At 68.6% G+C, this 57,671-nt stretch carries 45 protein-coding genes (2 of these 45 cut by a window edge); 21 read left to right on the top strand and 24 right to left on the bottom strand.

Annotated elements, in window-relative coordinates:
* Nucleotides 1-1,487 carry the 5' portion of an ABC transporter substrate-binding protein gene (locus BLU77_RS00695; protein WP_175476888.1) on the bottom strand. 550 nt of this gene lie to the left of the window's left edge, so only the first 1,487 of its 2,037 coding nucleotides appear in the window; its start codon is at nucleotides 1,485-1,487; the stop codon falls past the left edge of the window.
* A gap of 96 nt (nucleotides 1,488-1,583) precedes the next feature.
* On the bottom strand, nucleotides 1,584-2,624 hold the full coding sequence (locus BLU77_RS00690; RefSeq protein ID WP_175476887.1) for a LacI family DNA-binding transcriptional regulator: 1,041 nt from the start codon (nucleotides 2,622-2,624) through the stop codon (nucleotides 1,584-1,586).
* A 618-nt stretch (nucleotides 2,625-3,242) separates the two neighbouring features.
* On the opposite strand from BLU77_RS00690, the gene BLU77_RS00685 reads away from it, so the two are divergent.
* Both BLU77_RS00685 and BLU77_RS00680 read left to right on the top strand, forming a co-directional pair.
* Entirely contained in the window at nucleotides 3,243-6,620 is a 3,378-nt protein-coding gene (locus BLU77_RS00685; RefSeq protein WP_175476886.1) for an alginate lyase family protein, read from the top strand.
* Nucleotides 6,621-6,734: 114 nt separating this feature from the next.
* Nucleotides 6,735-7,769 carry a LacI family DNA-binding transcriptional regulator gene (locus BLU77_RS00680; protein ID WP_089771240.1) on the top strand — a complete coding sequence of 345 codons (1,035 nt, stop codon included), beginning with the start codon at nucleotides 6,735-6,737 and terminating at the stop codon, nucleotides 7,767-7,769.
* A 54-nt stretch (nucleotides 7,770-7,823) separates the two neighbouring features.
* On the opposite strand, the gene BLU77_RS00675 is transcribed toward BLU77_RS00680, so the two are convergent.
* The 3 genes from BLU77_RS00675 to BLU77_RS00665 form a co-directional block, all read right to left on the bottom strand.
* Nucleotides 7,824-8,654, bottom strand: a complete 831-nt coding sequence (locus BLU77_RS00675) for a S1 family peptidase (RefSeq protein WP_089771239.1) — start codon at nucleotides 8,652-8,654, stop codon at nucleotides 7,824-7,826.
* 87 nt (nucleotides 8,655-8,741) lie between these two features.
* On the bottom strand, nucleotides 8,742-8,969 hold the full coding sequence (locus BLU77_RS00670) for a hypothetical protein (protein ID WP_089771238.1): 228 nt from the start codon (nucleotides 8,967-8,969) through the stop codon (nucleotides 8,742-8,744).
* A 240-nt stretch (nucleotides 8,970-9,209) separates the two neighbouring features.
* On the bottom strand, nucleotides 9,210-10,034 hold the full coding sequence (locus tag BLU77_RS00665; RefSeq protein ID WP_089771237.1) for a hypothetical protein: 825 nt from the start codon (nucleotides 10,032-10,034) through the stop codon (nucleotides 9,210-9,212).
* Between the two features lie 266 nt (nucleotides 10,035-10,300).
* Between BLU77_RS00665 and BLU77_RS00660 the strand changes: the two genes are divergently transcribed.
* The 8 genes from BLU77_RS00660 (at nucleotide 10,301) to BLU77_RS00625 (ending at nucleotide 20,156) form a co-directional block, all read left to right on the top strand.
* On the top strand, nucleotides 10,301-11,464 hold the full coding sequence (locus BLU77_RS00660) for a Gfo/Idh/MocA family protein (RefSeq protein WP_089771236.1): 1,164 nt from the start codon (nucleotides 10,301-10,303) through the stop codon (nucleotides 11,462-11,464).
* A gap of 29 nt (nucleotides 11,465-11,493) precedes the next feature.
* Nucleotides 11,494-12,366, top strand: coding sequence for a sugar phosphate isomerase/epimerase family protein (locus BLU77_RS00655; RefSeq protein WP_089772881.1), 873 nt, complete (start codon nucleotides 11,494-11,496; stop codon nucleotides 12,364-12,366).
* Between the two features lie 88 nt (nucleotides 12,367-12,454).
* Nucleotides 12,455-13,726 carry an outer membrane protein assembly factor BamB family protein gene (locus BLU77_RS00650; RefSeq protein ID WP_089771235.1) on the top strand — a complete coding sequence of 424 codons (1,272 nt, stop codon included), beginning with the start codon at nucleotides 12,455-12,457 and terminating at the stop codon, nucleotides 13,724-13,726.
* On the top strand, nucleotides 13,727-15,031 hold the full coding sequence (locus tag BLU77_RS00645; RefSeq protein ID WP_089771234.1) for a hypothetical protein: 1,305 nt from the start codon (nucleotides 13,727-13,729) through the stop codon (nucleotides 15,029-15,031). It begins immediately after the preceding gene.
* A 26-nt stretch (nucleotides 15,032-15,057) separates the two neighbouring features.
* Nucleotides 15,058-16,305, top strand: a complete 1,248-nt coding sequence (locus BLU77_RS00640; RefSeq protein WP_089771233.1) for a PQQ-binding-like beta-propeller repeat protein — start codon at nucleotides 15,058-15,060, stop codon at nucleotides 16,303-16,305.
* A complete protein-coding gene (locus BLU77_RS00635) occupies nucleotides 16,305-17,495 on the top strand; it encodes an outer membrane protein assembly factor BamB family protein (protein WP_089771232.1) in 1,191 nt (396 codons plus the stop codon). Before BLU77_RS00640 ends, BLU77_RS00635 begins: the two co-directional genes overlap by 1 nt.
* 110 nt (nucleotides 17,496-17,605) lie before the next feature.
* Nucleotides 17,606-18,787, top strand: coding sequence for an outer membrane protein assembly factor BamB family protein (locus tag BLU77_RS00630; protein ID WP_089771231.1), 1,182 nt, complete (start codon nucleotides 17,606-17,608; stop codon nucleotides 18,785-18,787).
* Between the two features lie 91 nt (nucleotides 18,788-18,878).
* Nucleotides 18,879-20,156: a PQQ-binding-like beta-propeller repeat protein gene (locus tag BLU77_RS00625; protein WP_089771230.1), complete on the top strand. Its 1,278-nt coding sequence runs from the start codon at nucleotides 18,879-18,881 to the stop codon at nucleotides 20,154-20,156.
* A gap of 8 nt (nucleotides 20,157-20,164) precedes the next feature.
* Here the strand turns inward: BLU77_RS00625 and BLU77_RS00620 are convergent, their stop codons facing one another.
* The gene (locus BLU77_RS00620) at nucleotides 20,165-21,142 is read right to left on the bottom strand and encodes a hydroxyacid dehydrogenase (RefSeq protein ID WP_089771229.1); all 978 of its coding nucleotides are present in this window, start codon (nucleotides 21,140-21,142) and stop codon (nucleotides 20,165-20,167) included.
* A 128-nt stretch (nucleotides 21,143-21,270) separates the two neighbouring features.
* On the opposite strand from BLU77_RS00620, the gene BLU77_RS00615 reads away from it, so the two are divergent.
* From BLU77_RS00615 to BLU77_RS00595, 5 genes are all read left to right on the top strand, one after another.
* Nucleotides 21,271-22,377: a LacI family DNA-binding transcriptional regulator gene (locus tag BLU77_RS00615; protein ID WP_245708604.1), complete on the top strand. Its 1,107-nt coding sequence runs from the start codon at nucleotides 21,271-21,273 to the stop codon at nucleotides 22,375-22,377.
* Nucleotides 22,378-22,622: 245 nt separating this feature from the next.
* A complete protein-coding gene (locus BLU77_RS00610; protein ID WP_175476885.1) occupies nucleotides 22,623-24,626 on the top strand; it encodes an ABC transporter substrate-binding protein in 2,004 nt (667 codons plus the stop codon).
* 54 nt (nucleotides 24,627-24,680) lie between these two features.
* A complete protein-coding gene (locus tag BLU77_RS00605; RefSeq protein WP_089771227.1) occupies nucleotides 24,681-25,673 on the top strand; it encodes an ABC transporter permease in 993 nt (330 codons plus the stop codon).
* 16 nt (nucleotides 25,674-25,689) lie between these two features.
* Nucleotides 25,690-26,874 (top strand): ABC transporter permease, encoded by a 1,185-nt coding sequence (locus BLU77_RS00600; RefSeq protein ID WP_089771226.1) that lies wholly within the window; start codon nucleotides 25,690-25,692, stop codon nucleotides 26,872-26,874.
* Nucleotides 26,875-26,934: 60 nt separating this feature from the next.
* Nucleotides 26,935-29,094, top strand: coding sequence for an ABC transporter ATP-binding protein (locus tag BLU77_RS00595; RefSeq protein ID WP_089771225.1), 2,160 nt, complete (start codon nucleotides 26,935-26,937; stop codon nucleotides 29,092-29,094).
* A gap of 25 nt (nucleotides 29,095-29,119) precedes the next feature.
* Here the strand turns inward: BLU77_RS00595 and BLU77_RS21920 are convergent, their stop codons facing one another.
* The 4 genes from BLU77_RS21920 to BLU77_RS00580 all read right to left on the bottom strand — a co-directional run bounded on the left by BLU77_RS21920 (nucleotide 29,120) and on the right by BLU77_RS00580 (nucleotide 33,464).
* On the bottom strand, nucleotides 29,120-29,275 hold the full coding sequence (locus BLU77_RS21920; protein WP_175476884.1) for a hypothetical protein: 156 nt from the start codon (nucleotides 29,273-29,275) through the stop codon (nucleotides 29,120-29,122).
* A gap of 37 nt (nucleotides 29,276-29,312) precedes the next feature.
* Nucleotides 29,313-31,469: an FAD-dependent oxidoreductase gene (locus tag BLU77_RS00590; protein ID WP_089771224.1), complete on the bottom strand. Its 2,157-nt coding sequence runs from the start codon at nucleotides 31,467-31,469 to the stop codon at nucleotides 29,313-29,315.
* A 102-nt stretch (nucleotides 31,470-31,571) separates the two neighbouring features.
* Entirely contained in the window at nucleotides 31,572-32,354 is a 783-nt protein-coding gene (locus BLU77_RS00585; RefSeq protein WP_089771223.1) for a 3-ketoacyl-ACP reductase, read from the bottom strand.
* A gap of 120 nt (nucleotides 32,355-32,474) precedes the next feature.
* The gene (locus BLU77_RS00580; protein ID WP_175476883.1) at nucleotides 32,475-33,464 is read right to left on the bottom strand and encodes an Rpn family recombination-promoting nuclease/putative transposase; all 990 of its coding nucleotides are present in this window, start codon (nucleotides 33,462-33,464) and stop codon (nucleotides 32,475-32,477) included.
* Between the two features lie 104 nt (nucleotides 33,465-33,568).
* On the opposite strand from BLU77_RS00580, the gene BLU77_RS00575 reads away from it, so the two are divergent.
* On the top strand, nucleotides 33,569-33,913 hold the full coding sequence (locus BLU77_RS00575) for a hypothetical protein (RefSeq protein WP_089771221.1): 345 nt from the start codon (nucleotides 33,569-33,571) through the stop codon (nucleotides 33,911-33,913).
* A 13-nt stretch (nucleotides 33,914-33,926) separates the two neighbouring features.
* Here BLU77_RS00575 and BLU77_RS00570 read toward each other — a convergent pair whose 3' ends face one another.
* The 10 genes from BLU77_RS00570 to rhaI form a co-directional block, all read right to left on the bottom strand.
* On the bottom strand, nucleotides 33,927-34,715 hold the full coding sequence (locus BLU77_RS00570) for an alpha/beta hydrolase (RefSeq protein ID WP_139177488.1): 789 nt from the start codon (nucleotides 34,713-34,715) through the stop codon (nucleotides 33,927-33,929).
* 63 nt (nucleotides 34,716-34,778) lie between these two features.
* A complete protein-coding gene (locus BLU77_RS00565) occupies nucleotides 34,779-35,129 on the bottom strand; it encodes an L-rhamnose mutarotase (RefSeq protein WP_089771219.1) in 351 nt (116 codons plus the stop codon).
* A gap of 13 nt (nucleotides 35,130-35,142) precedes the next feature.
* Nucleotides 35,143-36,471, bottom strand: a complete 1,329-nt coding sequence (locus BLU77_RS00560; RefSeq protein WP_089771218.1) for a Gfo/Idh/MocA family protein — start codon at nucleotides 36,469-36,471, stop codon at nucleotides 35,143-35,145.
* 321 nt (nucleotides 36,472-36,792) lie between these two features.
* Nucleotides 36,793-37,458, bottom strand: coding sequence for a fasciclin domain-containing protein (locus BLU77_RS00555; protein ID WP_089771217.1), 666 nt, complete (start codon nucleotides 37,456-37,458; stop codon nucleotides 36,793-36,795).
* A 114-nt stretch (nucleotides 37,459-37,572) separates the two neighbouring features.
* Complete coding sequence (locus tag BLU77_RS00550; RefSeq protein WP_089771216.1) at nucleotides 37,573-39,195, bottom strand: molybdopterin-dependent oxidoreductase; 1,623 nt, start codon at nucleotides 39,193-39,195, stop codon at nucleotides 37,573-37,575.
* A 59-nt stretch (nucleotides 39,196-39,254) separates the two neighbouring features.
* Entirely contained in the window at nucleotides 39,255-39,656 is a 402-nt protein-coding gene (gene hepT / locus BLU77_RS00545; protein WP_089771215.1) for a type VII toxin-antitoxin system HepT family RNase toxin, read from the bottom strand.
* Nucleotides 39,656-40,084 (bottom strand): nucleotidyltransferase domain-containing protein, encoded by a 429-nt coding sequence (locus tag BLU77_RS00540; RefSeq protein ID WP_089771214.1) that lies wholly within the window; start codon nucleotides 40,082-40,084, stop codon nucleotides 39,656-39,658. The genes hepT and BLU77_RS00540 overlap by 1 nt, the downstream gene beginning before the upstream one ends.
* A 37-nt stretch (nucleotides 40,085-40,121) precedes the next feature.
* Nucleotides 40,122-41,588, bottom strand: a complete 1,467-nt coding sequence (locus BLU77_RS00535) for a rhamnulokinase (RefSeq protein ID WP_089771213.1) — start codon at nucleotides 41,586-41,588, stop codon at nucleotides 40,122-40,124.
* Nucleotides 41,588-43,624 (bottom strand): bifunctional aldolase/short-chain dehydrogenase, encoded by a 2,037-nt coding sequence (locus tag BLU77_RS00530; RefSeq protein ID WP_089771212.1) that lies wholly within the window; start codon nucleotides 43,622-43,624, stop codon nucleotides 41,588-41,590. Before BLU77_RS00530 ends, BLU77_RS00535 begins: the two co-directional genes overlap by 1 nt.
* A 50-nt stretch (nucleotides 43,625-43,674) precedes the next feature.
* Nucleotides 43,675-44,853: an L-rhamnose isomerase gene (gene rhaI / locus BLU77_RS00525; protein ID WP_089771211.1), complete on the bottom strand. Its 1,179-nt coding sequence runs from the start codon at nucleotides 44,851-44,853 to the stop codon at nucleotides 43,675-43,677.
* Between the two features lie 297 nt (nucleotides 44,854-45,150).
* On the opposite strand from rhaI, the gene BLU77_RS00520 reads away from it, so the two are divergent.
* Together BLU77_RS00520 and BLU77_RS00515 are read left to right on the top strand one after the other, a co-directional pair.
* On the top strand, nucleotides 45,151-49,131 hold the full coding sequence (locus tag BLU77_RS00520; RefSeq protein WP_089771210.1) for a Pls/PosA family non-ribosomal peptide synthetase: 3,981 nt from the start codon (nucleotides 45,151-45,153) through the stop codon (nucleotides 49,129-49,131).
* The gene (locus tag BLU77_RS00515) at nucleotides 49,128-50,456 is read left to right on the top strand and encodes a M1 family metallopeptidase (protein WP_245708602.1); all 1,329 of its coding nucleotides are present in this window, start codon (nucleotides 49,128-49,130) and stop codon (nucleotides 50,454-50,456) included. The genes BLU77_RS00520 and BLU77_RS00515 overlap by 4 nt, the downstream gene beginning before the upstream one ends.
* Nucleotides 50,457-50,481: 25 nt before the next feature.
* On the opposite strand, the gene BLU77_RS00510 is transcribed toward BLU77_RS00515, so the two are convergent.
* A complete protein-coding gene (locus BLU77_RS00510) occupies nucleotides 50,482-50,997 on the bottom strand; it encodes a 4'-phosphopantetheinyl transferase superfamily protein (RefSeq protein WP_175476882.1) in 516 nt (171 codons plus the stop codon).
* 90 nt (nucleotides 50,998-51,087) lie between these two features.
* On the opposite strand from BLU77_RS00510, the gene BLU77_RS00505 reads away from it, so the two are divergent.
* On the top strand, nucleotides 51,088-52,137 hold the full coding sequence (locus tag BLU77_RS00505) for a LacI family DNA-binding transcriptional regulator (protein WP_089771208.1): 1,050 nt from the start codon (nucleotides 51,088-51,090) through the stop codon (nucleotides 52,135-52,137).
* 3 nt (nucleotides 52,138-52,140) lie between these two features.
* On the opposite strand, the gene BLU77_RS00500 is transcribed toward BLU77_RS00505, so the two are convergent.
* The gene (locus tag BLU77_RS00500) at nucleotides 52,141-52,704 is read right to left on the bottom strand and encodes a TIGR03086 family metal-binding protein (protein ID WP_089771207.1); all 564 of its coding nucleotides are present in this window, start codon (nucleotides 52,702-52,704) and stop codon (nucleotides 52,141-52,143) included.
* Nucleotides 52,705-52,749: 45 nt separating this feature from the next.
* Nucleotides 52,750-53,715, bottom strand: a complete 966-nt coding sequence (locus BLU77_RS00495) for a nucleoside hydrolase (protein ID WP_089771206.1) — start codon at nucleotides 53,713-53,715, stop codon at nucleotides 52,750-52,752.
* Between the two features lie 132 nt (nucleotides 53,716-53,847).
* Between BLU77_RS00495 and BLU77_RS00490 the strand changes: the two genes are divergently transcribed.
* Together BLU77_RS00490 and BLU77_RS00485 are read left to right on the top strand one after the other, a co-directional pair.
* Complete coding sequence (locus BLU77_RS00490) at nucleotides 53,848-54,882, top strand: LacI family DNA-binding transcriptional regulator (RefSeq protein ID WP_089771205.1); 1,035 nt, start codon at nucleotides 53,848-53,850, stop codon at nucleotides 54,880-54,882.
* A gap of 23 nt (nucleotides 54,883-54,905) precedes the next feature.
* Nucleotides 54,906-56,555: a fucose isomerase gene (locus BLU77_RS00485; protein WP_089771204.1), complete on the top strand. Its 1,650-nt coding sequence runs from the start codon at nucleotides 54,906-54,908 to the stop codon at nucleotides 56,553-56,555.
* A gap of 89 nt (nucleotides 56,556-56,644) precedes the next feature.
* Here the strand turns inward: BLU77_RS00485 and BLU77_RS00480 are convergent, their stop codons facing one another.
* Nucleotides 56,645-57,671, bottom strand: the 3' portion of a protein-coding gene (locus BLU77_RS00480; RefSeq protein ID WP_089771203.1) for an alpha-hydroxy acid oxidase. 230 nt of this gene lie beyond the right edge of the window; the window shows 1,027 of its 1,257 coding nt (coding positions 231-1,257); its start codon lies off the right edge, out of view; it ends in the stop codon at nucleotides 56,645-56,647.

Raw genomic sequence — 57,671 nt, 5'->3', positions numbered from 1 at the left:
ACCTCGTTCCAGTACCCGGCGACGAGCTCCATCGCATCGACCATGTAGGGCGTGGGTCCCGGAGAGGCGATCAGGACGGTGATGCGGATCCGCTCACCGTCGGGGCCGAGACGGAAGCCTTCGGAGTCGCGCTCGGAGTACCCGGCGTCGTCGAGGGTCTGGTTCGCCAGATCGGTGTCGAACTCGGTGTACTGCTTCGCCATCTCCTCGTCGTAGTAGATGGAGTCGGCGTTGGGTGCTGCCTGCCAGGCCTCGCCCTGGTCCTGGAACACTGCCGTGTTCAGCTCGTCGCGGTTGATCGCGTGCGACAGGCCGATGCGGAAGTCCTTGTTCTGGAAGATCTCGCGCTTGATCGGATCCTGGTGGTTGAGGTTGAGCGAGATCACCATCTCGTTCATGAAGCTCGTCTGCAGATCGATGAACTCGTAGCCGCCTTCCTCGCGCCCGTCGGCGAGGACCGGCTTGTTGCCGAGACTGTTGATGTGGCGTGTGACCAGATCGAGATCACCCTCGGTCGCCTTGACGAGCATGACTTCCTCGTCGCCGACCAGTTCATGCCGGATGGTATTCAGGTACGGCAACTGGCTTCCGTCGGGGTCGACCTTCCAGTAGTACGGGTTGCGCTCGGCCACGACCTCGTTGTCATCGGCCAGGGTATGGGTCACCACCCATCCGTTCACCGTGGGGACGTCGGGGTTGTCCCACCACTCGAACCGAGCGATGTAGTGGTCGACCCAGTGCTCGAAGCCGGCAGAGGACGCCTCGGCCTCCGCGTCGTCGTTGTACGCCAGGTGGAACTGCGACAGATAGTGCTTCGGATGTCCAGTGAGTGCCTCCGCATTGGCGAGAGTGGACATCTCTTGAAGGAACATCGGGTTCGGGGAGGGGAAGGTGAAGCGCACGGTCAGCTCATCCACCGCCTCAACGGTCGCATTGCCGTCGGCGTTGGACAGGAACTCCGACGACACCGCGCCCGCGAAGTCCTCGTTGAGCACCACGTCGTTGGCGGCGAAGGCCACATCCTCAGCGGTGAAGGGCTCGCCGTCCGACCATCGCATTCCCTCGCGCAGGTGGAACGTGAAGGTTGAGGCGTCGTCGGAGGTCTCGACGGACTCGGCGACGTTCGGGATCGTCTCCGACCAGTCCGGCGTCCACCGCATCAGGCCCTCGTAGCCCATCGTCATCTTGACGTAGGGCATGTCTGTCTGGCCGAGGACGACGGTGTTCAGGCGACCGCCGTAGACGCCGGTGCTCTCGACGGTCTCGACGACGAGTGGGGTGGCCGGAAGCCGCTCCTCGACGGGAGGCAGCTCACCCGACTCGACGAGTTCTGCCAGGTCAGGCGATTCTGGTCCTTTGTCCGCCTGGGGCATGCCGTCGTTCTCGCCGTCGGCACTGCATCCCACGACGGCAGCGAGGCCGGTGGCACCGATGCCGGCGATGAAGGTTCGCCGGTCCGGCAGGAAGAGGGGGCGGTTCTGAGTCATGGCGGACATCTCCTCGTTGACGTGTCGTTGCGTCAACGTAGACGACAAAACTCGGGAGGGTCAAGACAGAAGACGCGACGTTGTGTCACAAGTTGATCACGACACCACTGAGGACGTGCGAGGCGACGACGACGTTCCGCTGCCAGGCGGCGCGGTGCTGTTGCGCGCGATGACCTCGGGGGGCGGGTCCGCGAGCACCCCTAGCTCGGTGGGAGCTCCGGAGAGCAGGGCCGAGACCTGCTCGACCGCCCGGACACCGAGCGCACGCATCGGTAGCCGGATCGTGGTCAACGACGGCCGGACCACATCGGCGATGTCGGCATCGTGAATCCCGACGACGGAGAGCCGGCCGGGCACGTCGATACCGGCATCTGCGGCAGCCGCGAGGAGACCGACGGCGGACATCACGTTCGCCACCACGACAGCTGTCGGCAACTCCCCCTGGGAGCGGAGCGCGTCCAGCCCGCGCGCACCAGACTCGGGGCCGAAGCCGGTCACGACGGGCGCCGACGGCACCAGACCCGCGTCCCTCATCGCAGTGGCGTAGCCCTCACCACGCACGGCTGAGGGCTGCCCCTCGCCACCCACGAAGGCGATCTCGGTGTGACCGAGCTCGATGAGGTGCTCGGTCGCCACTCGCCCCGCCGCCAGATCGTCCACTGAGATCCATGAGTCGTGCGGATCAGCCTGCCGCTCCACCAGGACGACCGGCGTGGGCCGGGCGCGCAGGTGCGCCAGCACTTCCTCGTCGATGAGCCGATCCTGCCGGAGCACAATGGCGTCGATCGAACCTCGGCCCAGCAACCGGGCGAGGAAGTGGCTGCCGGAACGCATCCAGACGATGTCGCCCAGCACCACGGCCCAACCTCGGGCCTCAGCCGCTTCATAGATTCCGTGGAACAACTCCTTGTAGGCCGGATTCTCCAACTTCTCGACCACCACGGCGATCGTGCCGGCCTGCTGACGCCGCAGGGCTCGGGCCGCGTCGTTAGGGACGTACCCCACCTCGGCGATCGCTTCTTCGATGCGCTCCCGTGTCGCATCGCTCATCCGAGTGTGCGTCGTGCCGTTGAGCACTGCCGAGACGGCCGACACCGAGACGCCGGCAAGACGCGCGATTTCCTTCTGGGTAGCCATTCGATTGATGGTAGCTGGCAGATCACCGTTCCTCCGGGAACGCGTGTCACACGCAACCTCCCGAGTGACCATCCAGCAGGGCTTCCGGGTGAGCGGCCAGATTGCACCGACTGTCGCCGCTGCTTACCGCACCCCTTGACCACGACGGGCGACATTCCTTACGATGACGCAACGACACGTCATCTGCCCTGAACGCGACAGAGCAGTACCGGAGCGCTCCACCCCTCATGGTTCATGGTGCTGCCGACCATGCGTCCAAGGACCCTGGGATGCGCTGAGCGGAGTGTAGGAGTTCATGTGCCCACGAACGGCTGACCGGAGAGAGCAACCACCGTGGGCACGCACAGGAAGGTCGACGAGGCCCGCAACTGGCAGTTCAGATTCACGCAGTCACCGGATTCCGCGCCAGGTCGACTCGAAATCAGGCGCGTTGTGAGCAGAGTCCCCGTGGGACTCGACAGCTGATCCCACGAAGGAGAACTGATATGCGATCGAGACCATCCAGTCCAAGACGTCGAGGGCGTTCCGCGTCATGGTCAGCGCGGCGAATTGACAATGGTGGAGACGATCCTTCCCGCTGCGTCGGCGACCGCAGAGCAAAGATCGGAGATTGAGGAGATGTTTGACTTCACGCGTCCGGAGCTCGCTGCAGTTGCGGACAGGGTTGCGGCGGGCGATGACGAGGGCGTTGTCGAGGAGATTAGGGATTTCTACGTGGCGCGCTCCACCATTGAGCTGCCCTCGATCGGCGGATCTGTCGGGGAATCCACGGCTGACGATATTCTGAACGGGATCTTTCGATACCGTGGCGAAGTTCGTGACTTCTGCAACGAGGACGAGCAGCGCGTCGACATCGACTGGTATGACACCTGGGGTGGCACAGAGGAAGTCCCGGGTGGCGGACAGGTGCTGATGACCGACTTCAGCTTTATGCCGATGTTGCGTCACGCCTATCAGCGTGAGAGCGATCCGCAGAATCGTGCTGCCTATGCCGAGGCGTGGATGGAGATCTCACTGGACTTCTTCGAGGAAGTTCAACAGTGGCCGACGAACCGCAACCTGTCGGCGGCGAAGCGCATGGCCCAGCTGGTCGCGGGATTCGACGCGTTCCACACCGACCCGTCCATTGAGGCGAGCGATCTGTTCGCCTACATTCAGGGCGTGCATGCGACCACCGAACGCCTGGTGGAGGCGCTGCCGGTACACGCGGGGAACAATTGGTATCTGTCGATTGCCCGCGCCATCTATATGTCTGCTGTCTACTTTCCTGAGTTCGCCAGGTCACATGTATGGGAACCGTTGGCGGTGCGCTCTCTGGAATGGTTCCTCGGGTACATGAAGAGCGATGGTGTCTACCATGAGCCGACGTTTGTCTATCAGGCCTATGTGGCAGATCTGTACAACGTGGTGATCGACCTGGCAGCGCTCAATGGGCGAGCCTTGCCTCCTTCCCTGGTACAGGCTTCAGACTGGATCGCGGATTCATTGTTCGCCACGCGCATGCCGAATCATGAGCAGGCGATGGTCGGTGATGGAGGAAACCCGGACGCCGGGATACGCGCCATCCGGACGTCCGGGGAGCGCAACTCGTGGTCCGATCTGACGTGGCTCGCCTCAGATCGGAGTGAGGGGAGCGTTCCGGCGTTGGGTTCGACGATCTACCCGGTCAGTTTCGCCGTGCAGCGTTCCGGCTGGGATGCCGATGCCCGGTACATGCTCATCAACAACCAGGAGAGCTCCTACATCTACTCGCACCGGCACCCGGATGACCTCAGCCTGGTGATGGCTGCCTACGGTCGCCCACTGATCGTCGACCCCGCGTCCAGGGACTACAGGTCGAACCCGGTCAACGACTGGCTGCGCCGCACCACGGAGGCGCACAACACCATCGAGGTCGACGGCGAGCCGCAGGAGGCCGGCATCACGCGCGCTTCGCAGCTGTGGCGTTCGAACGAGGGCCTCGATGTATACCGGGGTGAGGCGCACGGCTACCGGCCGGTCATCCATGATCGCGTCGTCTACTTCGTCAAGCCGGGCTTCTGGGTCGTCTCCGACGCCCTGACTGGCGACACCGAGACGCATGACTACCGGCAGCTGTGGCACTTCCCGGGCGATCCGGTCTCGGCGGACCCGGAGACGAATATCGCCACGGTCGGTTTCGACACTGTGCCCGGGACCGAGCCCGTCGCTGGGGTTCGGTTGGTGCCGGTGTCGCCTGCCGATGTCGAGGTCGCTCCCATCGTCCACCAGGACGGCGTCGTCCGCGTGGGCACGGAGGTGCTGACCGATCTCGACTTCCTCTCCTACGACTGGACGATCGGCGGGTCGACCGGGCTGGACACCGTGGTCGTGCCCGGGGAGGCTGGACCGGCGCCCTCGGTGAGGGCGAACCGGATCGAGATGCCGGGAGTGGAGCATGCTGTTGCCACGGCTCTGGAGATCGACCTCGAGAAAGCCACGGGTCGCTTCTACCTCTCCCGCGAGGAGACGCCGTCGGTGCGGTCGTTCGGCGAAGCCGCCACCAACGGCGAGACCGCCTACCTGGAGCGTGACAATGACGGCGCGCTCACCCGCTATGCGCTGACCGCGGGGTCCACACTGAGCGACGACGGCGAAACTGTCGTCGACGCCTCCGGCATGGTCTCCGACCTCAGCGTGCGACTCGAGGGCGACACCGCCGCGGTCTCCCTCTCCGACCCCTTCACCGGAACGCTGCAGATCGCTGTCGGCGCTGCGGAACAGGTACTGATCAACGGCGAGCCGGCGGAGTTCACCAGGACGGGTGACCTGGTGACGGTGGCCGTCGAGGAAGACTTCGAACCGCAGGTGGTGCTGGAGGAATCGTTCAACAGCGCGGACCTCGACAGCGTCGCCTACGGCGTCGATGATGGCGTGACGTTCGACAGCTGGATGCCGGTCCAGGGCACCTGGGAGTTCGGTGGCGAGAGCGGGACGTCGCTGGCCCAGACCTCGAGCGCAGACCTCGAGGCGTTCGCCGTCGAGCAGGACGTTCCCGATGCCGCGATCATCACCGCGGACGTGAAACCTGGCGATCGTGAGGGGACCACCGCCCGCACCGGGCTCGCGGCTCGCTATCACGACTCACGGAACCACTACCGCGCTCACGTCCTCAGCACATCGGATGGCGCCACACTGCAGATCGTGAAGGTCGACGACGGTGAGAGTGAGGTGCTGGCCGAAGCCGAGCTGGACATCAACGCCGACGACCCGCACACCCTGACACTGTCCGCTGTCGGTAGCCACCTGGCCGCCACGCTCGGTGAGACCACGATCTCTGCCACCGACCAACGCCTGCCGACCGGAGGGGCAGCCGCGTACACCGACGGCCGCGCCGCCACCTTCGAGACCATCACCATCACCGAGGCTCTCGATCAGGACCACTGGCAGGTGATCGCAGGAGAAGCGATCGTCGGTGACGAGCAGTTGCGCCTCAGGGATACCGACACCAATCGTGCGCACGTCCTGGCGGCGTCGACACTACCGGCGCGTTTCTCCGACCAGTGCAACTACGTCGTGGAGGCGACGGTCACGCTCCACGATGTCGGTGAGGTAGGCATCTCGCTGCGGGACTCCTCTGACGCGTATGGTTACCGCTTTCATGTCGGCAGGACCTCCGGTGACACCCAGTACGCCTCGATCCGCCGTGAGGCACACCAGGCAGGACCGGTCACGCTCGCAGAGGGAGATCCCGGCGTCCCGCTGATCGACGAGCCGGTTGACCTCCGGGCGACGATCCATGGGGACCGGCTGACCCTGTCCGTCAACGGTGAACAGATTGCCGAGGCACGCGACACCTTAGTGCGCGCCGGCGGCGTCGGGCTCTACACCACCTCGGACAGCACGTTCAAGAACGTGAGCGTCTCGAGTGGTGAACCAGGAACGAGTCATCTGGAGATCCACACGGGCCCTGGGAGCCAATCGACGGCTACCCCGACCGACACTCCCACGCCCAGGCACACCGCCGGTGCGGGCTGATACCCGGGGGCGTCTGTCACGAGCCACATGGGTCGCCCGCTCCGACGACTTCGGGGCGGGTGCCCCACACATACTCGCCTCCGCGAGCATCCTGAGAGCGCTTACCATGAGCGCATGCCCTCCGTGACCCTCAGTGACGTGGCCCGCGAAGCGGGCGTCTCCTTGGCGACGGCGTCCCGTGCGATCAATGGCAGCGCCAACCGCACCGTCCGCCCCGAGCTGCACGAGCGGGTACTCGCTGCGGCCGCTCGCCTGGGCTACTCCCCCGATGCCAACGCCCAGGCGATGGCACGCGGACGCACGTCCACGCTCGGGCTGATCGTGCACGACATCGCCGATCCCTACTTCTCCTCGATCGCCGCCGGCGTGACGGCCGCGGCGGAGGCTGAAGGGTTGATGGTGACCTTGGCCAGCACCGGCCACCAGCCGGCGAAGGAGCTCGCTTTCGTGGACGTGCTGCAGAGCCAGCGCGCGCGAGCGATCGTGATCGCCGGTGGACGCCAGGACGACGAGGCCGTGAACTCCCGGCTGCGCGAGGCACTCTCGGTGTACCGGGGCCGTGGCGGCACCGTGGCACAGATCGGGCAGCCGATCCTGGATGTCCCCACCGTGGTGATCGACAACTCCGGTGGTGCCGCCGAGCTCGCCACGGCCCTGCACGGCATCGGCTACCGCGACTTCGCCGTCCTCTCCGGCCCCCGCGCGCACCTGACCGCACGGGAACGCAGCGACGGGTTCCTGACGGCGCTCACCGAGTTGGGCGTCACCGTGCCCACCGAACGCGTGGTGGAGTCGACCTTCACCCGCGACGGCGGGTATCAGGCGATGTCCGAACTGCTCGACCGAACCAGACCGGAAGGTGCGGCGAGCCGCGTGGCAGTGTTCGCCGTCAACGACGTGATGGCCATGGGTGCGATGGCAGCGACCCGGGACGCCGGGCTCCGCGTGGGCGTGGATGTCGGCATCGCTGGGTTCGACGACATCGTCACCCTGCGGGACGTGACACCAGGATTGTCCACCGTGGCAGTCCCACTCCTCGAGGCCGGGCGCAGCGCCACCGCGATGGCGCTCTCCGCCGCTCCTGGTGAACCGGTACTGGAACGGCTGGGCACAGAGGTCGTGCTGCGCGACTCCACGCCGCCAGTCTGACGCTGCGCCCGGCGGGCGCCACCGTCATGGCACCGCCCGCCGAGCGCACGCGGATCAATCGATGAACTGGCTCAGCCACTCCAGGTCGTCCGGCTGGTCGATCCGGTAGGCGCCGCCGATCCCGGTGCAGGTGGCGTTCACCCCGTAGGAGGTCACACCCACGACGACGTCGGTGTCGGCGATGAACGTCGGCCCGCCGGAGTCGCCGGAGCAGGTGCCACCGGTATTGGCGTTATTGGTGAGGGTCACGGAGTTGCCCGCGCCCTGCTGACCGAACATCCGGTCGTCCCGGATGAGGTCGACGGTGGCCCGCAGTTTGATCCACTCGGCCTCGGTGAGTTCGGTCGCACCGCCCTGATCCGGGAGGCTGCGCTGGAGGCCGTAGCCGACCACGTCGAAGGAGTCCCGGTGCTGCTTCTGCATCGCGAGCTGGTCGTCCCAGTAGCCCTGCTCGGGAAGTTGGCCGTAGGAATCGAAGGCGACGGGCTCATCGAGCTCGACCACGCCCACATCGTGCAGGAAGAACTGCGCGTCGTCGTACTCCGGATGGGAGTGCGGGGTCCCGGTGGCGTCCGCAGCATCCAGGTCGACGATGTCCGGGCGTTCCTCGCCCTGGAGGTCGTCATCGAACCAGATCGCGACGGCGTCCGCACCGAAGGTGCAGTGCCCGGCGGTGAGATAGGTGTCGGCGTCCATCATCGTTCCGGAGCAGCGCCACAGTGGCTGCAGCACGCCGGCATCATCTTCGGTGTAGGCGATCATCAGCCCGACGTTCGGGTGGTCACCCGCGTCGGCGTCGCCGTATCTGATAGCTGAAGCGGGTGCTGCGGTGGCAGCGATCACGGCCAGCCCGATCACTCCGGCGGCCAAAGGTCGAGTACGCATCGTTGCGAGTTCCTCTCTCCTGTTCTCGGTGCAGGAACTCTAGGCGCGTCGGGCCCCGTTCGCCATCAGAGCAAGGCTCTGGTGCCCTCAGGCGTCGTCCTGCCGGCCCGCTGACGGAGCATCGCCGGTGTCTGTCGAGTTGCCGTCGAAGGCGTCGCCGGCCTTCTCCTTCACATCCTCGACGAGGTCGCTGGCCTTGTCCTTGGCCCCCTCGAACGCATCACCCGCCTGCTCAGCAAGGCCCGACGCACGCTCACGCGCCTCGCCCAAGGTTTCAGTTGCCTTGTTCTTCAGGTTGTCCAGGAAGTCGGCCATCGACGTACTCCGTTCATGGGGGATGTGATGCGCTCAGCATGCACCGTGAGAGGCCCCGGTGTCTGCACATTCAACGCAACCACCGCACCAATGAGGGGTGCGTTCGGCGTCGTCGGATCCCTGATTCACGACGCTTGTGCACCCCTCATCCAGCGAGAGCCCGGCCGAGAGTCCCCAGGAAGGTGCCGTCATCGAGGTCGCGATGGGTGAATCGCAGAACGACGCAGCCGCCAGTGAGCATCAGCGCATTCTGCCGCCGTCGGTCGCCGTGGGCGCGGAGTGGACCCCGCGGCCGCCGATCTCGGCCAGGACCCACGTGCCGTCCTTCCTGCGCCAACCGAGATCCCCACGGGCAATGAACTGGCCGCACGCATCGCGGATCACCACCTGGAGATCCGTAGCGGGGAGCCCTTCATCGGCGGCAAGCATGCGTGCCCGCGACTCGAGCGCCGACTCGGCACGGGCATCCGCCAGATCCAGCCACCGCAGGCACCGACGCCCTCCACGACGTTCCCGCAACTGATCCGCCACAATCTCCAGCCCGGGAGGAGTCAGCCGGCGAAGGTGGAGCGCGGAGTCAATGAGACTGACCCCGCGCACACGGTCCCCGGCGGGAAGCGCCTGGGCCAGTGCGTATGGCATGTCCGCCACGGCCCTCCCCTCGATCCGGATCGTGCCGAACGCGCGCCGATACCTCCGGATCCGAATGTTCGATCCCCGATTGTTCCGGCCGCCGGGCAGGACCACCTCGGGGACCAGTTCAACGGGCAGTCCTTCGATGCCGTGCAGAGCAAGAGCACACAGACCCACGCTCACGGCGGTCGGCCCACCACTGAGCAGGCCGAGCCATGCGGTGCGCTCCCGACCCGCGTCGAGCGGACGGATCGGCCGCACCACGCCCGTGTCGACCACGCCGCGTGCCGCCCGACTCCAGACCCGGTGCTTGACCAGCGATCGCACCCGTCCCTCGGTGAAACCCTCCTCGTAGCACTGGTCCACGCCCAACAGTCCGCCTTGGCGCCGTGCCTGCACCAGGATCGACCGTTCGCCGGGAGTGAGTTGCATGCGATCAGTAGATCGGGGCGGACCGGGATCGCACCGGGCCACGGGAGCACTCTGTGGACAACGTGGCCATCCACAGCACCAGGCTCCTTGTGTGGGGTGCATTGCCGTCGCCGTCACCGCAGTCACGACGCCAATGCACCCCACACAGGGAGCGAAACGGGTTGACCGCTCCGCCAGCCACCCGTATGCTTCGGAAAGCGCATTCCGCTTGGGTTTCGACCCATGCCAAGACCGCAGCCCCGCACCCCGATCCTTCAGGAGCACCCATGAGCACCCGCACCCTGCGCATCGCGATGAACGGCATCACCGGCCGGATGGGCTATCGCCAGCACCTGCTCCGGTCGATCCTGCCGATCCGCGACCAGGGCGGGATCACGCTCGCCGACGGCACCAAGGTCCAGGTCGAGCCGATCCTGGTCGGCCGCCGTGAGAACGCCCTCGCCGAGATCGCCGCCGAGCACAACATCGCCGAGTACACCACCGACCTGGACGCCATCGTCACCGACGAGCGCACCGACATCGTCTTCGACGCCTCGATGACCAGCCTGCGTCCGGCCACCCTGACCAAGGCGATGAAGGCCGGCAAGCACATCTTCACCGAGAAGCCGACCGCCGAGACCCTGGACGAGGCCATCGAGCTGGCACGCCTGCGCGCCGAGACCGGCGTCACCGCCGGAGTCGTCCACGACAAGCTGTACCTGCCAGGCCTGGTCAAGCTCCGCCGTCTGGTGGACGAGGGCTTCTTCGGCCGCATCCTCTCCCTGCGCGGGGAGTTCGGCTACTGGGTGTTCGAGGGCGAGCACCAGGCCGCGCAGCGCCCGAGCTGGAACTACCGCTCCGAGGACGGCGGCGGCATGACCACCGACATGTTCTGCCACTGGAACTACGTGCTCGAGGGCATCCTCGGCTCGGTCAAGTCGGTCACCGCGAAGACCATCACCCACATCCCCACCCGCTGGGACGAGAAGGGCGCCGAGTACGCCGCCACCGCCGACGACGCCGCCTACGGCATCTTCGAGATCGCCGGCCCGGGTGGGGAGGATATCGTCGCCCAGATCAACTCCTCCTGGGCGGTACGCGTCTACCGCGACGAGCTCGTCGAGTTCCAGGTGGACGGCACCCACGGTTCCGCCGTCGCGGGCCTGAACAAGTGCGTCGCCCAGCAGCGCGCCCACACGCCCAAGCCCGTCTGGAACCCGGACCTACCGGTCACCGAGTCCTTCCGCGACCAGTGGATGGAAGTGCCCGCTAACGGCGACCTGGACAACGGGTTCAAGGCCCAGTGGGAGGAGTTCCTGCGCGACGTGCTCGCCGGGCGTGAGCACCGCTACGACCTGCTTTCCGCCGCGCGCGGCGTGCAGCTGGCCGAGGCCGGGCTTGCCTCGTCCGCGGAGGGCAAGCGCGTCGAGCTCGAGCAGATCTCCCTGTGAACGCCGCAACCCCCGACGGCGCAGCAACCGTGACCGACCTGTCTCGCCTCTCCCTGAACACGGCCACGACGAAGGCCCTGACCCTCGCCGAGGCGGTCGACGTGGCCGCCGAGGCCGGGCTGGGCGCCGTCGGGCTGTGGCGGGACCGGGTGGCCGAGGCGGGCCTGGAGAACGCGGCGACAATCGTGGCAGACGCGGGCCTGCGAGTCTCCTCGCTGTGCCGCGGCGGGTTCCTCACCGCTGCCGACGAGTCCGGTCAGTCCGAGGCGCTCGGGGACAACCGGGTGGCGATCGTCGAGGCCGCCACGCTCGGTACGTCCGAGCTGGTCATGGTGGTCGGCGGGCTGCCCGCAGCCACCACTCCCGGTGGCCCGGCGCTGCCCGATGGCGACAAGGACATCGTGGCCGCCCGCACCCGGGTGGCGAATCGGATCGCCGAGCTCGCCCCGTTCGCGGCCGAGCACGGGGTGCGGCTGGTGCTGGAACCGCTGCACCCGATCTTCGCCGCCGACCGCGCGGTGCTCTCCACCCTGGGCCAGTGCCTGGACCTGGCGGCGGAGTTCCCGCCGGAGCAGGTGGGCGTGGTGGTGGACACCTATCACGTGTGGTGGGATCCGACACTGCGCGAGCAGATCGCCCGCGCCGGCCGCGAGGGCCGGATCGCCTCCTACCAGGTATGCGACTGGATTCTGCCGCTGGCGGCCGACCCGCTGCTCTCCCGCGGCTTCATGGGCGACGGCTACATCGACTTCCCCACGATCACCCGCTGGGTGCACGAGGCCGGCTATGCCGGCGATGTAGAGGTCGAGATCTTCAACCAGGAGATCTGGGACGCCCCCGGCGCTGAGACGGTGGCCACCATGGCCGAGCGCTACTCCCGTCTCGTCCAGCCCTACCTCTGACAAACCCTGCTCGGCGATCCCTCGCCAGTTCCGGTCCCGGTGGACCGAACCGGCGGGGGATCACCCGCTTCGGGGTGATGATGGAGTGATGGGGACAGGGCAGGTCGTGGAGTTCGCGCTGGAGGGTGGCAGCGGAGTGGACCGGCCCGTTGTGGGCGCCCGACGGCGGGGCATGCGCAGGTGGCTCCGCTCCCCTGGGCCGTGGGTCACGGTGGCCGTGATGCTGGTGATGGCCGGAGTGGTGTCCTCACCACGGGGCGAGACGGCTCCCGCAACTGCGTGGACGATCGACCTGGAGACGGGATCGACACCCGGGGTGTGGGCCGTGGACGGTGTGGTCATGGCGACCACGGCCGATGCGCTGGTCGCCCTCGACCCTGCGGACGGGACCGAGGAGTGGGCCCTGCCGATGCGTGATCCCACCTGCACCGAGGACCGGCTGGCTCTCATCTGCGTGCACGGCCAGGGTCCAGAGGCAACCGTGACGACCGTCGAGGCAGACGGTTCCGCTCAGTCGATGACGATCCCGGGTGCGCAGGTGGCTGCGGCGACCGACACCGGTCTGGTGCTGGGCGGGCAGAGCGACGACGGCCGATGGCTCCGCCGGGTCGAGGCCGAGGGCGACCCGCTCTGGGAACACACCAGCGAGGGCTTCGGCACCAACAGGTGGCAGGCCGTGGCCGCGCGGGACGGGATCGTGGTGGCGGATGCGTCGGCGTCCCGGAGCGCATCCGCGCGCTCCTGGTCGCTGACCAGCGTGAACCTGGAGACCGGAGATCCGGCGACGATGGCCTTCCCTTCCCCGGGCGGGATGCTCCTGGTGATGGACGTGGACGATCTCGACGTCGCGAATGCGGCCGGGCCACAGACCCCTGTCTGGCTCTCCCTGGAGCGGTTCGGCCTGCCCGAGTACCCGGGCGCCGTCGTCACCCTCGGCGCCGTGCTGGACGGTGTCGGTGGCAGCACGATCATGCAGTTCGAGGGGCGTCCCGTCGCCGCCGTCGGGTCCACCGTCTACACCGCCGACGACAGTTCCTCGAACGAGAACGAGCTCCGTGCCTACGATGCGATCAGCGGCGCGGTTCAGTGGTCGCAGTCGCTGCCGAGCGCTCGTGCCGCTGTCTGCCCGTGCGCGGCTTCTGACAGTTCCCTCCTGCTGGTCACCGGGGAACCGCAGGGCGGCATGACGGCAGACCTGAGCACCGAGGCCCTGGCGCTTGCCTGGTACGACCGGGAGTCCGGGCAGTCGCATGGGCATGTCGATGTCTCCCCGGAGCTGCGGGCGATGACGGCGGACGAGTCGACGTTCTTCGTGCTGGTCGGATCGACCGTGACCGCCTACCCGGATCCGGTGAGCTAGGTGCGCGGGCCGATCGAGGAGTTCTCGCTCGACGGCGGGGACGCCGAGCCTGCAGGCCACGACCGTCCGGATGCGGAGCGATCACGACGGCGCAGCCCCGGTGAGTGGCGCCGCTCGCCCTGGCCATGGGTCACCGCGGCAGCCGTGCTGGTGGTGGCCGGTGCGCTGGTCTCCCCACGTGGTGATCGTCCGGAACCGGACCCACCGCCGATGGTGTGGAACGCGGACGTGCAGCCGGGTCGGGCACCCGACGTGTGGGCGATGGGCGGGCAGGTCGTGATCAGCGAGGTCGACGGGGTGACTGCGTTCGATGCCGCGGGTGCGCGTTCGTGGACCGTGCCGTTGGACGACCCGGCCTGCACCGAGTCGGGCGGTGAGCTGACCTGTGTGTATGGCGAGGGGGCGGAAGCCGCGATCGCCACCCTCACCACCGAGGGTGAGATCAGCGCCGATCGACCGTTCCCCGGTGCCGATGTCGCCCATGCCATCGACGACGATCTGATCGTCGGTGGCACAGCCTCACCCGACGGGCTGCTGTGGTTGGGGCGCTACCCTGCCGACGACAGGGATGGGCCGCTCTGGCAGGTTGATCTCGAATATCCCGTGGACACGGGCCGATGGCAGGGCATGACGCTGAGCCAGGGGGTGGCCACGGCGTTCAGCGGGACGGATCCGCACGGATGGGTCTCCACCGCGATCGCTGCCGACGCGGAGACAGGGGTGCAGCGGCACGCGGTCGTCCGTACGGCAGGCGGGACCTCGGGATTCGGCGGTGGGGACGAGGTCGACGAGCGGTTCCAGCCCATGATCCTGCCGATGACGGGACCGGAACTGACGGTCCCCGGGTACCCGGACGCCGTCATTGCGGGCAGCGAGATCTACACCGCGGCTGGTGGCGAGCCGCTCCTAGAGATGCACGGCCAGCCGCTGGCGACGCTCGGCGAGGACCTCATCGCGACCATTGTCGATCCGAACCGATGGACACCAGAGCGACCCATCACCCGTGTCGAGCGGATCGAGGTCCGCACCGGGGACCCTCAATGGGCACTCCCGCGGGAGTCCCACGTCGGGTGCCCGTGCATCGTGCATGAAGGCTTGTTTGTCGCGATCGATACGCGCCTCGACCGCGATGCTGACCCGCCCTCGTCACCCCTCGTTCCCCAAGCCCTCCTCGGCATCGACCTCGACACCGGCGCGCACCGGTGGACCCTTCCGATCGCTGCTGTCCCGGACGGTCTCGCTGCCGGCTCGGACCAGGTGTACGTCCTCTCCGACGGCACGCTCACCGCCTATACGGACACCTGATCCGCGATGGAGAGCATGATGGCCTGATGGGGAGGGCAGAAGACGAGTTCATCATCGGCGGCGACGTTCCGCCGTCGGGCACTGCTGCCGAACCGCCCACACGGCCACCGCGACGACGCACCGGTTCCCACCTGACCGGCCCGTGGCCCTGGGCGGGATTAGCCGTCCTCCTCGTGCTGGCCGGCGCGGTCACCGCACCGCGGCCGGGCCCCGTGGTGGACCCGTGGGGTCGGGTCCCGGACCTGAGCACGCCGCCGGTCCTCGCGTGGGAGTTGGAGCACACCGAGATCCAGCAGATGTGGGCGTTCCGGGGTGTACTCGCCGTCGCCGCCGGTCAGGAGGTGATCGGCCTGGACAGCAGGACCGGCGTCCAGCGGTGGTCGGTCTCGGCCACGCTCCCCCGTTGCACGTCGTCCGGTACCGAACTGACCTGCGTGATCGACGACAGCACCGTCCTCGCGATCGATCCGCGCAGCGGCACGGCGCGCGAGCAGACAGTGGACGGGATCATCGGGGCCACTCAGTTCGGTGGGGACCTCATCGCACTGACGGAGTCGGGGATACGCAGGATCGCCCCGGACGGGACGATCCTCTGGGCAGCGGAGGAAGACGCGCAAGCGCCGCAGGCGTGGCTCGCCGGACCTGACATTGCCGGCGGGATGGTCGTGATGCTCCGGGCTGACACCGGCGGGTTCGGCAGCGGATTCTCCGGGCTCGCCGCCCTGGACCCCGAGACGGGCGCACCGGTCGAGTCCCCGGGTGGCTATCCGGTACCGGTCCGGGACGGGGTATGGGCCTTCACCTCCGGGCCGACGACAGAGTTTCTGCTCCGCGGCAAAGACGAGCCGATGGTCTCCGAGTGGCCGTTCACGTTCACGACGATGACCGATCCGTCTGTCCTGAGCGAGCCGCCACAGGGTGGTGACGACGACGTCCATGTCACCGCCGTGGTGGGTGATGTGCATCTGGGGGTCGCTCTCGGCGAGTCGCCGCAGATGGTGGGCCTGGACTCCAGCGGTGCTGTGCTGTGGCGCAGCGATCAGACCGGTGGCCTCGGCTTCGGGCCCGACATGCTCGTCGGCGACGGTGCGGTGGCGTACCAGCTGATCTCGTTCGACGGACAATCCCGGGAGTTGGGCTACATCGGAGTCCACGCCGAGACCGGTGACGAGCTCTGGCGCATTCCGGGCGATCATCGGGAAGTCACCAGCGACGGCACCCGGCTCTATCTGCTGAGCAATGCGGGGATCCAGGCCTGGACGGTGGGCGGCTGATGGTGCCTCTTGAGGAGTTCGCCGTCGCCCGTGACGACGCGGGCGTCTCCGCACGAGCGCCCGCCCGACGACGCGACGTCGCCTGGTCGGGTCCCTGGCCGTGGGCCGTGCTCGCCGTCATCCTCGTCGTCGCTGGCACGCTGGCGGCTCCTCAGCAGGGACCGGTGGTCGACCCGTGGGGCTACGTCCCCGCCCTGCACGACGAACCCTCCCTGGCCTGGGAGGCGCCGGTCTCCGCCGACGCGTTCTGGGTGTTCTCGGGGGTGGTGGTCACTCGCGCCCCTGATGGTGTCACCGGCATCGACTCGGCCAGTGGCGACGAAATCTGGCGCCTCGATGCCGAGGAACCCACCTGCACGTCCGACGGTGTGGATCTCACCTGCACGAACGGTCCCGACACCGTCCAGATCATCGACCCGCAGTCCGGGTGGGCGCGACCGTACGAGATTCCGGGAGTTGCCGCCGCCGCGAGCGTCGACAACGACATCGTTGCGGTCACGGCTCAGGATGTCCGCCGTGTGACGGTGAGCGGAGAGCTCGTGTGGTCGAGAGACGTCGCCTTCCGCCTGACGCTCGGCGCCGGGCCCGAGGTGCTCGACGGCATGGTCCTGATGACACTCATCGGCCAGTCAGCGCCAGGTCCTGTCCTCGACGCCGATACCGGGCGCACGCTGTCCGTGCCCGACGCCGGGATCTCACCGGCGCAGCTCCGCGACGGACTGTGGCGCTCGAGCGACCAGGATGCGATCTGGCTGCACCGACGAGATCACCCGGCGCTGACGCTCGACGGCTGGGTCTCCTGGTCGGTCACGGCGCAGGACCCAGGTCTGATCCGGGCCATCGACGAGAAGGAATTGAATCGCTGGCGACCGGTCGCCTTCCTCCCGGACGCAACCCTCGGATTCCTCACCCAGCGGGAGCACGGCCCCAGTGTGCTCATCGCCGAGGATCCCGCGACGGGCGACGAACTGTGGCGCACTGGCCCAGAAATCCTCACGTTCGACCCACCCCTGCTCGGGCCGGAGACGTTCCTCTACTCCGACTCCTCCGAGTTGATCGCACTCGACATCCCCACCGGCGGCACCCGCTGGACGCTCACACCAGGGGACGTCATCCTCGACGTCACCAGCGACGGCGAGCGCCTGTACGTTCTGGGCGAGACAGGCGTCATCGGGTGGGACCTGTCGTGACCGGGGCCGCGGATGAGTTCACGCTCGGCGCAGGAGATGCCGCGAGCGCACCTGCTGCTCGCCCTTCCCGACGGCGACCCCGGACCTGGTCACGTCCATGGCCATGGGCGATGGTCGCCGTCGTGCTCCTCGTGGCCGGGGTGGTGTCCTCTCCCGGTGGTATGCGCCCGATCGCGACGGCGGAGGTCACCTGGGCGGTGGACGTCGCCTCCGGGTCCAGCCCGAGCGTCTGGGTCATGGACGGACTCGTGACGATCGTCGAGGCCGAGCGTGTCGTGGCGCGCACCCCGGAGGACGGGGCGGAGCGTTGGACGGTGCCGCTGGACGATCCGCTGTGTTCCTCGGACGGGCTGCGCCTGGCGTGCGTGACCACCGATGGCACAGACGCCGTGATCACCGAGATCGATGCCGACGGGAGCACCCACGATCAGCAGATCCCGGGCGTCCAGGTGGCCACGCCGCTCGGTGCGGATCTCGTGGTCGCCGGGGGTGAGATGGCGGCACCGTGGGTGGAGCGGCTGGATCCGCACGGCGAGGCGGTGTGGCACACAGATCTCGAGGGCCACCTCGAGGCTCCGGAGACGTTGGCTTTCGGTCACCTGCACGCGACCGACGAACGCGTCCTCTGGCGCTTCACAGACGGTGACTTCATCTGGCCGATCTTCCAGGCCATTGATCCCGATGACGGAGAGCCGTTCCATGTTTTCCCTCCCGCCAGAGCATCGTCGTCCGATCCGGACGCCCACGTACGGGAGCGGCATGTGCTGGAAAGTGACGAGCGGGATCCCACGAGCTCGATCGTTCTTCTGCAGGGTGGGGTGGCGCCCGGAGTGGACGAACCTTGGCTCTGGCGCTGGGACGAGCGGGAAGCACCCCTCGCCATCGACGGCGATACCGTCGTTACGACGCTGCTGAGCGAGAGCTTGCACGGCGCTGGCGACGAACCGCCCGATCAGGACGGTCCGCTGCATCCGGCCGCCGTCCGCTTCCGCGATCTCCGCTCAGGCCAGACTCTGGCAGAGTCGGACTCCCCGTACCTGGACGTCACCTGCCCCTGCACAGCCACCCCTGATGGCCTGGTGGCACGGGGAATACGTGTGGCTGACCGGGCTGCGCTCGACGAAGGCCAGGGCACCGTCGACTTGGTGCTGTTCAATCGCGAAACGGCTTCGCCCACGTGGCGTCACCCGCTCGTCACCGAATGGGGCAACGACACGACTCGCCTGGCGAGCCACGGCGAGGCCGTCTTCGTTCTCACCGGCGGGGAGGTCGTGGCGCTGACGGCTCAGTAACCTGATCCATCCCGGCGCCGTCATGACGCGCCGACGCGTCCGTTGAGCGCACCAAAGAGACCGGTCCGTGCCACCAGGGCATGATGAACAGATGGCGCACGACGAGTTCGCGCTCGGAGAAAGCGACGTAGCCCCGGAGCGTGAACCCCCACGACGGCGACCCCAGGCCTGGTCAGGCCCATGGCCCTGGGCGATGGTCGCCGTCGTGCTGCTGGTGGCCGGGGTGATCACCTCCCCGGGCGGTGACGCACCGGGGCGCGAAGCACGGCAGGAGTGGTCGGCCCGTATCGACGCGGGCAACCACGCGGGCCTCTGGCTCGTCGGCGGAGCCGTGGTCACCGCTGAACGCAACGCAGTCGTGGCCCGCTCCCCGCACGTCGGCGCTGTCCTGTGGCAGGTGCCGCTGGCCGAGCCGCATTGCTCCTCCGACGGCGTCCGACTTGTCTGTGTACCTTCTGGACGCGGTGCCGACGACGGCACGATCACCCTCATCGACTCCACCGGCTCCTCGACCAGCACCCGGGTGCCCGGCGCCCAGCTGGCCGGGCCCTTGGGCGGGGACCTGATCGTCGCAGGAGGGACAGGGCGGGGCGAGCGGTGGCTCGCACGCCTCGCCCCGGACGGACACCAGCGATGGCGGTCCACTCTCGCCGAGCCGTCTTCCGCCGGCACCTCACCCACGTTCCACGAGCTGGCGGTCAGCGAACGAGCGATCATCTGGTGGTTCGGTGAGAACGGATCCGCTTACCCGGAACCGGGAATGGTGGAACCTGCCTCGGGGGAGCGGATGCCGACGCTCAGCGCGGCGCCCTACACACCGAGCCTTCCCCTCGCGTTCGAACGGACACTGATGTATCTCGATGCCGACGCACGGGCGTCGGAGGACGCCCCCACGATCATGCTCGGCGGTGTCGCCGACAGTATCGACGAGCCGTGGCTGTGGCGCTGGGAGGTGGACGAGACTCCGATCGGCGTCACCGACGACGCCGTCATCAGCACCATCAGCGCGGACCGGCCGTCAGACGTCAAGAACGGCGACCCATGGGGCTACGCAACCATCCGCACACGTGCCGCGGAGGGGAGCCAGGCGCAGGAGTCTCGCACCACGTACCGGTCGATCAGTTGTCCATGCACGTGGGCCGGCAGTGCCCTGGTCGCCCACGGGCTCCGAGCGTCCGACCTCGATGCACTCCAGGACGGTGATGTCGCTTTCGACGTGGTGCTGCTGGACCCGGAGCACGCCTCCGTGGCGGGCAGACACCCACTGGCGGGCGCCACATGGCCGCAGCCTGCCATGGCACTGGCCGCTGACGACGAGCGCGCGTTCCTCCTCACCGGGGGCGAGGTCGTCGCGCTCTCAATGCCGTGAGGGCACCGTCACGCCGACGTCGGCAGGTCGCTCCACCGGATCTGGTTCAGCAGCTCCGAGCCTGCCACCAGGCGCTCCACCTCACAGACGGCGTACTCACCGAGGCGCCGCAGCTCGTTGCCCACGGACCCCGCGATGTGTGGGGTGAGGAGCACCTGAGGATGGGAGCGTAGCGGGTGATCGCTGGGGAGGGGTTCGGGGGCGGTGACGTCCAGTACGGCGTACAACGGCCGTCGGTCCAGCTCGGCCACCAGGGCTTCGTGGTCTACCAGTGATCCCCGCGCCGTGTTGATCAGGACGGCGCCGTCCTGCATCAGGGACAGCACCTGCGCGTTCACCATGTGGCGAGTCGACGGGAGCGCCGGCGCGTGCACGGAGAGTACATCCACCTGCTCGGCGAGCGCTTCCAAGGACGAGGTGCGCGTCCCCCACGCGGCCACGTCCTCGTCGGACAGGTACGGGTCGTACACGACGATGTTCACGTCGAACCCCGTCAGCAGGTCCATCACCAGCCGGCCAGTGCGGGAGGCGCCGACGATGCCCACCGTCCGTCCGAAATTCCCCGCGTCCTGCAACGGATGCCAGCCCGCGGCCAGCGCCGCGCCGATCGATGGCGCCTCGGGCCACAGCACCCGCTTGCCGGCGAGGAGAATCATGGCGAGGGTGTACTCGGCCACGGGCTGCGCGTTCGCCGTGGCAGCACTCGAGACGACGATCCCCTGTTCCCAGAGCTCCGGCCCTGCCCAGTGCTTCACCGTGCCTGCACTGTGAATGACCGCCCGCAGTCGCGGCATCTGCTTGAGGAAAGCGGCATCGATCCGAGGGGCTCCCCAGCTGGTGATGAGAATCTCGGCCTCAGCCAGCGCCGCACGCGAGCGGGCATCGCCATCGTCATCAACCACGCGGCGATCAAGGTCGACGATCTGTTCGAGGCGTGCGATGGTGTCCGGGGCGAACAGGGCGTCCCGTAGCTCCTCCGATTGCATGGCAAACACCGCTCGAGGTTGACCCACTGATCCACTCCGTCCTTGGCTCCAGATCCTGGGCACCTATCCTGGATCTGTCGTCCGGCGAATGTCGATCAAATGGACAAAAGCGAACGCGGTGCGTCACGATGCGTCAATACCGTGCCTTCACCCCGGAGTTGACGATGCTGCCGCACGCACGCCAGGAGTTCCTCCTTCGCCAGTTGGCGCTGCATGGCAGCGTCCGCGCCGCTGAGGTCGCCGAATCGATGGGAGTCTCCGCAGTCACGGTGCGCCGCGACATCGCTGAGCTCGCCGACCAAGGACAGCTGGAGCGGGTGCACGGGGGAGCGCTCTCGACCGGGAACACAGCCGGGCGCCCTGGCGCCGCCAGAACTCTGATCGGTGCGGTCGTTCCGTCCCGAACGTTCTACTATCCCGAGGTTCTCCAGGGGATGGAGTCCGTCGCGGCGCCCATGCACGCCAGGATCGTCCTGGGGGTGGCCGGATACAGCACCGAAGCAGTGCACAGCCGCGTCGATCGGCTCCTCTCCCTGGGTGTCAAGGGCCTGGTTCTCACGACGAGCCATCTGCAGTCGCCGGAGGAAACCGCGCCGTGGCTCGCGTCCCTGCCCGTACCTGTCGTTCTGCTCGAACGGCACAACGACGCCACCCGGGAGGCGCGCGAGATCGACAGCATCAGAACCGATCACTCCTACGGGGCGATGCTCGCCGTCGACCACTTCGCCGAGCTCGGGCACTCCAAGGTCGCTCTCGCCGTCGATATGTGGACGCCGACGGCGCCATGGATCCGAGCCGGCTATCTGAAGGCCATCGAACAACTGGGCCTCGACACAGTTCCCATCACCGACCTGCCCTCCGACGTGAACAATATGCAGGAGGTCTCCGAGGCGGCCGAGGTGCTCCTGGACGCATGCCTCGCTGCGGACGTCCACGCGGTTCTCGCCCATTCGGACCACCACGCAATCCAGATCGCCGAGATCGCGCAGCTTCGCGGACTACGGATCCCTGAGGATCTCGCCGTGATCTCCTACGACGACGTCCTGGTCGCCCATGCTGCGGTACCGCTGACCGCGGTCACCCCGCCACGCCTGGAGCTGGGACGAGAGGCACTCCGGATGCTGATGGGGCGCCTGGACGGGGCCGACGAGCCCAACCCCCCGCGTCATGTGCAACTCCTTCCCCGACTGACGATTCGCGAGTCGTGCGGCGGTTCGGTCCACCACGGGCAGTAGCAAACGCCCCAAACAGGCCCCAAACGGACCCGCTGATCGCTTTTGTCCATTTTCTCGATCGAGCGTGGCTCGCTGGCTAGCCTGACGACCGCGAGAGGGACCCGCGGATAGCGAGATCTGAGCCATCGCCGATGACGGGCTCAGATCTCCAAGAAGCGCGGTGCAGGCGTGCCGTCACAGACGTGCCATACCTCCCTCCCGCTGCAGCAGCTGTCACACCGTCAGTTCGGTCGAGGAGGACCACGATGCAACACACCAGCCCCGGACGCGCGCCGCGAATCTCTCGCCGCCACCTCTTGCAGGCAGGCGGAGGCATGGCTGCCCTGGCGACCCTGTCGCTCACCGCCTGCGAGGCCGACGACGGTGGCGGCACGACCGACGACCAGGCCGCCCCGGATCCGAACCGCCCCCTCGAGGCACCCGAGCTCACCGAGCTCGTCGACGCCGGCGACCTCCCCCCGCTGGAGGAACGACTCCCGGCCGAGGCAGATCGCCTCGTCATCGAGTCAGCGGCGCTCGGCGTCTACGGCGGCGTCTACCACGGTGCCGTCGCCGACCAGGGCGACTCCCCCTGGCTGGAGCGGGTGATCGGGCACGAGCCGCTGCTGCGCTACGACCCGAACCTCGATGAGTTCGGCCTGCCCGGAGCACTGCGGGAGGTCACCGTGAACGACACGGCGACCGAGTTCACCCTGCAGATGCGCGAAGGGATGAAGTGGTCCGACGGCGAGCCCGTGACGTCTGAGGACATCATGTTCGCCATCAACGACGTCTTCTACGACGCCGATCTGTACGCGACCCCGCCTGGGCTCCTCATGTCAGGGGACGCACCCTGTGAAGCAGAACAGGTCGACGAGTTCGCGGTGAAGCTGACCTTCGCCCAGCCGAAGGGGGACTTCATCGAGGAGATCTCCCGGGTGGCGAACGTCGTCTCAGCGAACCTGCTCCTCTTCCCCAAGCACTACATGGAGCAGTTCCTCCCGAGCCAGAACCCGGACGCCGAGGACATCGCCGAGGAGGCCGGCTTCGGCAACTGGGTCGACTACTGGGTCGACCGGCGCGACTGGTGGAACAACCCCGAGCGGCCGGTCCTCACCCCGTGGATCATCACCAATCCCCTGAACGAGGGGAACGTCACGGTCGCCGAGCGCAACCCCTACTACTGGAAGGTCGACTCCGGCGGCGCACAGCTGCCCTACATCGATCGGCTCGAGTTCGAGGTGATTCAGGAGGAAGAGGTGATGCTCCTGAAGGCGGTCAACGGCGAGCTCGACTTCCACTCCCGTCACTTCAACAGCGATGCGAACAAGCCCGTGCTGGCCGAGGCACGCGAGACCGGTGACTTTCGCTTCGTGGACGTTCAGCCCACCTCGATGAACCGCATGATCATCGCGTTGAACATGAACCACCAGGACGAAGAGCTCGCCGAGATCTTCCGCAACAAGGACTTCCGCGTCGGCCTCTCCCACGCCATCGACCGGCAGGACATCATCGACACCGTCTACCAGCGCCAGGGCGAGCCCTGGCAGGCGGCCCCGCACCCGGACTCGCCGTTCTACGACGAGGAGTTCGCCAAGCAGTACACCGAGTTCGACGTCGATCTGGCCAACAGCCACCTGGATGCGGCGGGACTGACTGAGAAGGACACCGACGGCTTCCGGCTCCGGCCGAACGGTGAACGCCTGCGGTTCAGCCTCGACGTGACGAACACCTTCCCGGAGTGGGCACCAGCGGCCGACCTGGTCAGCCAGTCATGGGCCGCCGTCGGTGTGGACATGCAGGTGAACCCGATCGAACGCAGCCTCTTCTACGATCGCAAGGGCGCCGCAGCGAACGAGCATGACGCCAACGTCTGGGCCGGAGACGGTGGCCTCAAGATCGAGATGCTCGAGCAGCGCTGGTGGTTCCCCTCGGGCGGCGAGTCGAACTTCGCCATGCAATGGGCGGAGTACTACACCACACGGGGCGACGGCGAGAACGCCGTGGAGCCCCCGGAGGAGACCAAGCGCCAGATGGAGCTGGCCCGGCAGATTCCCCTGGAGCCGGACCCGGAGGCGCAGCAGGAACTGTTCCGCGAGATCCTGCAGATCGCGAAGGAGCAGTTCTACGTGCTCGGGATCGCGCTCCCCACTCCGGGCTACGCGGTAGTCAAGAACAACCTGCAGAACGTTGCCGAGTCCTTCCCGGACTCGTGGTTGCACATGACCCCGGGGCACATCGATCCGCCGTCATGGTTCTTCTCGGAGTGATGGGCGCTCGATGACGTACGCCCCGACACCCGCGAGACGAGGAGGTGAGCACAGGTGCTCCGCTACATCGCCCGCCGCCTGCTGATCCTGATCCCGACGCTGGCGGCGATCTCCCTGGTCACCTTCATCGTGATCCAGCTGCCACCAGGTGACTACCTGACTACCAGAGTGGCTCAGCTCGCCGCCGAGGGGGACGGGTCCCTGAGCGCGCAGGAGCTCGACCGGTTGACGGCACGATACGGCCTCGATCAGCCGATCTACGTGCAGTACTGGACGTGGATCTCCAACATCGTGGCACGCGGTGACTTCGGCGACTCCTTCGTCTACGGGCGTTCCGTGAGCGCCTTGCTCGCGGAACGGCTTCCGCTGACGATCCTGCTCTCGGTCGTCACGCTGCTGTTCATCTGGGCCGTGTCGTTCCCGATCGGGGTCTACTCGGCGATGCGCCAGTACTCGGCCGGGGACTACACGTTCACCTTCTTCGGCTATCTCGGTCTGGCGGTGCCGAACTTCCTCATCGCGCTCGTACTGATGTGGCTCAGTCTCACGTACTTCGGAACGAGCGTGGGCGGTCTGTTCTCGCCGGAGTACCGGGACGTGCCGTGGAGCCTGGCGAAGTTCGGTGACTTCCTCTCCCACATCTGGATCCCCGTGGTGATCTGGGGGACGGCGGGGACGGCGGCGAACATCCGGGTCCTGCGTGCGAACCTCCTGGACGAGCTGCGCAAGCCCTACGTCACCGCAGCCAGGGCCAGGGGAATGAAGAAGGGCCTGCTGACCATCAAGTACCCGGTGCGGGTGGCGATGAACCCATTCTTCTCCACCATCGGCTGGATCCTTCCTGGTCTGATCGCCGCCGATGCGATCACCTCACAGGTCCTGAACCTCAGCACCACGGGGCCACTGCTCCTCGATGCCCTGCTCGCGCAGGACATGTACCTCGCAGGCTCCGTCCTGCTGATCAGCGCCTTGCTCGTGATTCTCGGCACGCTGATCTCCGATCTTGCACTCGCCTGGTTGGACCCCCGGGTCCGGCTCCGGTACTGAGAGGAGGGACCCACCGATGACTGATACATCCGCTCAGAAGTCCGGATCTGGACTCAGCCCCAGAGGCAAGGACCCGTTGGAGTCGGCGCAGCTGTCCGGCGACGAAGACGGCGTCCGGGACTCGGTCGCACTCGCCTCACAGTCCCAGCTGGTGTGGTGGAGCTTCAAGAAGCACCGTGTGGCCCTCGTCTGCGGCATCATCTCCGTGGCGATCTATGCCATCGCGATCCTCGCCCCGTTCCTGGCGCCCTATCCGGCGAGTGCGCACAACAACGAGTACACCTACGCCCCGCCCCAGTCGATCCACCTGTTCCACGAGGGCTCGTTCCGGCCGCATGTGAACGGCTACACCTTCGAGCAGGACCCGGACACTCTCGCGCTGACGTTCGAGGTGGACACCGAGCAGGTGGTGCCGATCGGACTGTTCGTCCAGGGCGCCGAGTACGAGATCCTCGGCTTCATCCCCTGGGACAGGCACCTGATCGGCCCCACGGACTACGAGGGCACACCCATGTACCTCCTGGGCGCCGACGCGAACGGGCGAGACCTGCTCTCCCGCATCATCCACGGCACCACGATCTCGATGTCCGTGGGACTCATCGGGGTCCTGCTCTCGCTGTTCCTCGGCATCCTGCTCGGAGGGATCTCCGGCTATCTCGGCGGCAAGGTGGACACGGCGATCCAGCGACTCATCGAGTTCATCATCGCGATCCCCACGATCCCGCTGTGGATGGCACTCTTCGCCGCCGTGCCCTCGTCCTGGAGCCCGGTGCACCGCTATCTCGCGCTGACCGTGGTGATCTCCCTGGTCGGTTGGGTGGGGATGGCCCGGGAGGTGCGAGGGAAGTTCTTCGCCGTCCGCAACGAGGAGTACGTCTCCGCCGCGATCGCCGACGGCGCCAGCCAGAGCCGGGTGATGTTCCGGCACATGCTGCCCTCGTTCACCAGTCACATCATCGCGAACCTCTCGCTGTCCATCCCGACCATCATCCTGGCCGAGACCGCGCTCTCGTTCATCGGGCTCGGGCTGCAGCCGCCCACGGTGAGCTGGGGGGTCCTGCTGCAGGAAGCCCAGAACATCCGGGCTGTCTCCACTGCCCCGTGGATCCTGCTGCCTGGTGTTGCCGTGGTGATCACGGTGCTCGCCATGAACTTCTTCGGTGACGGCCTCCGCGACGCCGCCGACCCCTACAAGAACTGACGCGCCCGTCCCGCGCGTCCCACCTCACCGGTGGTCTCAGACGAACGACAGGAGAGCACCATGAACGACACTCTCGCCGACACCAGCCCCCGGACCGATGCCAGCCCAACGCCGTTGCTGGAGATCGCTGACCTGCACACCCACTTCGACACCGCCGACGGCGAGGTCCGGGCGGTCGACGGTGTCAGCCTGAGCGTGCGCCCCGGCCGGACGCTGTGCGTGGTGGGCGAGTCCGGGTGCGGCAAGTCGATCACGGCTCGGTCCGTACTGCAGCTGGTCGACTCCCCCGGCCGCATCGTCAGCGGCGCGGTTCACTGGGCGAAGCCCGGCGAGGATCCGGTCGAGCTCACGGGGCTGGAGACCGACGGGGAGCAGATGCGTGCGATCCGCGGCAACGACATCGGCATGGTCTTCCAGGAACCGATGGCCTCTCTCTCCCCGATGTACACCGTGGGGGCGCAGCTGAGCGAGGCGATCCGGCTGCACCGGGAGGTCGATCCGGCCGAGGCACGCCGGATCGGTGTGGAGCTGCTGGAGCGGGTGGGGATCCCGCAGGCCGAGGGACGATTCGACGCCTACCCCTTCCAGCTCTCCGGTGGGATGTGCCAGCGCGTGATGATCGCGATCGCGCTGAGCTGCGACCCGGCCCTCCTCATCGCCGACGAACCGACCACTGCCCTCGACGTGACCACCCAGGCCCGGATCCTGGACCTGCTCAAGGGGCTCCAGCGCGACACCGGGATGGCGATGATGTTCATCACCCACGACCTGGGCGTGGTGGCCGAGATCGCCGACGACGTCACGGTGATGTACCTGGGCCGTGCCGTCGAGCACGGCACCGTCGAGCAGATCTTCACCGAGCCGAAGCATCCCTACACGCGGGCGTTGCTCGAGTCTCTGCCCACGATGGACGAGACGGCGGCACGCCGGCCGTTGACCGCCATCCGCGGCATGGTGCCGCACCCGCAGAACCGGCCGAGCGGCTGCCCGTTCCGCACCCGGTGCGATTTCGCGATGCCGGGCGTGTGCGACGTCGATGCACCGCCGGAGACCGCGTTCGCCGACGGCCACCAGGCGTACTGCCACCTGTACAGCTCCTCCGACGAGCGCGCGGTACCCCTGCCCGCACCGACGGTACGCGAACCCATCGCTGCCGTGGAGCGCACCGGCCCGACCGACGACGCCCCCTTGCTCGAGGTGAAGGATCTCACCAAGCACTACGCCGTCTCGGGTGGCATGTTCCGACGGCGGAAGGGGACCGTGCACGCCGTCGATGGGGTGGACCTGACCATCCGTCCCGGGGAGACCTTGGGTCTGGTGGGCGAGTCCGGGTGCGGCAAGACCACCCTCGGGCGCAGCATCGCCAGACTCGTCGACGCCTCCTCCGGGGAGATCCTCTTCCGCAAGGAGGACGGCACCCAGGTCGATCTCGCGCAGCTGCAAGGCGCCGCGCTGCGCCGCTACCGCACCCAGGTGCGGGTGATCTTCCAGGACCCGTTCTCGTCACTGAACCCGCGCATGACCGTGGAGCAGATCGTCGGAGAACCGCTCAAGGCCAACGGCCTGGCCAGCGGGAGCACGCTGAGCGACCGAGTAGCCCAGATGCTGCGGCGTGTGGGTATCCGCCCGGAGTACATGCCGCGATACCCGCACGCGTTCTCCGGTGGGGAACGCCAGCGCCTGAACATCGCCCGCGCCCTGATCACCCGACCACGCCTGGTAGTGGCCGACGAGCCCGTCTCGGCACTGGACGTCTCCGTACGGGCGCAGATCCTGAACCTGCTCAGCGACCTGCAGGAGGAGTTCGGGCTCACCTACCTGTTCATCTCGCACGACCTGTCCGTGGTCGAGCACGTCAGTGACCGGGTCGCGGTGATGTACCTCGGGCGGATCATCGAAGAGGGGCCCACGGACGCGCTGTACCGGTCCCCGCAGCACCCCTACACCCAGGCACTCCTGCACGCGGTCCCGATCCCGGACCCGAGCGCTCGTCCCGAGCGCGCCGAAGCGGGATCGGACGAGCTACCGGACCCGATGAACCCACCGGCCGGATGCTCGTTCCACACCAGGTGCGCGTACATGACGGAGACCCCGTGCGCCACGGTTCATCCCGAGCTGCGCCCAGCGGGTGAGTCCCGCAGCGCCGCGTGCCACCTGTCCGACCAGCTCACCTTGCCGGGGATCGCCCGCACGCGAAACGAGGACCGCAGCGCCTCCTGAGGGCTACTTTCGGGCGCGCAGTTCGTCAGTTCCCTGCGGTCGACGCTGAGGGCCGTCGCCGCTGATCACATCCCACTGCCAGGGCGGCCAGATGTTGCCCGAGGGTGAGGCCCTGGGCGGCTGCTTGGGCGTTCAGCCGGTCGCGTAGCTCCGAGTCGACCTTGATCGTCGTAGCGGTCATACCTTGAGTATGCCGCGGGTCGGTGCGGGGGCGGCGATCAGTGGATGTTGCCGTCCTCGCGGTAGGCCTTCCACACATTCTCGAAGAAGTCGTCGTCTTCGGGGACGGGCCGCACGGGCCGCCACCGGAAGACGGGGCGTCCTGCCGGGTCATTCACCTCCCGGGTGAGGACCTGCGTGAACTCAGGCTCCGCCGTCGGGACCTGATCCGGCGCGCATGCGCCGTTCCCGCCGGACGCATCGGACGGGGACGCCCAGGCGGCCTCTTGCACCTCACCGGCGAGCGCTCCGCCGTCCAGGGAGAACCGGAACAGCTCGGGCAGGTCCAGCTCGACGTCGGCGTTCTGCCCGTACCCGACCAGCGGGAGCTGGCCCTGCGGGTCGGTGTAGAGAACGGACCCGCGCGACTTGCCTCCGTGGGCGACGTAATCGGCCATCGCGCTCAGGTAGATATAGGCGGTGGTGAGGATGTCGCGCACCAGGAAGGTGCGGTTCATCGATCGGCGCGAGGTCTGGTCGGCGCTGATGAGCTCGTCGTAGTTGCTCAACCACTCGTGCACCTGCACGAGGGCTTCCTGGATCGACTCCGGCGAGCGCACCGGCCCGGCCTTGGCGCTCATCAGTTCCTGGACCTGAGTCAGCAGGTCACCGGTGTTGTCCGGTGCGCCACTGGCACGGCGGGCGGCGGCGGTCTCGGCGAGCGCGACCGCACCCGCGACCACCGGCGCCGCGGCATCGGCGAACACATCCTGCTCGACCGGGGCGTCGGTGCGGCGGGCCGCGATGAACTGCGCTGCGCGGGTGGCACCCACCTGGCCGCTGTTCAGGGCGGCGCCACCGGGGCGGTAGACCCCGTGTGCCCCGCCCGCCTCCCCCACCGGGAAGAAGCCGGCCACATTGGACTGCCACCAGGCGTCCACGAGCAGCCCGCCGTTGTTGTGCTGAGCGCACACGTCCACCTCGAGCATCTCTTGCTCCAGGTCCACCTGCGGGTTTCGCTCCAGGTAGAACTGGTACGCGGGCTCGTTCATCGCGCGCAGCCGCTCGATCGGGGTGCCGAACAGCACACCCGCCTTCTCCAGGTACTCGCGCGCCTCCGGGGCGAGGGCGTCCGGGTCGAAGTCCTCCTGGACCGGGTTGGAGCGGAAGTCGAGGAACACCCGTCGCCCGCGCAGCACCGTCTCCCGGTAGACGAGCAGGTCGATCAGGCTGGACCCGTCGCGGGCTTTGCGGATGTCGAACGGCCACTGGTAGCCCTTGAGGAACACCAGGGTGATCAGGCGGCCGTAGTCCGGGATCGACTCAGGCAGGAACTCGCGCTCGTCGCCGCCGTCGGCGTCGGTGGAAATGAACCGGGGCACCACCTGCATGTAGGTGCCGGAGACGTTCCAGCGCGGCTTGATCGAGGCGAGTCCGAACTGCCACTCGGTGAGGTTCTTGCCATGCACGCCCGCGCGGTAGGCCGCACCCGAGGCGCCCCACTGCCCGTGCGGGAACACGCGGGTGGCGTAGATGCCGGCCGGACCGCCGGTGGCGTAGACGACGTTCGTGCAGCGGATCAGCAGGTACGGGGAGCGTTCGCCGTCGTGCGGGACGTCGGTGCGCAGCAGCAGCAGGCCCGCGATCTTCCCGTCCCGGACGATCAGGTCGACTACCCGGCAGTCGTCGTAGACGGGGGTGCCGTTGCGGGCGACCTTCTTCTCCAGCTGCTCCACCATCGAGCGGGAGGTGTACGGGCCCACACTCGTGCCCCGGCGGCGCGGGTCGTGGTCGGTCTTGTACCCGACGAACTCTCCGTAACGGCTCTGCGGGAAGGGCACACCGAGGTCGCACAACCGCAGGAAGCCACGGGCGGAGAGGGCCCCTTCGGCGAGGGCGTTGTCGCCGTCCATGGCCCCGCCGGAGAAGAGCGTCTGTGCCATCTCGTGCACCGAGTCACCCTCGGGGCCGGAGAGGCTGAGCTTGTAGTAGGTCTGCTTGTCCGAGCCGGCGTTGCGGCTCGCCCCGGCGCCGACCTTGTCGGTCACCATCACCACGTCGTCCTGACCGAACTCCCAGAGCCGGTCCGCCGCGCAGAACCCGGCCGAGCCGGTGCCCACCACCACGGTGTTGGCGGTGACGACGGGGATCTCGTGGCCCGCGATCGTCTCGATCGTGGCGCCGGGGATGTCGGCGGTGTCGCTCGTGCTGGTCATCAGTCCTGCCATCCTTCATCGCGAGTGCGGGCAATCTCGCTCATTCGGTGAGATATAGCCGAGATTGTGGGCACCCGGCGGGGGTCGGGTGCGGCCTGGTGGTCACAGACGCGGGATGTGCATCCCACCGTCGACGTTGATGACCTCGCCGGTGGAGTAGGGCATCTTCCCCGCGGAGAGCTGCACGACGGCGCCCGCCACGTCCGACGGCGCACCCCACCTGGGCATCGGGGCCAGACCGTCCGCGAACTGGGCGTCGTACTTCTCCTTCACCCCGGCGGTCATGTCGGTGGCGATCACGCCCGGGCGGACCTCGTAGACCACGATGCCTTCCGGGGCGAGGCGGGCGGCGAACAACTGGGTGGCCATCCCGACGCCGGCCTTGGAGACGCAGTACTCGCCACGGTTGGTGGAGACGAAGGTGGCCGAGACCGAGGAGACGTTGATGATCGTGCCGACGACACCGTCGGTGGTATGGCTCTGCTGCTCCTGCTTGTCCCGCCCGGCGAGCATGGCATTCGCCACCCTCTGGGTGAGGAAGTACGGGCCGCGCAGGTTGATGCCGAGCACCCGGTCGAAGCTCTCCGGCTCCGCCTCTAGGATGTCGGCGCGCACCGAGGGTGCCACACCCGCGTTGTTCACGAGCAGGTCGATCCGGCCCCAGCGCTCGAGCGCGGCGCTGACGTAGCGCTCGTGCGACTCGGTTTCCGCCACGGAGCCCTGCACGTAGAGCACCTCGCCTCGCTCGCTCAGCTCGGCGATGAGCTCGGTCGGTTCCGGGCGGGTCGCGAGGATCGCCACCGCATACCCCTCGTCAAGCAGGGCGTGGGTGATACCGAGGCCGATGCCTCGGTTCCCTCCGGTGACGAGCGCGACCTTGGGCACGAGACAACTCCTTGAGATCGGGGGCGTGTGCGCCCATCTTGCCCGATAACCCACGGTTACGGCAAGCGCTTTCCGGCTGGGCGCGAAGTGTCGACCGGAAGAGTTCGGCACTTCTCCGGGTCAGCGAAGGACGTCGTCGATGCCCGTCGCCTCGGCGAGCCTGTCTACCCAGGCATCGAGTTGCTCGGATGTTGCGCCTGTCACTCGCTCGGTCTGCGCTGCGGTGAGAGGACCGAACTGGGTGGCCAGCAAGCGCGCCAGCAGACGGGCCTCCCGTGCTCGCCCTTCAGCTCGGCCTTCAGCCCGCCCTTCGGCGCGTCCTCGTTCGAGCGTGGTGGACATATATGCCTCCTGTGCATCTGGACCCAGATCCTCGAAGAACCGACGCAACTGCGCTGGCGGAGTATCACTGACCTGGAAGGCGTACTCCATGATAGTCGCGAACATCCGATCTGCCCCGGCTCGGTGCACCAGATCCAACACATCCGGAGTGAACTGCTCCAGCACGCCGGCCAGGTGCTCCTGGCGCGGCGCGAACCTCAACATGGCCAGCGCGAGCCGGGCAGCCGGCGTCAACGGGGCTGCGAGAAGGTCCTGAATGTTCACGCCGGTCAGGTCGTGCAGCACAAACTCGTGCCGTGGCAGTAACGACCCCAAGGCACGCGCACTCTCGGGGTCGTACAACCCGTCCACACTCGTCGGGGCATTCCAGCGGCGCCTCCCCTGGTAGATCACCACCGGCAGCACGGCTGGCAAGAGCGGATCGCCGGGCTCCTGGGAGCGGTGCCGCCCCCAGATTCGGGTGGTGTAGTCCAGGATTCGCAGCGCCATCCACCGATCCGGGCTGGATTGGTGCTCAACGAGTACGAGAACGTGCGCCGGGTGGCCGTTCATGCGCGTGGTGAACAGTAGGTCACTATGGCGCGACTGCATGTCCTCGTCCACGAAGTCGCCCGACTCGGGACGCAACCCTTCGAGTTCCAACCGGCCGACGAGTTCCGGAGCGAGAACTGAAGCCAGCACGGAGGCGGCATGCTCTGGAATCCCGACCACCGCTCGGAACAGCGCGTCGTGCGGATGCGGACCACTGCTGCCTCGACCTTGTGCCACCGCCGCACTGTAGGCACGAACAACCACGCGCCGCAGCAGTCATCCACAGCCAGTTGATAGCCCCCTTGTTCCGGTGCGTGGGTCATTCGCTATCGTGACGAACCATGACCGAGTTCGACCCGCGCTACCCGGATGGCCGACCCCCGGAACCCGCTCGTTGGGCCGCAGGCCGGATCGTCGCGCTGGTGATCAGCGGGGTGGCCGCGGTGCCCTTCCTCCTCGTGGGCCAGACGGTGGTCTCGTCCTATCTATCCACCGACCCGATGACCGACCCGCACGGATACTCGCGGATCGTCGGCACCGTCGCACTTCTCGTGCTCGGGTTCGTGCTGGTCTGCAGCCTGCCGTTCGCACTCCCGCAACGTCTCCGCGCCGGTGCGTTCAGCATCGCCGGCGTCGCCCTGCTGGTCATGGTCGCCGCCCTGCTCATCGCCCTGTCGAACGGCTGACGCGCGGCCGCTCTCAGCGTGGATCGGCGATGAAGTCGACCACCTGCTGGCGCACGTCATCGTGCTCCCGCACGAGCGCAATCCCGTGCTCATCGGCCTCCAGCACCACCGGGTCCACCCCGGCAGCCGCACCGATCGACTCGGCCGGCCCGACGAAGGCCGCGTCCTCGGCGCCGACCAACACCAGCAGCGGTGCCGCCAACTCGTCAGCAGCCGCCACGGCGTCCACCACGGGCGCCGGCCCCGGCGGGTCGAACTCGGACGGCGGGGAGAGTGCGACCACGCCCGCCGGCGCTGGGTCCATCACTGCCGCGGCGCCCAGCGCGTAGGTCCCACCCATCGAGGCACCCACGAGCAGCACATCCTCGACCCCCTGCTCCCGCGCGGTCGCCGCGAGCCCCAGTTGCAGCGCGATCGGGTCACCGGACCGGTAGCTGGGCAGCCCGACCTGGTAGCCGGCGTCGGTGAGCTGCTCGGCGAAGAAGGCCCACGAGCACAGGTCGCCGTTCACCTGGCGGCTCAGGATCACCAGGGTCTCGCCGGAACCGGCCAGGGCCCCGGCGATCCCTGCCTCCTCATCGACCAGCCATTGCGAGGCCGGGAGCTCGGTCAGGCAGGTGAAGGACTCCTCGACCGCTGCCGGCTCGAGACCGGGCGGTGGCTCCGCCTCGGACGGCGACGCGCTGCCACTGCGTACCGCCGTGGGCTGCACGGTTGGTTCGGGCGTCGGCTCATCGGCCGGTGCCGCGCACGCCACAAGCAGCATCCCGGACAGCACCGCCGCCACCCCGAGTCGCCTCATGGCACGACCGTACGGTGGCCGACCACATGTCCGTGGCCCTAGCGCGCATCCGTCACCGGATCGTCAGATCTCGGTGGGCAGTCCGTTCGCCTCGAGCTGGTCCTCCAGGCTGAAGACCTCCGGTAGCAGCTCGAACCCCTCGTCGGGGTTGCCAGGGTTGGTGAAGAATCGCTCCATGCCCGCCTGCCACCGCTCGTTCACGGCGGTCTTGGCCATCGCCGCCTGGGCCGCCTCGTAGTCGTCAGCCTCGAAGTGCCCCACGAGCAGCCCGTCCGGGGCCAGGTACAGCTGGTAGTTGCGCCAGCCGGAGTCGCGCAGCGCCTCCAGCATCTCCGGCCACACCGCGGCATGCGCTTCGGTGTACTCGGCGATCCGGTCGGGCCGTACCCGATTGATGAAGCAGTACCGGGGCATCTGTGCGCTCCTCCTAGGTCAGGTCCTGCTCGGCGAGGTCCACGCCCAGTGCCAGCTCCTCCACAGCCACCGGACGCCCCTCGGCGAGCGAGATGTTCCCAGCGATTCCTACACTGACGGCACGCACCCCGTCCAGCACGCCCGAGGCGCGCCCGAGCGGATCGTCCTGGGTGCCGGGTTCGAAGATGTCCCGCAGCAGGATCGCATCGCCACCGCCGTGACTGCCGGCCCCCATCGGGATGACCACCTCACGGGCCGGCTCCCAGTGCCGCTGCACCACCAGCCGCTCCCCCGTCGGGCGCACCTGATCGCCGGCGGCGCCGTCGGGGGTGGCGGAGGGGTCCACCACGTTCGGGTTGTCCACCCACCCACGCTCGACCACGTCGAGCTCGGCGCGGCCCTCGGTGCCGTTCACGGTGACCCGGTAGCCCTCCCACGGGGCGTGCGCGTTCAGCGAGTAGGTGAGGAACGCACCATTGGCGTAGTCCACGGTGAGGCCGAGGTTGTCCTCGATGGTGATCCCGGGGGTGAAGACGTCCTGATCTCGCACGTACCCGTCGTGTTCCTCGGCGTCCAGGTAGAGCGCCTTGAGCTTGGGGTCGGCGGCCATGTTGATCGCCCAGGGGTCCCCAGCGACGGCGTCCCGGCCCTTCGCCGGCCGCTCGCCTGCACCTGCCGCACCTGCGCCGTCGGGCCCGTAGAACTTCAGCCCGCCCGTGGCGTAGACACGGGCGGGGCTGGCGCCGATCCACCAGTTCACCAGGTCGAAGTGGTGGGAGGACTTGTGCACCAGGAGGCCCCCGGAGTTGTCCTTCTGGCGGTGCCAGCGGCGGAAGTAGTCCGCGCCGTGCACCGTGTCGAGGGCCCACTCGAAGTGGACCGAGAGGACCCGACCGATCTCACCGCCGGCGATCACCCGGCGCAGCTCGGAGTTGCGCGGGGAATACCGGTAGTTGAACGTCATCACCAGGTCACGGCCCGTCTCGCGCATCGTCTCAGTGATCACGCGCACCCCCTCGGCCGTGGTGGTGAGCGGCTTCTCCACGACGACGTCCGCACCGGCGCGCATGGATCGTGCCACCAGGTCGGCGTGCGAGTGGTCCGGGGAGGTCACCACCACGCGGTCGATGCGCTGCTCGGCGATCATCCGCTCCAGGTCGGCCGCCTCGTAGCGGGGCACGTCGAAGGAGAGGTCTGCGCCGTGATAGGCGGCACGCGCCGGGTTCGGCTCGCACACCGCAACGAGCTCGCCGACGTGGGCGTAGGCGTCGGTGAGAGAGCTGAGGTACATCGTGGAACGGGTACCCGTTCCGGCGACGGCGTAACGGCGGCGAGTGGTCATCGTGGACTTCTCCAGTGGTCGGGTCCGGGACGGACAGTGCACCACTATAGGCGAGAGACCGGTTTCTCGGACCGCCCGGTCACGTGCTGGGACGGGCGAGGAATCCACCCGGCAGGTCTGACACAGGTTCGGCAGAGTGACCTACCGCCGTGGTTCAGACCGCACTCGGTATGTCAGTTGCCGGCGAATTGTCACCTCGACGCTGGTGAAGATCACACGGACGGGTGCCCGTGATGCCGATTGTTCGTCAGGACGACGATGGCGCCGGGACCTCTCGGGTCCCGGCGCCATCGTGCGTGTGCGTATCAGTCGAGCCTGCGATCACTCGCTCGGCGGAAGCAGTACCCCATCGATGATGTAGACGGTGGCGTTGGCGGTCTGCACGTTCCCGCACACCACGGCAGCGCCGTCGGCACCGACGGTGAAGTCCTCACCGGAGCCCTCCACGGTCAGTTCCGCACCCTGCAGGGTCTCGAAGGTGCCCGCGAGGTCCTCCGGGGCAAGCCGCTCCGGCACCACGTGGTAGGTCAGGACTTGGGTCAGCAGTCCGGACGGGTCGGCCTGTGCTGCCTCGACGGTCTCGGCCGGCAGCGCCTCGAAGGCGGCGTTCGCCGGGGCGAACACCGTGATGTCCTCCGCGCCGTTCAGGGTGTCACCCAGCTCGGCGAGAGTCACCATGTCCACCAGGGTGGACAGCGCGGGGTTGTTGCTCGCCGCGGTGGCGACCGGGTCTTGCGCCATCCCGTCGAAGCTTCCCGGGCCATCGGCGGGGATGTCGGCGCACGCGGGGCCGAACTGAGCAGCCACCGCTTCCGCCTCTTCCTCGGTCGGCTCCTCGGCGGGCTCCTCGGCTGTCTCCTCGGAGGTGGTCTCTTCGGCACCGGTCTCGGTACCGTCGGTGTCGGTCTCGCCGCCCGAGCAGGCGGCCAGGGTCAGGGCGGCCGCGATGGTCAGGGCCGGCGCCAGAGTGCGGATCTTCACGGTCATTCTCCTTGGATCGGGCGACTGAGTGTCAGTCATCTGTGGGTCTGTCAGGAGGGGTTCGGAGCCCGTGCGGGACCGGATGGGTCCTGATCGCACAGAGTTTTCGGTCTAGCCGGTTCAGTCCTCGACCATGAAGGCGATGGAGTGCCATCCCCGTGCGCCGTCCGGCACCGGATCGGTCCGTTCCTCCGGTTGGGTCGCACCGGTGCTGTCCGTAGCTCGGACCTGCACGTCATGCCGCCCGGTTCCCGTGCTCTCCCAGGTGAACTGCCACTGACGCCACAGGTCCGCACCGCCATCGGCGGCGAGCTCGGCGGCCTGCCACGGTCCGCCGTCCACCCTCACCTCGACCATGTCGACGCCGCGTTGCTGCGCCCACGCAACGCCGGCCATCGTCACCTGACCGGCCGGCACACGCTCCAACGATCCCGGTACGTCGATGCGGGCCTGGGTGAGCACCGGGGCATCGGTCGCCCACCCTCGTTCGGTCCAGTACGCCTGATCGGCGGCATAGGTGGACAGCCGCAGATCCGTGAGCCACTTCGCCGCCGAGACAAAGCCGAACAATCCGGGCACGATCAACCGTGCGGGGAAACCTCGCTCGACCGGGAGTTGCTCCCCGTTGAGCCCCACCACCAGCATGGCGTCGCGGCCGTCGGTGGCGGCTGCCAGGGGGATGCTCATGGTCAGGCCGTCGGCACTCTCGGTGAAGATCTGGTCGGCCTCCGGCTGCACGCCCACCTGCTCGAGAAGATCCACCAGCGGGACTCCGAGCCATCGACCCGTGCTCACGTACGGACCACCCACCGGGTTGGAGACGCAGGTCAGCGTGATCCACCGCTCGGTGAGCGGCATGTCGAGGATGTCCTGGTAGAGCAGCGTGACCGGGCGGTCGACGAGCCCACCGATGGGCAAGGACCACGTATCCACATCGATCCGCGGGGTGCTCAGGGCGATGTCCACGCGGTAGAAGTCGTCCGAAGCGGTTCGGAAGGGCGTCATCCCGGGCACCTCGAGCTGGACACCACCCGGCAGTGCCGCCGCAGGGTCGGCAGCCTCGGGCAGGACGAGGTCACGACCGAGCGCTGCATCCCCACTGCGCAGGCCGGTGAGGAGCGCGCCACCACCGACCCCGGCCGCCGCGAGCAGGGTAGGTCCACCGATCAGTACACCGCGACGGCTCGGGACGAACCGCCCGGTCCGCACATGCGGGCCGTCCAGAGGGGACTCCGAGACTGGCGAGCCATCGCTGTCGGCGTCGGCGCCTCCGCCTGTCCGCCCTCGGAGACCAGCCAGCACCCAGAGCATCCCCGCGGCCGCCACTGCGCCCGCTACAGCGCCCGGCACCGCAGCCAGCACGCCAGGCGTTCGCGTCAGGGCGGCAGCTGCGGCCACGGCACCGAGGGCCAGCATCCCGGTCACCCCCACCCAAGGGCGACGGCTGGCCAGCAGGCCCAGGGTCGCCGTCAGCAGGATGAGGACGACCGCCATCCCGGCCAGCAGCACCGGCTTGTCGGCATTGCCGAACGTACGGACCGCGAACTCCTTCACGGGAGTGGGTGCGGCATCGATCGCTACGCTGCCCACCGCCAGCAGCGGCGAGGCAGCGGGCACGGTGAGGGCCGCGACGGTGTGCGCCACCCCGATCCCGGCGGCCGCGGAGACAACCCCGGTCAGCGCATGGCGGGCGCGCGGAAGACGGGACGGGGCAGCGGCGCGACGGCCACGAGTTCCTGGCATGCTCGTGGTTCGCAGCCACGGACAGTTCGGATGGGAACGCTACGGGCTGTGGACCTCGATCATCGTGTCGCCGTCGCCGCCAGAGCGCCGACAAGGCGCTTCAGATCACCCAGGTGCGAACGGAGGATCTGCCGCACCTGGTCGTCGTCGATCTCGGCGTACCCGTGGACCAAGAGGTCGCGGAATCGAGCCATCCGCTGGGCGACGTCCGAGGTCTCACCGTCGAGACAACCTACCTCGGCCAGCACCACGAACGTGTCCGCGTACGTCTCCGGTCCCCGCAATCCTCGTGAGCCGATGACGTGCCTGCCCGCACTCGCGAGCCCTTCGATCGCCGTCACCAATCGGTACTTCGCGGCGTCGAGGTCCGTCTCCGATTCCGCGGTGCCCAGCGCTTCCAGCCGCTCGATGTCGGCGGCGACACGATCGAGGATCGAGCGCAGTCGAGTGGGATCAACCATCAGAGCATCCGCGCGCGAGCCGCGAGGAGCTCGCGATCGAGCGGTTCGGCGACCAGCGCATGGTCGAGTGCCATGCGTCCATACAGATCTTCGTACCGGACACGCGCCGGCTCGTCGTCCGAGTAGAGGACGATGCGGTCGCGCAGAGCCCTCGCCACCAGGCGCAGGGGAGCGTCGTCGAGAACCACGAGGTCAACCTCACGGTCGGCGACATGCTGCACCGTCCCGATCCGGCCCAGCAGGTCGAGCAGGTCATAGGGCGCCTGCCCGCAATGCACGGCAAGATCGATGTCGTTCCCTCGGGCGGGGTCATCGCCGGAGCGGATGCTGCGCGCCACGGAGCCGATGAGGTAGCAGAACACCACGGGCGAGTCGGCGAACGCCTCCTGCGCTGCGCCGCCGAGGCGCTCGACGAGCCCGGTACCCATGGCTACGACGGTAGCCCCTCACCGAGCCCCAGGCTATTCAGCCGACGGCGGCCCACGCCTCGTGCTCGGAAAGGTCCGGTTCGTAGCGGCGTAGCGGCAGACCGCGCGCTCCCACGGCTCGCAGCGCGGACAGATCGCCGTTGAGCGCACCCGCGGCGCGCGCCTGCACGAGCACGTTTCCGAGCGCGGTCCCTTCCTCCGGTCCGGCGATCACCGGCAGCCCGATGGCGTCAGCAGCCGCCTGGCACAGCAACGCATTCTTGGATCCGCCGCCCACCACATGCACGACGCTCACGTCCCGGCCGGAGAGCCGGGTGGCATCTGCGACGGCGCGACGGTAGGCCACCGCGAGGGAGTCGATCACGCAACGTGCCACCTCCGCAGGGGACTCGGGGACCGGCTGCCCCGTCGACCGTGCGTGCGCGGCAAGCCGTTCCGGCATGTCCCCGGGCGGGAGGAAGTCCGGGTGGTCCACGTCCAGCACCGTGCGCCGCGCCGGGAGCTGGGCCGCCTCGGCAAGCAGTTCCTCGATGCCGACCTCCTGCCCGCGCTCCGCCCACACGCGTTGCGACTCCGAGAGCACCCACAGCCCCATCACGTTGCGCAGGTACCGGACCGTGCCGTCCACACCCAGCTCGTTGGTGAAGTTCGCCGCGCGGGACTCCTCAGTCAGCACCGGCGCATCCAACTCCACCCCGACGAGGGACCAGGTGCCGGAGGAGATGTAGGCGAAATCCCTGCCCGTCGCCGGCACGGACGCCACCGCGGAGGCAGTGTCGTGCGAGCCGACGGCGTACACCGGCACTGCCCCCAGGCCGGTGCGCTGCTGCACGTCGGCGGTGAGCGTACCGATCTGGGTGCCCGGCTGCACCACCGGCGGGAACAGGCCGGCCGGAACGTCCAGGCGGTCCATCAGCTCGGCGGACCAGTGCCCGGTGCGCTGGTCGAGCAGCGCAGTGCTGGACGCATTGGTCAGCTCACTGACCCGCTCCCCCGTGAGCCAGTAGGCGAGCAGGTCGGGCAACAGCAGCGCGTGGTCCGCCCGATCCCACAGCGGCCCCTGCTGCTCGGCGGCCAGCTGGTAGATCGTGTTGAACGGCAGGTGCTGCATCCCGGAGATCCCGTACAGCTCAGCCGGAGGCACACTCGCGTGCACCTGCTCGATCACCAGCTCGGTACGCGAGTCCCGGTACGCGACCGGTTCGGCGAGCAACTCCCCGGTTGCGTCCAGCAGACCGTAGTCCACCGCCCAGGTGTCGATCCCGATGCCCAGCAACGGGCCGGCCTCGCCGGCCGCCTGCAGACCCTGAAGCACCTCGGCGAACAGAGCGCTGAGATCCCAGCGCAACGTTCCGCCGTCGTCGGCCTGCGCACCGTTGCTGAACCGGACCACCTCACGCAACACCACGCCGTCGGAACTGGACGGGTCCACCTCCGCGCGGATCACCCGCCCGGAGGTGGCGCCCAGATCAACGGCGGCAAAGGCCGCGACCTGCTCCACCATCAGCGCAGGAAAGCAGCGGCGACGCCGGAGTCCACCGGGATGTGCAGGCCGGTGGTCTGGCTCAGGTCGCCGCCGGTGAGGGCGAAGACGGCCGCCGCCACGTGCTCGGGGAGCACCTCACGCTTGAGGAGCGTGCGCTGGGCGTAGTACTGACCCAGCTCCTCCTCCTTGACGCCGTAGACGGCAGCCCGCTTGGCACCCCAGCCGCCGGCGAAGATGCCGGAACCGCGCACCACACCGTCGGGGTTGATGCCGTTCACGCGCACGCCGTGCTCCCCCAGTTCGGCGGCGAGCAACCGCACCTGGTGGGCCTGGTCGGCCTTGGTGGCCGAGTAGGCGATGTTGTTCGGGCCGGCGAACAGCGAGTTCTTGGAGGCGATGTAGACGATGTCGCCGCCGAGCTTCTGCGCGATCAGCGCCCGGGCCGCCTCGCGGGCCACCAGGAAGGAGCCGCGGGCCATCACGTCGTGCTGGAGGTCCCAGTCCTTCGTGGAGGTCTCCAGCAGCGGCTTGGAGATGGACAGGCCGGCGTTGTTGACCACAAGGTCCACGCCACCGAAGGCGAGCGAGGCGGCGTCGATGAGGGCGCTGACCTGCGCCTCGTCGGTCACGTCGCAGGTCACGGCGACGGCGACGTCCGGCCCACCGAGCTCGGTGGCCACCTCCTCGGCGGCCTCGAGGTTGAGGTCGGCGATGACGACGCAGGCACCCTCAGCGGCCAGACGCGTGGCGATGGCCTTGCCGATCCCCGAGGCGGCGCCGGTGACCAGGGCCACCCGGGTGGCCAGCGCCTTCGGCTTGGGCATCCGCTGGAGCTTGGCCTCCTCCAGCGCCCAATACTCGATCCGGAACTTCTCGGACTCCTCGATCGGGGCGTAGGTGGAGAGGGACTCGGCGCCGCGCATCACGTTGATGGCGTTGACGTAGAACTCACCGGCCACCCGCGCGGTCTGCTTGTTCTTGCCGAAGGAGAACATCCCGACGCCGGGGACCAGCACGATCGCCGGGTCGGCGCCGCGCATCGCTGGCGAGTCCGCGCTGGCGTGGCGCTCGTAGTAGCCGGCGTAGTCGGCGCGGTAGCTCTCGTGCAGTTCCTCCAGCCGGGCCACCACGTCCTCGACCGGGGCATCGGCGGGCAGGTCCACCACGAGCGGCTTGACCTTGGTGCGCAGGAAGTGGTCCGGGCAGGAGGTGCCCAGCTCGGCCAGCGGAGCGAGCTTCTCGCTGGCCAGGAAGTCCAGCACGACGCCTGCGTCGGTGAAATGACCGATCTGCGGGGCGTCGGTGGAGGCGATACCGCGGATCACCGGGGCGAGCGCGGCGGCCTTCGCGCGCCGCTCGGCCTCGGGGAGCGCCTCGAAGCCGGGGCGGACGGCGCCGAACGGGTCGGCCTTGCCGTTCTCGGTGATGTACTTCTCCGCGGTGTGGATGATCTCGAGGGAGTTGGCCTCGGCCTCCTCAGAGGTGTCACCCCAGGCGGTGATGCCGTGGCCACCGAGGACACAGCCGATGGCCTGGGGGTTGGCCTCCTTGATCTCGGCGATATCGAGCCCAAGCTGGAACCCGGGGCGGCGCCACGGCACCCACACCACGCGGTCACCGAAGATGGTCGAGGTGAGGGCCTCGCCGTCGGCGGCGGTGGCGATCGCGATGCCGGAATCGGGGTGCAGGTGGTCCACGTGCGGGGCGTCCACCAGTCCGTGCATGGCGGTGTCGATGCTCGGAGCGGCGCCACCCTTGCCGTGCAGGCAGTAGTCGAAGGCGGCCACCATCTCGTCCTCGCGGTCCAGTCCGGGGTAGACGTCGACGAGCGAGCGGAGCCGGTCCAGGCGGAGTACGGCCAGACCGGACTCCTTCAGGGTGCCGAGGTCACCGCCGGAGCCCTTCACCCAGCACAGCTCGACGGCTTCGCCGGTGACCGGGTCGGTCTCGGTGCCCTTGGCGGAGGTGTTGCCGCCCGCGTAGTTGGTGTTGCGGGGGTCGGCGCCGAGGCGGTTGGAACGGGTGATCAGGTCGGTGACTGCCTGGTTCGTCATGATCGCTTTCTGGATGGGGGAATGAACTGTCGAGAGATGCGTCGGGGCGCTCAGGCGCCCCAGCCGGCCTGCTGCCCGCCGACCCGGTCGGCGGCGATCTGGTCGAGGTATCCGGAGGCGTTGAAGGCGGCGTAGGGGTCTTCGGCCAGCCCCTTCTCGGCGCGGATCTCGGCGAGCAGCGGGCGCACGTCGGTGTTGTAGGCGTCCATCAGCACGGCGTTGGCACCGAGTACGTCACCGGAGGTCTGCGCCTCGCGCAAGGCCTCGCGGTCCACCAGCAGCGCCTTAGCGGTGGCTTCCTGAACGTTCATCACCGAGCGGATCTGGCCGGGGATCTTCGGTTCGATGTTGTGGCACTGGTCGAGCATGAAGTTCACGCCCGCCTCCGCCTTGAGCGCGTCATTGGTGACGATCTCGTTCATGATCCGGAACAGCTGGAAGGGGTCGGCCGCTCCGACGATCAGGTCGTCATCGGCATAGTTGCGGGAGTTGAAGTCGAACGCGCCGAGCTTCCCGAGGCGGACGAGCTGGGCGACGATGAACTCGATGTTCGTTCCCGGCGCGTGGTGGCCGGTGTCGAGCACGACGGCGGCCTGGTCACCCAGGGCGAGACAGTGCACCAGGGAGGTGCCCCAGTCGGGGATGTCCATCGTGTAGAAGTACGGCTCGAAGAACTTGTACTCGATGAGCAGCCGATGGTTCGGGTCGAGCGCGGCGTAGATCTCCTGCAGGGATTCGGCGAGCCGATCCTGCCGGCCCCGGATGTCGTCCTGGCCGGCGTAGTTGGTGCCGTCCGGGAGCCAGAGCTTGAGGTCGGTGGACCCGGTGGCGCGCATGACGTCGATGCACTGCTTGTGGTGGTCGATCGCCTTCTTCCGGATGGCCGGGTCCGGATTGGTCAGCGAGCCGAGCTTGTAGTCGTCGTCCTGGAACAGGTTCGAGTTGATCGCACCGATCTGCACGCCGAGGTCGGCAGCATAAGCAGCGAGGGCGGAGAAGTCGTCCACCAGGTCCCACGGGATGTGCAGCGACACCCGCGGGGCGGCGCCGGTGTAGGCGTGCACCTGCGCCACGTCGGCGATCTTCTCGTACGGATCCCGCGGCACTCCGGGGGTGGAGAACACCTTGAACCGAGTGCCGGAGTTTCCGAACGCCCAGGAGGGCAGCTCGATGGTCTGGGCAGCGAGGGCGTCGCGCACCTGCGGGGCGGCAGTGGCCGAGGTGGTCATGTGAGTGCACTCCAAGTCCGGTGAGGACGACAGTCGACATCAAAATATGAAACGATTCAGCACTCAGATTAGAAGATCTGCACCGCTGCCGTCAAGGGTCGAGCCATCGAGCAACGCGCCTTTCGACCGGGCCCCGCCCCTCGGTAGGTGCCACTCATCGTCGTCACCGGGAGATCACATCGACAAACGTCGGCACCTACCCCCGACCCTGCACTCGGTAGGTGCCGCTCATCGTCGTTGTCGCTCACTCAGGGCGACAACCCACGGCACCTAGCGATGGGGCGCGCGAGGTCGAGCATGCGCCAGACTATCCCCGTGCCCGCCGCCAGCTTGCTGCCCTCGCTGCTCGCCTCCGACCAAGCCACCCCCGCCCGCACCCTGGTCGACATCTTCTCGGAGTCGGTGAACGCCCATCCCGAGGCCCCGGCCCTCGATAGCGGCCTCACCCAGCTCTCCTACCGCGAATTGGCCGAAGCTGCTGCGGAACTGGCCGATCGGCTCACCGCCCACGGCGTGCGCCGCGGGGACCGGGTGGGGGTGCGGGTGAGCTCCGGAACCACGGAGCTGTACGTCGCCATCCTGGGCACCCTGATAGCCGGCGCCGCCTACGTGCCAGTCGACGCGGATGACCCGCCCGAGCGGGCGCGCACCGTCTTCACCGAGGCAGCCGTGATCGCCATCGTGGGCAACGGTCTCGAGATCACGGCCACCGCTCCCGCGGTGGAGTTCGCCACGCCCGACGGCGACCCTCCCCCTGGCACCCACAGTGCACCTTCGGTGGTGATCGCCGGCGCAGACGCGTCCGCCCTCGAGCGCACCCCACGCCCCGCCGATGACGCGTGGATCATCTTCACCTCGGGTTCGACCGGAACGCCCAAAGGCGTCGCCGTCTCCCACCGCAGTGCCGCCGCATTCGTCGATGCCGAATCCCGCCTCTTCCTCACCGCCGACCCGATCGGACCGGGAGACCGGGTGATGGCCGGGCTCTCGGTCGGTTTCGATGCCAGCTGTGAGGAGATGTGGCTCGCCTGGGCGCACGCCGCCTGCCTCGTCCCCGCACCACGCTCGCTGGTGCGCTCCGGCGTGGACGTCGGGCCATGGCTGACGGCCAACGACATCACCATCGTCTCCACAGTGCCCACCCTGGTGGCGCTGTGGCCACCATCGTCGCTGGAACGTGTCCGGCTGGTGATCCTCGGCGGCGAGGCGGCACCGGCCGAGCTCGCCGCCCGGCTGCAGGGGCCCGGTCGCGAGGTGTGGAACACCTACGGCCCCACCGAGGCCACCGTGGTGGCATGCGCAGCACCCCTGGACGGGTCCGATCCGGTCCGGATCGGACTGCCGCTGGACGGGTGGGACCTCGCCGTCGTCGATCACGACGGCGTCCCGGTGGCCGAAGGTGAGACCGGCGAGTTGATCATCGGCGGAGTGGGACTGGCCCGCTACCTCGATCCGGACAAGGACGCCGAGAAGTACGCACCGGTGCCCACCCTGGGCTGGGCGCGCGGATACCGCTCAGGCGACCTGGTCAGGAACGACCCGGCCGGCCTGGTCTTCGCCGGGCGGGCCGACGATCAGATCAAGCTCGGGGGTCGGCGGATCGAGCTCGGCGAGATCGACGGGCAGCTGCTGCGACTGGCCGGGGTGGCCGGCGCCGCCGCCGCCGTGCGCACGACCTCCGCCGGCAACCAGGTGCTGGTCGGCTACCTCACCGTCGAGGAGACCTTCGATCACAGCGCCGCCCTCGCGCTGCTGCGCGAGCGCATGCCGGCGGCACTGGTACCCCGCCTCGCCGTGGTCGACACCCTCCCCACCCGCACGTCCGGCAAGGTGGACCGGGACGCGCTGCCGTGGCCGCTGCCTAGCGCACCGAGCACGACCGCACAGTGGTCACCCACCCAGGAATGGCTGGTGGGCATCTGGCGCGACGTACTCGCCGCGGAACCGGCCGATGCCGGAGCGGACTTCTTCGACCTCGGCGGAGGTTCGCTCACCGCGGCACAGACCGTGGGGCGGATCCGGGCACGCCATCCCGAGGTCGCCGTCGGGGATATCTACGCCTACCCAACCCTCGGCGCGCTGTCGGCCTATCTGGACAGTCTCGTCCAGTCCAGCACGACCACCACACGCACGAACCGAGCCGTCTCCCCCATCCGCACCAGGACGAAGGTGGGGCAGATCCTCGCGTTCTACCCGCTGCGCGCACTGGCGACACTGCGATGGATCGCCTGGCTCCTGCTCGCCGGCGTGCTGCTGCATCCGGTACTCAGCTGGTGGCCGGCGCCCCCGATCTGGCTGGTGGCCCTCACCACTGCACTGTTCCTCCTCCCGCAGGGCCGGATGCTCGTCGCAGCCGGACTGATCCGCGCGGTGCTGCGCGGCATCCAGCCGGGCACCTACCCCCGCGGCGGGAAGGTTCATCTGCGGTACTGGCTGGCCGGCCGGATCCAAGACGAACTGGCCGCGACGGGGCTCGCCGGCGCCGCATCGATCACCTGGTACGCACGCCTGCTCGGCGCCAAGATCGGCGCGAACGTGGATCTGCACTCCCTGCCACCGGTCACCGGCTTCCTCCGGATCGGCAAGCGTGCCTGCGTGGAACCCGAGGTGGATCTGACCGGTGCCTGGATCGACGGTGATCGGGTGCATCTGGGCCGGATCTCGATCGCCGCCCGGGCGCGGATCGGTGCCCGGAGCACGCTCGGCCCAGGGGCCACGGTGGGCCGGGGCGCCGAAGTGGCCGCGGGATCGTTCGTCGCCGGCAGGGTGCGGGCCGAACGGTTGGTCTCCGGATCTCCCGCTGAGGTCACCGGCTCCGCCCGCGGCCCCTGGTCCAAGCGAGCCCCCGCCGGTGGCCGCGCCTGGGTGACGGGCTACGCCGTCATCGGCACGTTCCTGGCCGCCCTGCCCTGGTGCGCCGCGGCGGTCGGTGCGCTGGTGCTGTGGCCGGCGCTGCGCACTGCGACGGACCTGAGCCACGCGTGGGCGACGGTATGGCCGTGGCTGCCGCTGGCCGCGCTGGTCGGATATGCGACCTTGATGATCCTGGTCATCGCCGTCGTGCGGATCCTCGCCCCGGCTATCCGCAGCGGCCCGGTGCCCGTACGCTCCGGGCGGGGGCTGGCCGTGTGGGCCACCGTACGGCTCATGGACGAAGCCCGCGATTGGCTCTTTCCCCTGTATGCCGGGGCACTCACGCCGTGGTGGCTGCGAGCCCTCGGCGCCCGCGTGGGCCGCGGCGTCGAGGCATCCACGGTGGTGCTGATCCCGAAGCTGACACAGATCGGCGACCAGTCCTTCCTCGCGGACGACACGCTCGTCGGCGGCTACGAGCTCACCGGTGGGTGGCTGCGAGCCGAACGCGTGAAGATCGGCAAACGCGCCTTCCTCGGCAACTCCGGGATGGCCGCACCGGGACGGAAGATCCCGAAGGCCTCACTCGTGGCCGTCCTCTCCGCAGCACCCAAGCGCGGCACCGCCCGAGCGGGGACGTCATGGATCGGCAGTCCGCCCACCCAGCTGCGCCGCGAGGGCGGGCCGGCCGACGAGACGCGCACTTACGAACCGAGCACCCGCCTGCGGGTGCTGCGTGGAGTCGTCGAGACCTGCCGGGTGATCCCCCTGTTCGGCTCCGTGTGCCTCATGCTCGTCGTAGGCACCACGCTGCTGGCACTCCTCGGAGGTTCGGCCGATAACCCCTGGTCCTGGACGGGCCTCATCGCCGCGGTGCTGCTCGGCCCGCTGGTCCTGCTGCTCGCCGGCCTGATCGCCGCGGGGGTCACGGTGGCGGCGAAGTGGCTCCTGGTGGGTGCGCACCGCGTCAGCGAGCACCCGCTGTGGAGCGGGGCGGTGTGGCGCGGCGAGCTGGCCGACACCTTCACCGAAGTTCTCGCCGCACGATGGTTCTGCTCCCTGGCACAGGGCACCGTCGCCCTGAACGTGTGGTTCCGCGCCATGGGGGCGAAGATCGGCGACGGCGTCTGGTGCGATACGTACTGGCTTCCCGAACCGGATCTGGTCGAGTTGGGCGCAGGATCGTGCATCAACGCCGGATGCGTGGTGCAGACCCATCTGTTCCACGACCGGGTGCTCGCCATGGACCGCGTGGTCATCGGTGCCGGAGCCACTCTCGGACCGAACAGTGTGATCCTGCCTGCTGCGCATCTCGACCGTGATGCGACAGTGGGACCCGCATCGCTGGTGATGCGCGGTGAATCCGTACCGAGCCGCACCCGGTGGCTCGGCAACCCGATCGGCCCCTGGGAGGAGGGAGCGTGACCCGACCGCACACCCCGGTGATGCCCGAGACGACCGATACCTACATGCCTGGACACGGCGACCCGAGCTACGCCGTCGACCACTACCAGCTGGACCTGACCTACCAACCCCGCAGCAACCTGCTCGGCGGCGTGGCCGTGGTACGGCTGCACACCCTCACCGAGACCTCCGCACTGCGCTTCGACCTGCACGAGCTGCGCGTGGCGAAGGTGTCCGTGACGGGTGCCACGCTCGGCAAGTACACCCGCAAGGCGAAGCGGCTCACCGTCGCCCTGAAGCAGCCCGCGCCCGCCAGATCGGAGCTCACGATCCGCATCGAGTACGGCGGCAACCCCAGGCCGGTGCGCTCGACCACCCTGGGCGAGGCAGGCTGGGAGGAGCTCACCGACGGGGTGATCGTGGCCTCGCAACCGCACGGGTCGCCGTCGTGGTTCCCGTGCAACGACCAGGCGCGGGACAAGGCCCGCTACGACGTACACCTCACCGTGCCCGCCGACTACACCGCGGCCTTCAGCGGCCAGACATGCGCGGTGGAACGCCGTGGCTCACGGCGGACATGGACGTTCCAGCAGCGCCACCCGATGGCGCCGTACCTGGCGTCGGTGCAGATCGGGAAGTACCGGGAGCAGTCGCTGGACGGGCCCGGCGTACCGATGCGGATCCTCCGGCCGGAGGGACTGCCCGCGGACGCGTTCGCGGCATCCTTCGGTCGGCAACGCGAGATGCTGACGTGCTTCGAGGACGCGTTCGGGCCCTACCCGTTCGACTCCTACACCTGCGTGATCACCGACGATGCGTTGGAGATCCCGCTCGAGTCGCAAGCCCTGTCGACCTTCGGACGCAACCACTGCTCGGCCGACTGGGGCGCCGTACGGCTGATCGCGCACGAGCTCTCCCACCAGTGGTTCGGCAATGCCGTGACGGCGAGCTCATGGCAGGACATCTGGCTGCACGAAGGATTCGCCTGCTTCAGCGAGTGGGTGTGGTCGGAGTACTCCGGTGGGCCGAGGATTGCCGAGCATGCGGCCCACCAGCACGAGCGGCTGAGCACCCTGCCCCAGGACCTGCGGCTCAGCGATCCGGGTGCGGCGGACATGTTCGATGATCGCGTCTACAAGCGCGGGGCGCTGACGCTGGCGGCCCTGCGGGATCTGATCGGCGCCCAGGACTTCGGGCGGCTGCTGCAGCGATGGGTCGCGCAGCACCGCGGAGGCGTGGTCTGCACCGAGGATTTCGTCGCGTTGGCCGAGGAGATCGGCGGAGAGCCGCTGCACGGATTCTTCGACGCCTGGCTCCACCAGGCCGCACTGCCTGCGTGGCGCTGACCCGCCTCGCTCACCCGCCCCCCCCTCAGCCGGGGCGTGCCTCGCTCACGCACACCCGCGCGAGGAGGCCCGCGGGTGCGGGCAGGTCCTGCACCGAGAAGTCGGCCACCCGGATCGAAGGCATCGGCACGCTCAGCCCCACACCGAGCATCTTCAGGATCGCCTCCTTCGCCACCCAGACCTGCAGGACGTCCTGACCTGACTCCTCCCGGTGCAGGACGAGCGCACGGTCGATGGGGCCCGCTTCGGCACGTTCGATATCGACCCCGATCCGGGCAACGGGCGGGAGACCAGCGGCGGTCACCAGGTATCCCCCGGCACGCGCGGCGGAGACGGCGATGGTGCGCTCGCCGGCGCGCGCCCAGGGGCGGCCGTGGTCCGAGCCGCCACAACGCGGGCAGAGGTGGCCGATCCGCAGATCCGCTCCCGGCATGGGCGTCAGGTCATCGGCAAGGTGGCGGCGCAGGGCCTCATCGGTGCCGAGGTCGGCGCGGTGCCAGTGCACGCTGACAGGGATGCCGGTCGGCACGGGGGCGGCCATCGCCGTCATTCTCGCAGAGGCACCACCCACGGATGAGTGAAACGATACACTCACCGGATCGGTGCAGATCCGATACAGACGAGGAGCAGCATGCCCAGGCGAAACGGTGGCCCGAGGCGCCCGAGCGTCACCGATGTGGCGAAGGAGGCAGGCGTCTCGGTCGGTACGGTGTCCAACGTCCTCAACCGGCCCGACTCCGTCTCTCCCGCTACCCGGGCCAAGGTGGAGCAGGCCATCGCCGAACTGCGGTTCGTGCGCAACGCGTCGGCACGCCAGCTGCGTAGCGGTGAGATCAGCACGGTCGGCGCCGTCGTGCTCGACATCGCCAACCCGTTCTTCACCGAGATGGCCCGCGGGATCGAGGACCGCCTTGCCCAGGACGACCACACGCTGATGCTGTGCAGCTCCGACGAGAACCCCGACCGCGAGGCCCGGTTCCTGCGGCTGTTCGAGGAGCACGGGGTCCGTGGTGTGATCGCCACCCCCTCGCACGGGAGCCTGGATGGTCTGCTCGCGCTGCGCGAGCGCGGCATCGAGGTGGTGCTGCTCGATCACACCTCCCCCGTTCCGGAGGTCGGCTCGGTGGCAGTGGACGACGTCGGCGGTGCGGCATTGGCGATCGAGCACCTGCTCGGCCTCGGCCATACCCGGTTCGTCTTCGTGAACGGCCCACTGACGCTGCGCCAGTGCGTGGACCGTCGAGACGGCGTGGTCACCACCCTGGCCGAGCACGGCCTGGACCCCGCTGAGGTGCTCACCGAGGTGAGCCTGGACTCGTTGAACGCGGATGCGGCGGACGCTGCCGTTCGCCGTCTGCTCGCCGAGAGCGGGCCCCGCCCGACCGCCATGTTCTGCGCGAACGACTTCACCGCGTTGGGCGCCTTGCGCGCGCTGCGCGACAACGACGTCTCGATCCCGGAGGACATGGCCGTGGTGGGCTACGACGACGTCGTGTTCGCCTCGATGCTGACCACCCCGCTGACCTCGGTGCGCCAGCCGATGCACACTCTCGGCTGGACAGCCGCAGACATGCTGCTCACCGAGTCGGGAACGGACGCCGCCCGCCAGGTGGAGTTCGCCCCGGAGCTCGTGGTGCGCGGTTCGAGCACCGCCGACATCCGGGATGCGGTCACCGCATAGACCTCAGGGCCGCCTGCCGAATGCATCGAGCAGGCGAGCCTGCGCCGGCGATTCGGGCAGAAGCGCTCCGCTCGGCCCGTCGCCGTAGACACCGAGTGCCACCATCTCGGGCAGGTGCGGCTCCACCAGTCGCAGGAGATGGTCCACGAGGTCCGGATCGAGGGTGTCGTCGAGACCGGCACCGCGGCGCAGGTCCCACGCGTGCACGATGAGATCGACGAGACGGAACCGTAGATAGTCGGCCGCCGTCGCCATCCCGGCCGGCCCGGGGACAGGCTGCTCCGGGGCGGCGACGGCGAACGCGTCGGCCTGCTCCTGCGCCGAAGCGACGAACGCCGCGAACGGGTCGTCGCCGAGCAGGTCACCAGCGATCTGCTCCAGAGCCTGCGCACGCGAGCTGCCCGTGAGCAGGAGCGCCGTGAGGCGGTTCCCTGCCACCACGTGCCCGACCAGGTCTCTGACGCTCATCTCCGACGGCGTCGGGCACCCCCATGCCTGGGGTGGCAGCTCCCGGAGCGCACGCTCGAACTCCGCGGTCGCGTCGGTGATCAGTTCCGCTCCACGCACGTCATCTCGTCCAGATCTGGAGGCTGCCCGCGACGATCACCGGCTTCATGCCACCGGCGGCCCGGCCAGGCGGTCCAGCAGTACGGGGGCGACCTGGAGGTCGGTCTCCAGCACCATCTGGCACCGTGCACCGGGCACGTCCACCGGGCCGCGGCGCTGGCCACGCATGTCTGCGATGGTCTGGCCGCGCCCCGGCCCGTCACTGTCGTCGATCACCACCGGAACGTGCGGCGCCCGGGTCGCGGTCACCGTTCCCACCAGCAGGGTCGCCGCGAGCGGGTCGTGCAGCGCACACGCGCGATAGCCGTAGATGTCGAGGTAGAAGTCCAGGTACGACTCGAGCGCCTCACCCACGGCACGCGCGACCGGATCGGGCGACTCGAGCAGACGCTTGCGGCCCTGCTCGTCGAGGACGTGCTCCATGGTCACGTCCAAGGGCACCAGGGTGATGTCCCAATCGGCCCGCAGCACCGCCGCCGCCGCTTCGGGATCGTTGGCGATGTTCGCCTCCGCCACCGGTGTGGTGTTCCCCGGCGCCAGGGCCGCCCCACCCATCACGACGACGTCCCGCACCAGGTCTGGCAGGCTCGGCTCCCGCTCGAGCGCCACGGCGAGGTTGGTCAGCGGGCCGAGCGCGAGGATGCGCAACTCACCCGGGTGCGCCTTGGCAAGGTCGATCAGCATGTCCGCGGCGTGCCGCGGGTCTGGCCGGGCCACCGCCGGCTCGAGCGTGACTCCGCCGATGCCGTTGCCGCCATGCACCTGTGGCGCGCCGCCGCGGTAAGTAGCGGCCAGCGGATCGACGGCACCCACGGCGACGGCGATGTCCTCCCGGCCGGCGAGGGCGAGCAGGGCGAGGGTGTTCTCCGCCGCAGCGGTGGCCGAGGTGTTGCCGCTCACCGTGCCGATACCGGCGAGGTGCACCTCCGGAGAGGCGAGCAGATAGGCGAGCGCCAAGGCGTCGTCGATTCCGGTGTCGCAGTCCAGGTAGATCGGCGTGGCGTCGCTCATTCTGGGTCAAATCTCCATTCGCAGTGCCTGGGCTCGGCGGACATCCTCCAGCATGCCACCCATGGACTCCCCAGCAGATGGCAGGTTCGAGACGCGCCCGTACGATGAGCCGAATCATACGGAAGGAGCCCTATGGCTCGGATCGTCGACGTCGCCAGCCATGCCGGCGTCTCCACGGCCACGGTCTCGCGGGTACTCAACGGCAAGGACGTGAACCCGGAGCTGGCCGCGCGCGTGCGCACCTCGGTCGAACTGCTCGGGTACGTCCCGGACCGGACGGCTCGCTCGCTGCGGCGCCGCGCGAGCGACGTGGTCGCCCTCGTGCTGCCGGATGTGGAGAACCCGTTCTTCACCGCCGTGGCGCGCGGCGTGGAGGACGTCGCCCAGGAGGCCGGCTACTCGGTGGTGCTGTGCAACACCGACGACGATCCGGCCAAGGAGTCCCGGTACCTCTCCGTGGCCGAGCACGAGAACATGGCCGGAGTGCTGATCGCGCCCGCCACGCACACCCCCACGCTGGAGGCGCTGCGCACCCGGGGGCGCGGTGTGGTGGTGCTGGACCGGCACATCGATGACGATGTGGACCAGGTCGCGTTCGACAACGAGGCGCTCGGCCGTCGGGCCACGAGCATGCTGATCGACCAGGGATTCCGGCGGATCGCCTGCGTGACGGGACCTCGCAGCACGAGCACCGCCGTCGAGCGGGCCGACGGGTGGCGGCATGCGCTCGCCGAGGCCGGCCTTCCTGCCGAGGAGGACCAGCTGGTGCACGCGAACTTCCGCGTGGACGGCGGCTACGACGCCCTGGGCGACCTGCTCGACCGGGTCGAGTGCGATGCGGTCGTGGCGACGAACAATCTGGTGGGCGTCGGAGTGCTGCGCGCCCTGGCCGACCGGCACGGTGTGCCGGTGCCCGCTCCCGACGGCGTCCCTCGCCCAGGCGGGTCAGCTGCCCCGATCACGGGGCCGGCACTCGGCGTCGGGATCATCGGCGATCTGCCGTTCGCCACGTCCCGCACCACGGACATCCACCTGCTGCCGCTGAACCCGCGCGACCTCGGCACGGCAGCCGCTCATCTGTTGCTGGAGCGGTTCGCCGATCCACAACGACCGGCTCGGGCCGTCGTCCAGGACGTCCCGGCTCCCGATGCCCCCTTGTCTCGGTAATCGATTACGGGCACGATGGGGTCATGACGACCCCCACCTATACCCTCCCCACCCTCGCCGAACCGCCCGCAGCGCCGGAGAAGACCGCCTACCTGGTGGCCTCCGGCGACCTGCGTGAGTCCGCGAACAGCGCCGGCTGGCCCACCCAGGTCGAGCTCGAGCGCATCATCACCGACGCCTTCGCCGCCCACGGCTGGCAGGTCATCCGCGCCAATGACGTGGACCCGGCCACCGGGCACGGATTCATCTCCAGCCAGCGGATGGGACTGGAGGTGTTCACGCGGATTCCACCGGACGCCCCGCTGATCGTGGCCGAGGCGGTGTGGCAGTACAGCCACCACATCCTCGCCGGCCTGCGCACCCACCGCGGCCCGATCCTCACCGCCGCGAACTTTGCCGGTGACTGGCCGGGCCTGGTCGGCCTGCTCGGCATCAACGCCGGGATGACGAAGATGGGCAAGCCGTACTCCACGGTGTGGACCGTGGACGGTACCGACCAGTGGTTCCACGACGCGATCGCTACCTGGGTCCAGACCGGCACGATCACCCACGACGCCTCGCACGTACACCCGCTTCCCGCGCTGCCGGACAGCGCCGAGACCGAGCTGGGCAGGGCGCTGGCCGCACAACTGCAGCGCGAGAAGGCCATCATCGGTGTCTTCGACGAGGGCTGCATGGGCATGTACAACGCCATCTTCGACGACGAGTTGCTGAACGGGCTCGGCATCTACAAGGAGCGGCTCTCCCAGTCGGCGCTGTGGGCCGAGATGCAGCGGGTGCCCGATAGTGAGGCGGACGAGGTACAGGCCTGGCTCGAGGAGGCCGGGATGACCTTCCGCACCGGCACCGACGACGCCACCGAGCTCACCATGGACCAGCTGCGCTGGCAGCACAAGATGTACATCGCGGCACTGCGGATCGCCGACGACTTCGGGCTGGACGCCGTGGGCATCCAGTACCAGCAAGGGCTGAAGGACCTCTCCCCCGCCTCCGACCTGCCCGAGGGGTTGCTGAACAACGTCTCCCGCCCGCCGGTACGCTCCCGCGACGGCGAGCACGTGCTCTGGGAGGACAAGGCGCTGCCCCACTTCAACGAGGCGGACGAGGGCGTGGCCGTGGACGCGCTGGTGACGAACCGGATCTGGACCGCGATGGGCCTGGACCCGGCCACCACGCTGCACGACGTGCGCTGGGGCGAGGAGTACGACGGTCAGTTCGTCTGGGTCTTCGAGATCTCCGGCTCGGTGCCGCCGTCACACTTCGAGAACGGCTACGCCGACGCCGAGGGCTGGCGGCAGGGCCCGGTGTTCTTCCCCGCCGGCGGCTCCACGATCAACGGGATCTCCAAGCCGGGCGAGATCGTCTGGTCGCGGGTCTACATCGCCGAGGGCAAGCTCCAGGTGGACATGGGCCGCGCCTCGGTGGTCGCGCTGCCCGAGGAGGAGACCCGGCGCCGCAAGGAGGCCACCAACCCGGAGTGGCCGATCATGCACGCGGTGCTGCACGGGGTCAGCCGAGACCAGTTCATGGCGCGGCACAAGGCCAACCACCTGAACGTCGTCTACGCACCCGACGCCGAGACCGCCGACCGCGCACTCACGGCGAAGGCCGCGCTCTTCGACGCCCTGGGCGTGCCGGTGCACCTGTGCGGGGACACCTCACTCACCCGCTGACGGCGGCGCTCACCCGGGCACGCACCCCGGGTGAGCGCACGCCTCGCATGGCGACCGGCCGCCGTCGTGCGCTGGAATCCGGCGGAGCGTCAGCGGGTGCGGGCGGGAACCCCGTGCTCGATCGGCAGCAGCCGGCGCAGCTGGGTCACGTGCGCAGGCTCGAGCTCGGCCACCGAGGAGACGCCGAGCAGCTTCATCGTGCGCTCGACCTCGGAGCCGAGGATCTCGATCATTCGGTCCACACCCTCGCGGCCCCCGGCCATCAGGCCGTAGAGGTAGGCGCGGCCCACGAGCGTGAAGTCGGCACCGAGGGCGAGCGAAGCGACGATGTCGGCGCCGCTCATGATGCCGGTGTCGAGGATGATCTCGAGCTGGTCGCCGAGCTCGGTGGCCACCTCGGGCAGCAGGTGGAACGGGATCGGGGCGCGGTCGAGCTGGCGGCCGCCGTGGTTGGAGAGCACGATGCCGTCGACGCCGAGCTCGGCCACCCGGCGGGCGTCCTCGAGGGTCTGGATGCCCTTGACCACGACCTTGCCGGGCCACTGCTCGGAGACCCAGCGCAGGTCCTCGAAGTCCACGGTCGGGTCGAACATGCTGTCCAGCAGCTCGGCCACGGTGCCGGACCACCGGTCCAGGGAGGCGAACGCGAGCGGTTCGGTGGTGAGGAAGTCGATCCACCAGGCCGGGCGCGGGATCGCGTTCAGCACCGTCTTGACGCTGAGTGAAGGCGGGATCGTCATCCCGTTGCGCTTGTCCCGCAGGCGGGCACCCGCCACGGGGACGTCCACGGTGACCAGGAGGGTGTCGTAACCGGCCTCGGCGGCGCGGTTCACCAGGGCCATCGAGCGGTCCCGGTCCTTCCACATGTACAGCTGGAACCAGTTCCTCCCCGTCGGGTTGGCTGCGGCGACGTCCTCGATCGAGGCGGTCCCCATCGTGGAGAGCGAGAACGGGATGCCGGCGGACCGGGCGGCCGTGGCGCCGGCGATCTCACCCTCGGTCTGCATCATCCGGGTGAACCCGGTGGGTGCGATGCCGAACGGGAGCGCCGAGGAACCGCCCAGGACGTCCACGCTGGTGTCCACGTCGGCCACGTTGCGCAGGATCGCCGGGTGG

This window comes from Ruania alba (assembly GCF_900105765.1).
In the GTDB taxonomy this organism is placed as follows: domain Bacteria; phylum Actinomycetota; class Actinomycetes; order Actinomycetales; family Beutenbergiaceae; genus Ruania; species Ruania alba.
The sequence above is the reverse complement of the archived record's forward strand: the minus strand, read 5'-3'. Positions and strand labels throughout refer to the sequence as shown.

Coding starts and splice junctions, on each gene's coding strand:
- BLU77_RS00690 (WP_175476887.1), bottom strand. CDS start 2,624: ATGGCTACCCAGAAGGAAATCGCGCGTCTTGCCGGCGTCTCGGTGTCG.
- BLU77_RS00685 (WP_175476886.1), top strand. CDS start 3,243: ATGTTTGACTTCACGCGTCCGGAGCTCGCTGCAGTTGCGGACAGGGTT.
- BLU77_RS00680 (WP_089771240.1), top strand. CDS start 6,735: ATGCCCTCCGTGACCCTCAGTGACGTGGCCCGCGAAGCGGGCGTCTCC.
- BLU77_RS00675 (WP_089771239.1), bottom strand. CDS start 8,654: ATGCGTACTCGACCTTTGGCCGCCGGAGTGATCGGGCTGGCCGTGATC.
- BLU77_RS00670 (WP_089771238.1), bottom strand. CDS start 8,969: ATGGCCGACTTCCTGGACAACCTGAAGAACAAGGCAACTGAAACCTTG.
- BLU77_RS00665 (WP_089771237.1), bottom strand. CDS start 10,034: ATGCAACTCACTCCCGGCGAACGGTCGATCCTGGTGCAGGCACGGCGC.
- BLU77_RS00660 (WP_089771236.1), top strand. CDS start 10,301: ATGAGCACCCGCACCCTGCGCATCGCGATGAACGGCATCACCGGCCGG.
- BLU77_RS00650 (WP_089771235.1), top strand. CDS start 12,455: ATGGGGACAGGGCAGGTCGTGGAGTTCGCGCTGGAGGGTGGCAGCGGA.
- BLU77_RS00640 (WP_089771233.1), top strand. CDS start 15,058: ATGGGGAGGGCAGAAGACGAGTTCATCATCGGCGGCGACGTTCCGCCG.
- BLU77_RS00635 (WP_089771232.1), top strand. CDS start 16,305: ATGGTGCCTCTTGAGGAGTTCGCCGTCGCCCGTGACGACGCGGGCGTC.
- BLU77_RS00630 (WP_089771231.1), top strand. CDS start 17,606: ATGGTCGCCGTCGTGCTCCTCGTGGCCGGGGTGGTGTCCTCTCCCGGT.
- BLU77_RS00625 (WP_089771230.1), top strand. CDS start 18,879: ATGGCGCACGACGAGTTCGCGCTCGGAGAAAGCGACGTAGCCCCGGAG.
- BLU77_RS00620 (WP_089771229.1), bottom strand. CDS start 21,142: ATGCAATCGGAGGAGCTACGGGACGCCCTGTTCGCCCCGGACACCATC.
- BLU77_RS00615 (WP_245708604.1), top strand. CDS start 21,271: ATGCGTCAATACCGTGCCTTCACCCCGGAGTTGACGATGCTGCCGCAC.
- BLU77_RS00610 (WP_175476885.1), top strand. CDS start 22,623: ATGCAACACACCAGCCCCGGACGCGCGCCGCGAATCTCTCGCCGCCAC.
- BLU77_RS00600 (WP_089771226.1), top strand. CDS start 25,690: ATGACTGATACATCCGCTCAGAAGTCCGGATCTGGACTCAGCCCCAGA.
- BLU77_RS00595 (WP_089771225.1), top strand. CDS start 26,935: ATGAACGACACTCTCGCCGACACCAGCCCCCGGACCGATGCCAGCCCA.
- BLU77_RS21920 (WP_175476884.1), bottom strand. CDS start 29,275: ATGACCGCTACGACGATCAAGGTCGACTCGGAGCTACGCGACCGGCTG.
- BLU77_RS00590 (WP_089771224.1), bottom strand. CDS start 31,469: ATGACCAGCACGAGCGACACCGCCGACATCCCCGGCGCCACGATCGAG.
- BLU77_RS00575 (WP_089771221.1), top strand. CDS start 33,569: ATGACCGAGTTCGACCCGCGCTACCCGGATGGCCGACCCCCGGAACCC.
- BLU77_RS00570 (WP_139177488.1), bottom strand. CDS start 34,715: ATGAGGCGACTCGGGGTGGCGGCGGTGCTGTCCGGGATGCTGCTTGTG.
- BLU77_RS00565 (WP_089771219.1), bottom strand. CDS start 35,129: ATGCCCCGGTACTGCTTCATCAATCGGGTACGGCCCGACCGGATCGCC.
- BLU77_RS00560 (WP_089771218.1), bottom strand. CDS start 36,471: ATGACCACTCGCCGCCGTTACGCCGTCGCCGGAACGGGTACCCGTTCC.
- BLU77_RS00555 (WP_089771217.1), bottom strand. CDS start 37,458: ATGACCGTGAAGATCCGCACTCTGGCGCCGGCCCTGACCATCGCGGCC.
- BLU77_RS00550 (WP_089771216.1), bottom strand. CDS start 39,195: ATGCCAGGAACTCGTGGCCGTCGCGCCGCTGCCCCGTCCCGTCTTCCG.
- hepT (WP_089771215.1), bottom strand. CDS start 39,656: ATGGTTGATCCCACTCGACTGCGCTCGATCCTCGATCGTGTCGCCGCC.
- BLU77_RS00540 (WP_089771214.1), bottom strand. CDS start 40,084: ATGGGTACCGGGCTCGTCGAGCGCCTCGGCGGCGCAGCGCAGGAGGCG.
- BLU77_RS00535 (WP_089771213.1), bottom strand. CDS start 41,588: ATGGTGGAGCAGGTCGCGGCCTTTGCCGCCGTTGATCTGGGCGCCACC.
- BLU77_RS00530 (WP_089771212.1), bottom strand. CDS start 43,624: ATGACGAACCAGGCAGTCACCGACCTGATCACCCGTTCCAACCGCCTC.
- rhaI (WP_089771211.1), bottom strand. CDS start 44,853: ATGACCACCTCGGCCACTGCCGCCCCGCAGGTGCGCGACGCCCTCGCT.
- BLU77_RS00520 (WP_089771210.1), top strand. CDS start 45,151: ATGCGCCAGACTATCCCCGTGCCCGCCGCCAGCTTGCTGCCCTCGCTG.
- BLU77_RS00510 (WP_175476882.1), bottom strand. CDS start 50,997: ATGGCCGCCCCCGTGCCGACCGGCATCCCTGTCAGCGTGCACTGGCAC.
- BLU77_RS00505 (WP_089771208.1), top strand. CDS start 51,088: ATGCCCAGGCGAAACGGTGGCCCGAGGCGCCCGAGCGTCACCGATGTG.
- BLU77_RS00495 (WP_089771206.1), bottom strand. CDS start 53,715: ATGAGCGACGCCACGCCGATCTACCTGGACTGCGACACCGGAATCGAC.
- BLU77_RS00490 (WP_089771205.1), top strand. CDS start 53,848: ATGGCTCGGATCGTCGACGTCGCCAGCCATGCCGGCGTCTCCACGGCC.
- BLU77_RS00485 (WP_089771204.1), top strand. CDS start 54,906: ATGACGACCCCCACCTATACCCTCCCCACCCTCGCCGAACCGCCCGCA.